The 57671-nt window shown below is 70.9% G+C and carries 43 protein-coding genes and 5 pseudogenes (2 of these 48 only partly in view); 22 read left to right on the top strand and 26 right to left on the bottom strand.

Features of this window, described 5'->3' with window-relative positions:
* The 4 genes from OG299_RS07745 to fusA all read left to right on the top strand — a co-directional run.
* Positions 1 to 1246: the 3' portion of an NADH-ubiquinone oxidoreductase-F iron-sulfur binding region domain-containing protein gene (locus tag OG299_RS07745; RefSeq protein WP_327361016.1), read on the top strand. The gene continues 203 nt to the left of window position 1, outside the view; 1246 of the gene's 1449 nt are visible here — the last part of the coding sequence; its start codon lies beyond the left edge, outside the window; its stop codon occupies positions 1244 to 1246.
* A 163-nt stretch (positions 1247 to 1409) separates the two neighbouring features.
* Positions 1410 to 2411 (top strand): SCO0930 family lipoprotein, encoded by a 1002-nt coding sequence (locus OG299_RS07740; RefSeq protein ID WP_327361015.1) that lies wholly within the window; start codon positions 1410 to 1412, stop codon positions 2409 to 2411.
* A gap of 76 nt (positions 2412 to 2487) precedes the next feature.
* A complete protein-coding gene (locus OG299_RS07735) occupies positions 2488 to 3012 on the top strand; it encodes a hypothetical protein (protein ID WP_266635282.1) in 525 nt (174 codons plus the stop codon).
* Positions 3013 to 3430: 418 nt separating this feature from the next.
* Entirely contained in the window at positions 3431 to 5521 is a 2091-nt protein-coding gene (gene fusA / locus OG299_RS07730) for an elongation factor G (protein ID WP_327361014.1), read from the top strand.
* 30 nt (positions 5522 to 5551) lie between these two features.
* Here the strand turns inward: fusA and OG299_RS07725 are convergent, their stop codons facing one another.
* From OG299_RS07725 to OG299_RS07715, 3 genes are all read right to left on the bottom strand, one after another.
* Entirely contained in the window at positions 5552 to 8020 is a 2469-nt protein-coding gene (locus OG299_RS07725; protein ID WP_327361013.1) for a SpoIIE family protein phosphatase, read from the bottom strand.
* A gap of 105 nt (positions 8021 to 8125) precedes the next feature.
* On the bottom strand, positions 8126 to 9271 hold the full coding sequence (locus OG299_RS07720; RefSeq protein WP_327361012.1) for an ABC transporter substrate-binding protein: 1146 nt from the start codon (positions 9269 to 9271) through the stop codon (positions 8126 to 8128).
* A 146-nt stretch (positions 9272 to 9417) separates the two neighbouring features.
* Positions 9418 to 12102, bottom strand: coding sequence for a SpoIIE family protein phosphatase (locus tag OG299_RS07715; protein WP_327361011.1), 2685 nt, complete (start codon positions 12100 to 12102; stop codon positions 9418 to 9420).
* Between the two features lie 271 nt (positions 12103 to 12373).
* On the opposite strand from OG299_RS07715, the pseudogene OG299_RS07710 reads away from it, so the two are divergent.
* Together OG299_RS07710 and OG299_RS07705 are read left to right on the top strand one after the other, a co-directional pair.
* A pseudogene (locus OG299_RS07710) lies at positions 12374 to 12694 on the top strand (FAD-dependent oxidoreductase); the annotation flags it as partial.
* Positions 12695 to 13705: 1011 nt separating this feature from the next.
* Positions 13706 to 15169, top strand: a complete 1464-nt coding sequence (locus OG299_RS07705) for a cytochrome P450 (protein ID WP_327361009.1) — start codon at positions 13706 to 13708, stop codon at positions 15167 to 15169.
* A gap of 100 nt (positions 15170 to 15269) precedes the next feature.
* Here OG299_RS07705 and OG299_RS07700 read toward each other — a convergent pair whose 3' ends face one another.
* Complete coding sequence (locus tag OG299_RS07700) at positions 15270 to 16166, bottom strand: class I SAM-dependent methyltransferase (RefSeq protein ID WP_327361008.1); 897 nt, start codon at positions 16164 to 16166, stop codon at positions 15270 to 15272.
* A gap of 399 nt (positions 16167 to 16565) precedes the next feature.
* Here OG299_RS07700 and OG299_RS07695 point away from each other — a divergent pair, with 399 nt between their 5' ends.
* The 3 genes from OG299_RS07695 to OG299_RS07685 all read left to right on the top strand — a co-directional run bounded on the left by OG299_RS07695 (position 16566) and on the right by OG299_RS07685 (position 19181).
* A complete protein-coding gene (locus tag OG299_RS07695; RefSeq protein ID WP_327361007.1) occupies positions 16566 to 16862 on the top strand; it encodes an acyl carrier protein in 297 nt (98 codons plus the stop codon).
* An 82-nt stretch (positions 16863 to 16944) separates the two neighbouring features.
* Entirely contained in the window at positions 16945 to 17958 is a 1014-nt protein-coding gene (locus OG299_RS07690) for an acyl-ACP desaturase (protein ID WP_327361006.1), read from the top strand.
* Entirely contained in the window at positions 17955 to 19181 is a 1227-nt protein-coding gene (locus OG299_RS07685; RefSeq protein WP_327361005.1) for a beta-ketoacyl-[acyl-carrier-protein] synthase family protein, read from the top strand. The genes OG299_RS07690 and OG299_RS07685 overlap by 4 nt, the downstream gene beginning before the upstream one ends.
* A gap of 84 nt (positions 19182 to 19265) precedes the next feature.
* Here OG299_RS07685 and OG299_RS07680 read toward each other — a convergent pair whose 3' ends face one another.
* Together OG299_RS07680 and OG299_RS07675 are read right to left on the bottom strand one after the other, a co-directional pair.
* Positions 19266 to 21116: an acyl-CoA dehydrogenase family protein gene (locus OG299_RS07680; protein WP_327361004.1), complete on the bottom strand. Its 1851-nt coding sequence runs from the start codon at positions 21114 to 21116 to the stop codon at positions 19266 to 19268.
* A gap of 177 nt (positions 21117 to 21293) precedes the next feature.
* Positions 21294 to 21911, bottom strand: coding sequence for an HtaA domain-containing protein (locus tag OG299_RS07675; RefSeq protein ID WP_327361003.1), 618 nt, complete (start codon positions 21909 to 21911; stop codon positions 21294 to 21296).
* A gap of 292 nt (positions 21912 to 22203) precedes the next feature.
* On the opposite strand from OG299_RS07675, the gene OG299_RS07670 reads away from it, so the two are divergent.
* Both OG299_RS07670 and OG299_RS07665 read left to right on the top strand, forming a co-directional pair.
* Positions 22204 to 23163 (top strand): 3-oxoacyl-ACP synthase III family protein, encoded by a 960-nt coding sequence (locus OG299_RS07670; protein ID WP_327361002.1) that lies wholly within the window; start codon positions 22204 to 22206, stop codon positions 23161 to 23163.
* 62 nt (positions 23164 to 23225) lie between these two features.
* On the top strand, positions 23226 to 24140 hold the full coding sequence (locus OG299_RS07665) for an SDR family NAD(P)-dependent oxidoreductase (protein WP_327361001.1): 915 nt from the start codon (positions 23226 to 23228) through the stop codon (positions 24138 to 24140).
* A 490-nt stretch (positions 24141 to 24630) separates the two neighbouring features.
* On the opposite strand, the gene OG299_RS07660 is transcribed toward OG299_RS07665, so the two are convergent.
* Both OG299_RS07660 and OG299_RS07655 read right to left on the bottom strand, forming a co-directional pair.
* A complete protein-coding gene (locus OG299_RS07660) occupies positions 24631 to 25191 on the bottom strand; it encodes a GNAT family N-acetyltransferase (protein ID WP_327361000.1) in 561 nt (186 codons plus the stop codon).
* Between the two features lie 68 nt (positions 25192 to 25259).
* Positions 25260 to 26513 (bottom strand): IS256 family transposase, encoded by a 1254-nt coding sequence (locus OG299_RS07655; protein WP_327360999.1) that lies wholly within the window; start codon positions 26511 to 26513, stop codon positions 25260 to 25262.
* Between the two features lie 339 nt (positions 26514 to 26852).
* Between OG299_RS07655 and OG299_RS42705 the strand changes: the two are divergent.
* Positions 26853 to 27222, top strand: a pseudogene (locus OG299_RS42705) (IS701 family transposase); the annotation flags it as partial.
* A gap of 409 nt (positions 27223 to 27631) precedes the next feature.
* Here the strand turns inward: OG299_RS42705 and OG299_RS07645 are convergent.
* From OG299_RS07645 to OG299_RS07625, 5 genes and pseudogenes are all read right to left on the bottom strand, one after another.
* Complete coding sequence (locus OG299_RS07645; protein ID WP_327360998.1) at positions 27632 to 28567, bottom strand: hypothetical protein; 936 nt, start codon at positions 28565 to 28567, stop codon at positions 27632 to 27634.
* A 14-nt stretch (positions 28568 to 28581) separates the two neighbouring features.
* Positions 28582 to 29448 carry a papain-like cysteine protease family protein gene (locus tag OG299_RS07640; RefSeq protein WP_327360997.1) on the bottom strand — a complete coding sequence of 289 codons (867 nt, stop codon included), beginning with the start codon at positions 29446 to 29448 and terminating at the stop codon, positions 28582 to 28584.
* 893 nt (positions 29449 to 30341) lie between these two features.
* Positions 30342 to 30965 (bottom strand): hypothetical protein, encoded by a 624-nt coding sequence (locus OG299_RS07635; RefSeq protein ID WP_327360996.1) that lies wholly within the window; start codon positions 30963 to 30965, stop codon positions 30342 to 30344.
* A 148-nt stretch (positions 30966 to 31113) separates the two neighbouring features.
* Complete coding sequence (locus tag OG299_RS07630; protein ID WP_327360995.1) at positions 31114 to 33120, bottom strand: RICIN domain-containing protein; 2007 nt, start codon at positions 33118 to 33120, stop codon at positions 31114 to 31116.
* 536 nt (positions 33121 to 33656) lie between these two features.
* Positions 33657 to 34588 (bottom strand): annotated as a pseudogene (locus tag OG299_RS07625) (IS3 family transposase); the annotation flags it as partial.
* 7 nt (positions 34589 to 34595) lie between these two features.
* Here OG299_RS07625 and OG299_RS07620 point away from each other — a divergent pair.
* Positions 34596 to 34771 (top strand): annotated as a pseudogene (locus tag OG299_RS07620) (IS3-like element ISRhosp5 family transposase); the annotation flags it as partial.
* Between the two features lie 255 nt (positions 34772 to 35026).
* On the opposite strand, the gene OG299_RS07615 reads toward OG299_RS07620, so the two are convergent.
* The 7 genes from OG299_RS07615 to OG299_RS07585 all read right to left on the bottom strand — a co-directional run bounded on the left by OG299_RS07615 (position 35027) and on the right by OG299_RS07585 (position 41688).
* Positions 35027 to 35911, bottom strand: coding sequence for an urease accessory protein UreD (locus tag OG299_RS07615; protein ID WP_266635318.1), 885 nt, complete (start codon positions 35909 to 35911; stop codon positions 35027 to 35029).
* The gene (gene ureG / locus OG299_RS07610) at positions 35908 to 36609 is read right to left on the bottom strand and encodes an urease accessory protein UreG (RefSeq protein ID WP_266635319.1); all 702 of its coding nucleotides are present in this window, start codon (positions 36607 to 36609) and stop codon (positions 35908 to 35910) included. The genes OG299_RS07615 and ureG overlap by 4 nt, the downstream gene beginning before the upstream one ends.
* 34 nt (positions 36610 to 36643) lie before the next feature.
* A complete protein-coding gene (locus OG299_RS07605) occupies positions 36644 to 37318 on the bottom strand; it encodes an urease accessory protein UreF (RefSeq protein ID WP_266635320.1) in 675 nt (224 codons plus the stop codon).
* 49 nt (positions 37319 to 37367) lie between these two features.
* The gene (locus tag OG299_RS07600) at positions 37368 to 39341 is read right to left on the bottom strand and encodes an urease subunit alpha (protein WP_327364476.1); all 1974 of its coding nucleotides are present in this window, start codon (positions 39339 to 39341) and stop codon (positions 37368 to 37370) included.
* Between the two features lie 5 nt (positions 39342 to 39346).
* Positions 39347 to 40060 carry an urease subunit gamma gene (locus OG299_RS07595; protein WP_327360994.1) on the bottom strand — a complete coding sequence of 238 codons (714 nt, stop codon included), beginning with the start codon at positions 40058 to 40060 and terminating at the stop codon, positions 39347 to 39349.
* A 435-nt stretch (positions 40061 to 40495) separates the two neighbouring features.
* Complete coding sequence (locus OG299_RS07590) at positions 40496 to 41248, bottom strand: hypothetical protein (protein WP_327360993.1); 753 nt, start codon at positions 41246 to 41248, stop codon at positions 40496 to 40498.
* Positions 41245 to 41688 carry a hypothetical protein gene (locus OG299_RS07585; protein ID WP_266635323.1) on the bottom strand — a complete coding sequence of 148 codons (444 nt, stop codon included), beginning with the start codon at positions 41686 to 41688 and terminating at the stop codon, positions 41245 to 41247. Before OG299_RS07585 ends, OG299_RS07590 begins: the two co-directional genes overlap by 4 nt.
* 200 nt (positions 41689 to 41888) lie before the next feature.
* Between OG299_RS07585 and panD the strand changes: the two genes are divergently transcribed.
* Genes panD through OG299_RS07570 form a run of 3 tightly spaced genes read left to right on the top strand, consistent with a single transcriptional unit; the run spans position 41889 to position 43321 of the window.
* A complete protein-coding gene (panD, locus tag OG299_RS07580; protein ID WP_030870250.1) occupies positions 41889 to 42308 on the top strand; it encodes an aspartate 1-decarboxylase in 420 nt (139 codons plus the stop codon).
* A 15-nt stretch (positions 42309 to 42323) separates the two neighbouring features.
* Complete coding sequence (locus tag OG299_RS07575) at positions 42324 to 42677, top strand: GNAT family N-acetyltransferase (protein WP_327360992.1); 354 nt, start codon at positions 42324 to 42326, stop codon at positions 42675 to 42677.
* Positions 42674 to 43321 (top strand): aspartate/glutamate racemase family protein, encoded by a 648-nt coding sequence (locus tag OG299_RS07570; protein ID WP_327360991.1) that lies wholly within the window; start codon positions 42674 to 42676, stop codon positions 43319 to 43321. Before OG299_RS07575 ends, OG299_RS07570 begins: the two co-directional genes overlap by 4 nt.
* 341 nt (positions 43322 to 43662) lie before the next feature.
* Here OG299_RS07570 and gndA read toward each other — a convergent pair whose 3' ends face one another.
* Positions 43663 to 45105 (bottom strand): NADP-dependent phosphogluconate dehydrogenase, encoded by a 1443-nt coding sequence (gndA, locus tag OG299_RS07565; RefSeq protein ID WP_327360990.1) that lies wholly within the window; start codon positions 45103 to 45105, stop codon positions 43663 to 43665.
* Positions 45106 to 45290: 185 nt separating this feature from the next.
* Between gndA and OG299_RS07560 the strand changes: the two genes are divergently transcribed.
* On the top strand, positions 45291 to 46553 hold the full coding sequence (locus tag OG299_RS07560) for a transglycosylase family protein (RefSeq protein WP_327360989.1): 1263 nt from the start codon (positions 45291 to 45293) through the stop codon (positions 46551 to 46553).
* A 102-nt stretch (positions 46554 to 46655) separates the two neighbouring features.
* On the opposite strand, the pseudogene OG299_RS07555 reads toward OG299_RS07560, so the two are convergent.
* A pseudogene (locus OG299_RS07555) lies at positions 46656 to 47399 on the bottom strand (DMT family transporter); the annotation flags it as partial.
* Between the two features lie 246 nt (positions 47400 to 47645).
* On the opposite strand from OG299_RS07555, the gene OG299_RS07550 reads away from it, so the two are divergent.
* Positions 47646 to 49139: an SDR family NAD(P)-dependent oxidoreductase gene (locus tag OG299_RS07550; RefSeq protein ID WP_266635328.1), complete on the top strand. Its 1494-nt coding sequence runs from the start codon at positions 47646 to 47648 to the stop codon at positions 49137 to 49139.
* Between the two features lie 110 nt (positions 49140 to 49249).
* Here OG299_RS07550 and OG299_RS07545 read toward each other — a convergent pair whose 3' ends face one another.
* On the bottom strand, positions 49250 to 49777 hold the full coding sequence (locus tag OG299_RS07545; RefSeq protein WP_327364475.1) for an HD domain-containing protein: 528 nt from the start codon (positions 49775 to 49777) through the stop codon (positions 49250 to 49252).
* A gap of 343 nt (positions 49778 to 50120) precedes the next feature.
* On the opposite strand from OG299_RS07545, the gene OG299_RS07540 reads away from it, so the two are divergent.
* Together OG299_RS07540 and OG299_RS07535 are read left to right on the top strand one after the other, a co-directional pair.
* On the top strand, positions 50121 to 50297 hold the full coding sequence (locus OG299_RS07540) for a hypothetical protein (RefSeq protein ID WP_266635950.1): 177 nt from the start codon (positions 50121 to 50123) through the stop codon (positions 50295 to 50297).
* A 184-nt stretch (positions 50298 to 50481) separates the two neighbouring features.
* Complete coding sequence (locus tag OG299_RS07535; protein WP_266635329.1) at positions 50482 to 51465, top strand: NAD-dependent epimerase/dehydratase family protein; 984 nt, start codon at positions 50482 to 50484, stop codon at positions 51463 to 51465.
* Here OG299_RS07535 and OG299_RS07530 read toward each other — a convergent pair.
* The 3 genes from OG299_RS07530 to OG299_RS07520 are packed head-to-tail and all read right to left on the bottom strand — an operon-like array spanning position 51451 to position 54307.
* Positions 51451 to 52890, bottom strand: a complete 1440-nt coding sequence (locus OG299_RS07530; RefSeq protein WP_327360988.1) for a lipase maturation factor family protein — start codon at positions 52888 to 52890, stop codon at positions 51451 to 51453. The genes OG299_RS07535 and OG299_RS07530 overlap by 15 nt on opposite strands.
* A 20-nt stretch (positions 52891 to 52910) precedes the next feature.
* A complete protein-coding gene (locus OG299_RS07525; protein WP_327360987.1) occupies positions 52911 to 53444 on the bottom strand; it encodes a DUF1990 domain-containing protein in 534 nt (177 codons plus the stop codon).
* On the bottom strand, positions 53441 to 54307 hold the full coding sequence (locus OG299_RS07520; RefSeq protein WP_266635332.1) for a YndJ family protein: 867 nt from the start codon (positions 54305 to 54307) through the stop codon (positions 53441 to 53443). The genes OG299_RS07525 and OG299_RS07520 overlap by 4 nt, the downstream gene beginning before the upstream one ends.
* A 183-nt stretch (positions 54308 to 54490) precedes the next feature.
* Here OG299_RS07520 and OG299_RS07515 point away from each other — a divergent pair, with 183 nt between their 5' ends.
* Together OG299_RS07515 and OG299_RS07510 are read left to right on the top strand one after the other, a co-directional pair.
* Positions 54491 to 55804: a DUF6777 domain-containing protein gene (locus OG299_RS07515; protein WP_327360986.1), complete on the top strand. Its 1314-nt coding sequence runs from the start codon at positions 54491 to 54493 to the stop codon at positions 55802 to 55804.
* Positions 55776 to 57671, top strand: partial view of a SpoIIE family protein phosphatase gene (locus OG299_RS07510; protein WP_389866463.1) — the 5' portion only. Its footprint extends 204 nt past the window's final position; only the first 1896 of its 2100 coding nucleotides appear in the window; it begins with the start codon at positions 55776 to 55778; the stop codon falls past the right edge of the window. The genes OG299_RS07515 and OG299_RS07510 overlap by 29 nt, the downstream gene beginning before the upstream one ends.

The following is a 57671-nucleotide window of genomic DNA, read 5'->3' as shown; positions in this document are numbered from 1 at the left end:
CAAGCTCAAAGCCGTCATCCGCTCCGCCCGGACCAAGGAGGGGCGGACCGCCGTCGTCGTGAACGGCACCGAGGGCGAGCCGAGCTGCCTCAAGGACGCCGCCATGCTGCTGCACTCCCCGCACCTCGTGCTCGACGGCGCGCTGTTGGCGGCCGACGCGATCGGCGCCGAGGAGGTGGCCATCGGAGTGACCAGGGACGACGTGGAGCAGTCACTGCGGGCCGCCGTCGCCGAGCGCGGCGTGGCCGGCAGCCGCCTCCGCGTCGGCAGGCTCCCCGAGCGCTTCGTCAGCGGAGAGGGGACCTCCCTCGTGAACGGCCTCAACGGGGGGGCCGCCGTTCCGAACGGGCAGAAGGTCCGGACCAGCGAGCGGGGCCTGAGCGGCCTGCCGACCCTGCTCTCCAACACCGAGACGTACGCCCAGCTCGCCGTCGCGGCCCGGCTCGGGGTGCCGGGATTCCGCTCGGTCGGCCTGCAGACCGAGCCGGGTACCGTCATGCTGACGATCAGCGGTTCGACGGTCGTCGAGGCGCCGCTCGGGACGTCCCTCGCGTACGTCCTGGAGCTGTGCGGCTCGTCCCCAGGCCAGGGCGTCCTGGTCGGCGGGTACCACGGCAAATGGCTGACGGCGGCGGCGGCGCGGACGGCACTGCTCTCCCGGGAGTCCCTGTCCTCGTACAAGGCCACGCTGGGGGCGGGCGCGGTCCTGCCGCTGCCCGAGGACACCTGCCCGGCCGGCGAAGTGGCCCGCGTGATGCGCTGGATGGCGGACGAGACCGCCGGCCAGTGCGGCCCGTGCGTCAGAGGACTGCCCTCGCTCGCCGACGCCGTGGACGCCCTGGTGGCCGGGGGAGGCCGGCCCGCCCTGGAGGCCGTCGAAGCGCGGATGCGGGGGGTGCTGCGCCGCGGTGCGTGCAGCCATCCCGACGGCACCTCGGCCTTCATGGCCTCCGCGCTAGCCGTCTTCCCCGACGAGATGCGCGACCACGCCCTCGGCAGCGGCTGCGGGCGCCGTGTCCTCGGGGCGCTGCCCCTGCCCCAGGACGAGAACCCCGAACGGCTCGTCGTGGACTGGACGCTGTGCAAGGGCCACGGGCTCTGCGTGGACGTGCTGCCCGACGTGGTGCGCCTCGACGCGGACGGCTACCCGGCCGAGGCCGTCATGTCGGTCCCCGGAAGGCTGCGGCCGAAGGCCCTCCGGGCGGTGCGGCGCTGCCCTGCGCTCGCGCTGCGCATTCAGGAATGAGCCGGCGGTAAACGGCTGCCGACGGGGGGAGTTCAAGCGTTAGCGTCATCTGACAAATTCCCGTTCATTCGAATTCGGTGCCCTTCTCAGGCCTTATGAATAAGGCAGTAGACGAACCCCCCGGGTTCAACCCGAAGGAGTGATCGTGAACAAGATGCGTCGTATGACAACTGCCGGATCGGTGGCTGCGGTTCTGTTGCTGGCGGCCACGGGATGCGGCAGCAGCGAAAATGGCGCGCGCAACTCGAACTCCGTACAGCCGGCCGGGGCCGGCAAACCCCTCGGAGGCGCATACGACACGGGCTACGGGGCCGGCGGCTACGGGTCGGGTGCCACGGTCGCCGGCTCCGGGTCGGGCTCGGACGTCGGCTCCGGTTCCGGCAAGGCCGAGCCGGCGGGGCAGCTGTCCGTACGCGACATCGAGAGCGTGGGCAGCGTGGTCACCGACAGCGCCGGAATGGCCCTCTACCGCTTCGACAAGGACACGCCCCAGCCTCCCAAGTCCAACTGCGAGGGGGACTGCGCCACCACGTGGCCCGCCGTCCCGGCCGACGACGCGTCGGCCGCCGCGGGCATAGACACCGCCCTCCTCGGCTCCGTCGCCCGGGCCGACGGCAGCAAGCAGCTCACCCTCGCCGGCTGGCCCGTGTACCGCTACGCGAAGGACACCAAGGCGGGCGAGGCGAAGGGCGAAGGCGTCGGCGGCACCTGGCACGCACTGGCACCGGACGGCAAGAAGGCGATCGACAAGAAACAGAAGGCGGACGGCGGCGGCGGAATGGGAGGGATGGACATGAAGGCGGGCATGGAACTCTCCGTGGCCGACAATGAAAAACTCGGCAAGATCCTGGTGGACGGGAAGTGGCGCACGCTCTACCGATTTGACAAGGACAGTGCGTGGCCCATGAAGTTCGGCTGCCTCGGTGCCTGCCTGGACACCTGGAAGCCCGCCCCGGCCGTGGACAAGACGAAGGCCGAGGGAATCGCCGGAAAGCTGGTCGGATCGGTCAAGCGGCCCGACGGCAGCGAGCAGTTGACGATCGACTGCTGGCCGGTCTACACGTTTACCGGCGACACCGAGCCCGGCCAGACGAACGGACACAACAAGATGGGGCTCTGGTTCGCGGTCACCCCCGAGGGCAAGAAGGTCCCCCCGACCTCATAGCACGCCCGAGCCCTGCGCAGCCGTGACCCGAGCCGCAGGCCCCGATCCCGCCCCGACCCCTGTGAGGCAGCCAGCCATGCCCCGTTCACCCCGTATCGCCGCCGCGCTGCTCGCGACGCTGCTGTGCGGCGGCTGCGCCGCCCGGGTGGCCGCCGGTCCGCAGGATCCCGCCGCGAGCCCGTCCGCCCCGGCCTCGTCCGCCCGCCCCGCCCCGCTCCAGGAGATCGCCGCCGCCCTCGGCTGCACGCCCGAGATCACGGTCGACGCGGAGGAACTCCGGGAGGGGGCGTGCGGGGCGGGGCAGGAGGGCTTCAGGATGGCCACGTTCACCACCGAGCAGGGCCGGCAGTCCTGGCTGACGGAGGCGCAGATGTACGGCGGCACCTACCTCGTCGGGCCCACCTGGGTCGTCACGGCGGCATCCGCCGAGGCCCTGGCCCCGGCCCACACCCGCCTCGGCGGAACCATCGAGACCGCTCCCGGCCACGGTTCCGCCGCGCACGACGCCGGCTCCGGCGCCTCCCCCGATGCCCCCCACGACGCCTCCCACGGCTCCTCCCACGCTGGCGGGCACGACTCCCCGACTCCCGCCGCCTCCTGAGGGAGCGTCCGGCCCGGCCCGCAGTCAATTGCGGTGCCGGGCCGCTGCCGTTTCACTACACTCGCTCTCGTGCCGCCACGGGATGTGGTGTGCACGCCGTCGAACGAGTCGAGCGACTCGTGTGATCCGAGTGAGGGGAGCCAGGCCATGTGTCACCGCATCGCCGTCTTCGTTCCCCGGTCGCGGTACGACGTGATCCTGGTGTCTTCGGCTTCCCGGTGACGGCTGCGCGGCCGCCATCGGACGTCCGCGACGAAGATCCGACCCTCTTCCTTCAGGCAGGCGAGCCGACCTCGCGTACCCGGGTGTTCCCGGGCCGCGCTCGAGCCCTGTAGCGCCCGCCTGCCCTGAGCCCGGTCCCCTCTCGTCCGCACATCGCGCTGCCCTCTTCACGACCCACCAGAAGGACCCCGGGCCCATGCGCACCGACCTGAACACCTCGACCACCGTCCGCAATCTCGGCATCCTCGCCCACGTCGACGCCGGGAAGACCACCGTCACCGAGCGGATCCTCTACGCCACCGGGGCCACCCACAAGCGCGGCGAGGTCCACAAGGGCACGACCGTCACCGACTACGACCCTCAGGAGCGAGACCGTGGCATCACCATCTTCGCCGCCGCCGTCAGCTGTACGTGGGACGACCACCGCATCAACCTGATCGACACACCCGGACACGTCGACTTCTCCGACGAAGTGGAGCGCTCGCTGCGCGTACTCGACGGCGCGGTCGCGGTGTTCGACGCCGTCGCGGGCGTCGAACCGCAGAGCGAGTCGGTATGGCGACAGGCCGACCGCCACGGCGTGCCGCGCATCGTGTTCGTCAACAAGATGGACCGCGTCGGCGCCGATCTCGACCAGGCGGTCACGTCCGTACAGGAGCGGCTCCGCGTCGTTCCGCTGGTCGTCCAGCTGCCCATCGGGCAGGAGGACGGTTTCACCGGGACGGTGGACCTCGTCCGCATGCGGGCGCTGGTCTGGGGCGCGGGACCCGACTCGTTCGCGACGGGTGCCGTACCCGATGCCCTGTACGACGAGGCACGCCGCCGCCGGCGGCTGCTGGAGGAGCGGGTGGCGGAACTCCACCCTGCCGCCCTGGAGGAGTACTGCGCCACGTCGGCGCTCTCCACCGCCACGCTGACCGCCGCGCTGCGCGACCTGACGCGCAGCGGTGAAGGCGTCGTCGTGCTGTGCGGCTCGGCGTACCGCAACCGCGGGATCGAGCCGCTGCTCGACGCCGTCGTGTCCTACCTCCCCTCGCCGGCGGACATGCCGCCGGTACGGGGGACCCGTGGCACGGCGGCGGAGGAACGGGCCGCCGATCCGTCGGCGCCGTTCGCCGCGCTGGCCTTCAAGGTGAGCGCGACGGCGACCGGCCGGCTGACCTGCCTGCGGGTCTATTCGGGAACGATGAGGAAGGGGGACACGGTGCTGGACGCGGGCACCGGCCGGACCGAGCGGATCGGACGGATCCTGCACGTGCAGGCCGACCGGCACGCCGAGGCGGAGCAGGCCGTGGCCGGGGACATCGTCGCCGTGGTCGGCCTCAAGGGCACCCGCGCCGGGTCCACGCTGTGCGCACCGCACGCTCCGCTCGTCCTCGAACCGGCGAAGGCCGCCGCACCCGTGGTGTCCGTGGCGGTCGAGGCGGGCAACAGCACCGAGACGGCACGCCTGTCGTCGGCGCTGGCCGCACTGGTCGAGGAGGACCCGTCGCTCGTGGTCCGGACGGATCCCGAGACGGGCCAGACGGTCCTGTCCGGGATGGGCGAGCTGCACCTGGAGGTGGCGGTGGAGAAGATCCGCCGCAGCCACGGGCTGCACATCGCCGTGGGCCGCCCGCGGGTGGCGTACCGGGAGACGGTGGCGCGCGGTGTGACGGGGCTGGTGTACCGGCACGTCAAGCAGGACGGCGGCGCGGGTCAGTTCGCCCATGTGGTCGTCGACGTCGAGCCCCTGGACGGGGACGCCGGCGGGGGCGGGGCCGGGGCCGGCGACGGCGTGTTCGAGTTCCGGTCGACCGTCGTCGGCGGGCGGGTGCCGCAGGAGTACGTCCGCGCGGTGGAGGCGGGCTGCCGGGACGCGCTCGCCGAGGGACCCCTCGGCGGCCATCCGGTGACCGGGCTGCGGGTCACCCTGACCGACGGGGCCACGCATTCCAAGGACTCCTCGGAGATGGCGTTCCGGGCGGCGGGCAGGTTCGCGCTGCGCGAGGCCCTGCGCGCCGCCGAGATGGAGCTGCTGGAGCCGGTGGTCGAGGTCGTGGTGACCGTGCCCGACGACGCCGTCGGCGGGGTGCTGGGCGATCTGGCCGCGCGGCGCGGACGGGTATCGGGCTCGGCTGCGAGGACGGGGACCACGGCGGTCACCGCCATTGTGCCGCTGGCCGAACTGTTCGGCTACGCGTCCCGGCTGCGCAGCCGTAGCCAGGGCCGGGGCACGTTCACCACCCGCCCCACGGGCTACGCCCCCGTCCCGGTGGCGGCGTACCAGCAGGCCCTGGCCGGCTAGGCCGTCTCTTCCGCACACGCGGCACGGCGCTCAGCCCCTCCTGGGGGAGGCTTCGGCCTCCTCCAGGAACCCCTCGGGGAAGGGCTGTTCGGCCCAGATCGTCTTGCCGCGGGCGTGGTAGCGGGTGCCCCAGAGCTGGGCGAGCTGCGCCACCATGAACAGCCCGCGCCCTCCCTCGTCGGTCTCCTCCGCGCGCCGGACGTGCGGGGAGGTGCTGCTGCCGTCCGAGACCTCGCAGATCAGCTCGCGGTCGCGGATCATGCGCAGCTGGATCGGCGGACTCCCATAGCGGATCGCGTTGGTGACCAGCTCGCTGACCACCAGCTCGGTGGGGAACTCCAGCTCCTCCAGGCCCCATACGGTCAGCTGGCGCGTCGCGAGCGTACGGGCGCGGCCGACGACCTCGGGCTCGGCGGGCAGGTCCCATGTGACGTGGTGTCCCGCGTCCAGCGCGTGGAGACGCACCATCAGCACCGCCACGTCGTCCTGCGGGAGCACCGGGAGCAGCCGGCCGATCACCGCGTCGCAGGCCTCGTCCAGCCCGTTCCCACGGCGCCCGGGTCCGGACGGCGCGGCGAGCGGGATGCCCGCCAGCGCCTCCGGGATCCGTTCGAGGCCGAGGTCCACGCTCCGGTCGGGCGCCGCGACCAGGCCGTGCGTGTACAGCACCAGTACGTCCCCGTCGTCCAGCGTCAGCTCGGCGCTCTCGAACGGAGATCCGCCGAAGCCCAGGGGAGGCCCGGCGGGCAGCGCGACGATGGCGGGCTCGCCGCCCACCCGGGCGAGCACCGGCGGCGGATGGCCCGCGCAGGCCACGGCGCACTGCTGCGAGATCGGATCGAAGACGGCGTACACGCAGGTCGTCCCGGCCGCCCCGCCGGGGCGCGGGCTGCTGAACTCGTCCTGGTCGTGCTCGTCCACGAACCGGTGGATCTGGTCGTCCATGTACGAGAGCAGCTCGTCGGGGGAGAGGTCGAGGTCCGCGAGGGTCCGTACGGCGGTGCGCAACCGGCCCATGGTCACCGCGGCGTTCAGGCCGTGTCCCTGCGCGTCGCCCACCACCAGCGCCACCCGGGCTCCCGACAGCGGGATCACGTCGTACCAGGCCCCGCCCAGCTCCGCGTGGCCGTGCGCGGGCAGGTAGCGCGTCACCGCCTCCAAGGCTCCGAGGACGGGCAGCCGCTGGGGCAGCAGGCTGCGCCGCAGGGCCACGGCCGCCGTCCGCTCCCGCGTGTAGCGGCTCGCATTGTCGATGCACACCGCCGCACGCGCCGTGATCTCCTCGGCCAGGAGCACGTCGTCCGGCTCGAACCCGGGGGCGCGCGCGTGGCGTACGAAGACCGCCGCGCCCAGCACCGCCCCGCGGGCGGCCATCGGTACGAGCAGCCAGGAGTGGACTCCGTACGAACGGACCCGCTCGGCCTGCCGGGGGTCGACGGGGGCGAGCTCCGCGATCAGCTCCTCGCCCGTCAGCAGCAGCGGTTCGCCACTGGCCATGGCCCGGGTGAACAGGGAGCCCGGCCCGGTGGTGAAAGGGTCGGGATCGCCCGTCGCGACGACCGCCTTCACCGGGATTCCGGGTGCGGAGGAAGTCGCCGCGCGCAGCAGGGTCACGGCCTCGCCCACCGGGCCGACGAGCGGCTCCCCGCCGCCGAGGGCCGGGGCGGGCAGGTCGACGTAGGCGTGGTCGGCGAACTCCGGGACGGCCACGTCGACGAGCTCCTGCGCCGTGTGCAGGACGTCCAGCGTGGTGCCGATGCGCGTGCTCGCATCGTTGACCAGTGCCAACCGCTCGCGGGCCCGGGCCCGTTCGGTCACGTCGGCCACGGTGTGCGCGAGCGCGATCAGCTCGCCGGAGCTGCTGCGCAGCGGCAGGATCGTCTCGGACCAGACGTGCTCCCGGTCTGGATCACCCCGCAACAGGCCCCGCACCTCGGTCTGGACCAGCGCCTCGCCGGTCTCCAGGACGTGGCGCTGCCGCGCCTCGAGGGCCGCCATGTCCAGCAGATCGGGCGGTGCCACCTCGGACATCGTGCGCCCGACGAACTCCTCGTTGGCGAATCCCGCGCCGCGCCGCAGGGCGTCGTTCTGCGCGATGAAGCGCAGCTGCGTGTCGAAGACGTCGATGAGGAAAGGGGACTCGGTGAACAGCCCCCTGATCAGGGCCTCGCTGAGCTCGTGCCGGCGCGTGGCGTCGGTGTCGGTCGCCTGGATCAGCCACTGCCGGTCACCGGCCGTGGACACCATGGGACGCGCGTACAGCGCCACCTCGACCCCGCGCCCGCTCCGGTGCCGCAGGACCGCGTGCCCGAGCTCCGTACGCCCGGCCAGCAGCTCCGACCCGCGCCACCCGTGCACCTCGCGGGCCGTGTAGCCGAGCAGCCGCTGCGCCCCCGGGCCCCAGCCGATGACCACGCCGCGCGCGTCGAGGAGCGCGTACGTGTCGTCGTCCGCATCCGAAAGCACGCCGGAGGCATCGTGGAACACCGGGTCGTGCATCGCTGCGCCCCACTTCCGGATCTGCGGAACGACTCCTGCCCTACCCGTGCAATTATCGCTCTGCGTCACCGCTTGTGCAGCATGGGTCGGGACCGCCCGCGGCAGTCAGCCCGAGACGGCCTTGGCCCAGTTGCGGTCGACGGTCCGTCTCGCCTTCTCCGTCTGCGCCTTCGTCGGGAACGTCGGCGTGCCCTCGACCGTCGGCAGTTTCGCCGCGGCGGCCTTGTCGAGGGTGCCGTCCTGCGCCATGGCGTCCATGAGGACGGGGCGTGCGTAGGCGCCGAGCCGGATGTTCTGGCCTTCCGGGCTGAAGAGGTACTCCTGCCACAGACGTGCCGCCGCGGGGTGCGGGGCGTCCTTGTTCACCCCGTTCGCGTAGTACTCGGCGAAACTGCCGTCGAAGGGGATGGCGGTCCGCCAGTCGACGTCCACGCCCTTCTCGCGGAATTGGTCGGCGTATCCGAGGTTGAGGAAGTCCCAGTCGATGCTGATCGGGGTCTGGCCCTTCGCGATCGTGTCCGGTGAGGACTGGACCGGGGTGAAGTTGCCGTTCTTGCTGAGCTCGGCGAAGAAGTCGATTCCGGGCTGGACGTCGTCGAAGGACCCCCCGTTCGCCAGGGCCGCCGCGTACACGCCGGCGAAGGCGGACTCGGACTCGGTGGGGTCGCCGTTGAGCGAGACCTGGCCCTTGTACTCGGGCTTGCGCAGATCGGCGAAGGTCGAGGGGCAGGTCTTCACCCGCTTGGCGTCACAGCCGATCGAGACGTAGCCGCCGTAGTTGTTGTACCAGCGGGCGTGCTTGTCCTTCTGTGCCTCGGGGATCCGGTCGAACGCGGCGACCTCGTACGGGGCGAGCAGGCCTTCCCGGGCCGCTGTCTGCGCGAACGAGCCCCCCACGTCGATCACGTCGGGGGCGCGGCCGTCGCCCCTGTGCTCCTTCAGGGCGTTGATCTCGTCCTGGCTGGCACCGTCCGGGTTCTCCACCGAGACCTTGATCCCGTACTTCTTTTCGAAGCCGTCGATCAGTACGCCGTAATTGGCCCAGTCGCGCGGGAGCGCGATCGTGTTGAGCGAGCCCTCCTTCTTCGCCGCCGCGGTCAGTGCCGCCATGCCGCCGGCGTCCGCCGCGGAGGTGGCGACCGCGGGTGCCCTGGGCGCGGCGACGTGCTTGTCTCCGCAGGCGCCGAGGGGCGCCGCCGAGAGGGCCAGGAAGGCGGCGACGAAGGCTGTCCGGAGACGGGGTGTGGGCACAAAGGCTCCAAAACGGGCGGTCGCGTACCGATCGAGGCCAGCGTACGTTCGGCAGCCTCGGCGGCGCAGTCCCGGACGGTGGTGTCCGCCGTCTTCCCTGCGGCTGCCGTAGCGGCGCCCTCTGGGAACCCCTCAGCACCGCCCTCTCAGAACCCCTCGTCGTCCCACGCGGCCAGGAGCGCCTCGCCGAGATCCATCGCGGCCGGTACGGCCCCCTCGTGGAGCGCCTGCTCGCTCCAGATGATCTTGCCGCGGGCGGTGTAGCGGGTGCCCCAGCGCTCGGCGAACTGCGCGACGAGGAACAGGCCGCGGCCGCCCTCGTCGGTGTCCGCGGCCCGGCGCAGGTGCGGGGAGGTGCTGGACCCGTCGGAGACCTCGCAGACCAGGCAGCGGTCGTACAGCAGCCTCACCCGGATGGGCTCGGTGCCGTAGCGGACGGCGTTGGTCATCAGCTCGCTGAGGATGAGTTCCGTGGTGAACGCAATGTCCTCCAGGCCCCACTCCGCCAGTCGGCGGGCGCAGGCGTTGCGCACCGGGGACACCGCCGCGGGGTCGGGGGCCACGTCCCATTCGGCGACGCGCGCGGGGTCCAGTCGGCGGGTGCGGGCCACCAGCAGCGCGACGTCGTCGCTGGGCCTGGCGGGCAGCATCGCGTCGATCACCGCGGTGCAGGTCTCCTCCGGGGTGCGGGCGGGCCCGGCCAGGGCGGCCCGCAGCGCCGCCAGGCCCGCGTCGGGATCACGGTCGCGGCTCTCGATCAGCCCGTCGGTGAAGAGGGCCAGCCGGGAGCCCTCGGGCAGGGTGAGCGTCGTGGTCTCCACGGGCATGCCCGCACCCAGGCCCAGCGGCGGGGAGACCGGCACCTCGGGGAAGGACACGGCCCCGTCGGGGCGGACCAGAGCGGGTCCCGGATGCCCGGCGCTGGCGGCGGTCACCTGCCCCGAGACGGGATCGTAGATGGCGCACAGGCAGGTGGCTCCCGTGATCCCCTGCCACTCCTGCCCGTCGGTGTCGATGTGGGCGACCAGCTCGTCCAGGTGGCTCAGGAGTTCGTCCGGGGGCAGGTCGAGAGTGGAGAAGTTGTACACGGCGGTGCGCAGGCGGCCCATGGTGGCGGCGGCGTGGAGACCGTGGCCGACGACGTCGCCGACCACCAGGGCCACTCGGGTGCCGGGCAGCGGGATGACATCGAACCAGTCACCGCCGACTCCGGCCTGGGCGGGCAGATAGTGGTGCGCGACTTCGACGGCGGACTGCTCCGGTACGCCCCGCGGCAGCAGGCTGCGCTGCAGGGTCACGGCCATGTTGTGCTCGCGGGTGTAGCGGCGGGCATTGTCGACGGACAGCGCCGCCCGGGCGGTCAGCTCCTCGGCGAAGGACACGTCCTCCTCGTCGAACGGCGGGGAGTCCTGCCCGCGCCAGTAGCCGGCCATCCCCAGCACCACGCCCCGGGCCCGCAGGGGCACGACGATCAGGGAGTGGATGCCGCGGTCCAGGATCTGCAGGGCGTTGGCCTGGTGCTGGGCCCGCCAGCGGTGGGTGGCGCGCAGGTCCGCCTCCAGGACCGCATGCCCGCCGGCCAGCCCGGCTGCCATGGGACCGGTGGGAGCGAACCTGATCAGCTCGCCGACGGGTGAGAGCGGGTGGTCGCCCTGAAGGCCGACGACGGCGGTGCGGCGCATCTCGGTGTTCGCCTCGGGCGGCTCCTCGCCGCGCAGTACCGGGTCCAGCAGGTCCACCGTGGCCACGTCGGCGAACCGCGGGACCACCACCTCCGCCAGTTCCTCCGCGGTGCGCTCCACGTTCAGTGTCGTTCCGACCTGCACCCCCGCGTCGTACAGCAGCTTCAGCCGCTCGCGGGCCACCTCGGCCCTGCCCGACAGCGCCCGCAGCTCGGTGGTGTCCCGCAGCGTGACGACGGTCCCGGCCTTCCCGTAAGGGGCGGTGGGCCGGATGTTCACCGCCAGCAGCCGATCGGCCGCCATGTGCAGCTCGTCGGTCGCGGAACGGCCCGATGCGATCGGACCGGCGATCCCCTCCTCCAGACCCAGCTCCGTGACCGGGAGCCCCTCCGCGTCCGCCGGCAGATCCAGCAGCCGCCGCGCCTCGTCATTGGCCAGCAGCAGCCGTCCGCCGCCGCCGACGATCAGTACGCCCTCTCGCACCGCGTGCAGCACCGCATCGTGGTGCTCGTACATGCTCGTCATCTCGGCCGGTCCCAGGCCGTGGGTGCGGCGCAGCAGCCGACGGCTCACCAGGGCCGTCCCGCCCGCCGACAGGGCGAGCACCGCGGCTGCGCTGCCGAGGACGACCGGCAGCTGCCCGTTCACCATGCTCTGGACGTTCTGGACCGTGACCGGGGAGGAGACGACGGCGATGACCCTGCCGTCGGCGTCCTTGACGGGGACCACCGAGACCACGGACTGCCCCAGGGACCCGGCGAACGTCTCGGTGAAGGACTTGCCGGCCGCCGCCTTGGCGAAGGGGCCGACGACGCGCTTGCCGATCTGCCGCGGGTCGCTGTGGGCGAGGGTGACCCCGTCGAGCGTGTACACGTTGATGCCGTCGACCTCGGAGATTTTCCGGGCTGCCTGGGCGCTCGGCTGGAGCACCGCGCTGGGGTGGGGGCTGCGCAGGGCGGCGACGATCCCCGGAGACTCCGCGAACGTTCCGGCGGCGGCGAGGGTACGGTGCCGGGCGTCCAGCATGGCGGAGCTGCGGGCCTGCACCACGAGCGCCACGACCGCGGCGGCGACGAGAAGCACCACGACGGCCAGCTGGAGGAGGAACACCTCGCCGGCCACGCTGCGCACGCTCAGCAGGGAGGACATCCGCTGCGGCCGCCGCGCCTTCCCTTTGGGGGGCCGGGCGTGCTCCTGATGCCCCTGGGGGTGCCCTGAGCTGGGACTCCGCGGGGGAGCGGAGGGGCTCGTGGCCGAGCCGAGCAGCCAGCGCCGGACCGCTCCCCGATAGTTGCTCATAATCCATCTTCCAACCTCCGCGGGCTGTCGGCAGCGGGCGGCGACGGTCCGCAGCCGCAGCGCTGGAGATCGCCCGCCGAAGCCCGCCACCGGGCGGATGCTCCGGCCCGGTGGATCACTTCGGTTGTTGCCGAAACGGCAACAGACTTCGCGCCCTCACCGGATGCTCGACGTCACGCTGCTCGGCGACGCCGCGCACCTGATGTCACCGTTCGCCGGTGAGGGCGCCAACCTCGCCCTGTACGACGGCGCCGAGCTCGGCAACGCCATCGCCGCGCACCCGGACGACATCGAGGCGGCGCTCACCGCGTACGAGGAAGCCCTGTTCCCGCGGAGCGCTGCCGCTGCCGCCGAGGCCGCCCGAAACCATGAGCTGTGCTTCGACGACAAGGCTCCGCACAGCTTCGTCGACCTCATGGCGGGCTACCAGCAGGCCGGGTGAGCAGGTCAACTCGGTCAGCGTGCGTCCTGAAAGACTCGGGGAAAGCTGACCGAACATGCGAATGCTTGTAATCTGCGGAGACCGCACTTGACCTGCAATGAGCAGGCAGGGAGCAGACATATCGGGAGTATTAGCATGCTTCGCACCATGTTTAAGTCCTACATCTGACATCTGGACGTTTTCGCAGGTCAGCGGCATGGCGACGGGGCTCAGGTCAGCAGACACTCAGCGGGAGACCGGCTTGCCGTTCCGCCAATGCCGACCTTCGGTCCTCTGCGCACCCCCCTCTGCATGTCCCCCCGGCCTCCGCTCGGCAGCTTCGATACGTGGGCCGAGGGCTCGCCCGCGGCATGGGTCCTGCTGCAAGGGCTGCTACTGCACCAGGCTCACCCGTTGCCCGCACCCGTACACGATCCGGTTCGGGGACGCGCCGGCAAAGCAGCGCGAGGAGTCCGATGACGACACGCGGGACGACGCGATCGAGCGCCTTACGCAGATCGGCACTACTTCGCCTCGAACCTGCTCGGTAAAGGAATACCCATTACCGATGTACCGGATGGATGGGGCGCAAGTCCATCGAGGAGATACACCGAACCCATCGGCACCGTGGCAGAGCTGCCAAGGCTGCTCGAATTGTCGATGCTGGCCTCTGGGAGGTGGCTTGTTTCGTCCCAGGCGGGCAGCGGGTTGTGGCTCTGGCCGGGCGGCTGACGAAGGCATCTTCCGCGTGCGAGATATGGGTTGTGCGTGATCGCGGGGTTCCGGGTGCCACTGGTCTGGTCCCAATGCCTGTCCAGCTGCGAAGCGATGAGGTCTGCGAGAGGTTGGTGAGCCTGTTGAGGGGCTGCGAATCTTCTCCCTACAGCCTGCGGCTATGATGAACACAGGTTTACCTGCTGATGCATGAGCCCCCCTCTGCGAGGGCCGCAACTACTGCGGGTCCTGCAACTTCTGGGACGGTCTCGGGCGGCACACCGGTAACTTCCTTGGTGTCTGCCGCGTTGGGGATCCGTGATCACGGGCCAGGCAGAGACGAGCGAAGCGTACGACGTAGCCCACCCGTCCGAAGGGGGCCTTGACATTCCCCGGGCGCCCGGACACTGGGGGCCGCTGGGCCATCTCCCCCTGCTACGCCACGGGTTGCTGTCGACGCTCGCGGAGCTGGGCGCCGGCGCCCCGGTGGTGAAACTCCAGGTCGGCGCGGTGACCAAGTATGTGGTCAGTGACGGGGATCTGGCGCAGGAAATCCTGGGCGACAAGAGGCAGGCCTTCGGCCGCAAGCGGGTGATCCGGGGCTTCCGGCCGGTAACAGGCGATGGGCTGCTCAGCTTGGAAAGCCGGGAGCACCGCGAGCACCGCCGGATTCTGGCTCCCGCCTTCGGCCGTCTGCCACTCGCCCGCATCACTCCGCTGATCTGTGAAGTCGCCTCCGAGTATGCTGGACGCATGTTCTCTGGCCCGAGCTCGGGCCCGGGTCTGGACTTGGACTTGGACTTGGACTTGGAGATGTTGCGGCTCAGCGCCGACATCACCGTCCGCTGCCTCTTTCGGTCCCACACGGACCAGGAGACGGTCTCCTGGCTGGCCACCAAGGCGGCCCCGCTCTCCAAGGGCGTCCTGCTGCGCATGCTGGCACCCGCATGGAGCCCGGCGCTGCCCACCCCGGAATTCGTTGCCCGCCGGCGGGCGACCCACCGTTTGCGGCAGGTGGTGGCGGACCTGCCGGCCCGCCACATGCCCGCCGAGGGCGGGGACGACGTGTTGAGCCTGCTGGAGGGGGCCGCGTGCCCGGCCCGGGGCCCGGCCCGCATCTCGCGTGCAGCTGTGGTTGATGAGCTGGTCACCTTGCTGGTCGCCGCCAGTGAGGCCACCGCCGTGACGCTGGCCTGGGCCTGGCACGAGCTGGCCCGCCACCCGCGCGCCGAACAGGCTGTGCAGGCCGAAGCAGATGCCGTGTTCAACAGCGGACGCTCGCTGCCGGAGAAGCTCTTGGAGCACCTGCCCCTCACCACCAAGGCCGTCATGGAGGTCCTGCGCCTGTACCCCGTACCCGTGTTGCCCCGTAACGCACTGCGCGAGGTGAGCGTCGGTGGGTTCCGGTTCCCCCGTGGCGCCGAGGTCCTGATCAACGTGTACGGGATCCACCGCGACCCGGGCCACTACCCCCAGCCGCACACCTTCGACCCGGACCGTTGGCCGTCAGACGCCACGCCGCTGGCCCTGAGCAGCGCCTACCTGCCCTTCAGTACTGGGGCGCACCGCTGCATCGGCGCCCCCTTCGCCGCCCTCATCGCCCCGATCGCCCTGGCAGCGCTGGCCGCACGATTCCAGCTGCGACCAGCGGAGGCCGGCCGCCGGGTACGTGCTGTGCCGGGAGTGGTCACCCGGCCGAACCGCCTGATCATGACGGCCTCACCGCGCGTGGGCGCCGGTATCGGCGCGCAGAGGGTCTCCGAGCAGCCACCCGCGACCTGAGTACGGCAACTCCAGCAGTCGCCCAGCCCCAGGGCGGCCGCCTACGCCCGGCCGCCCCCAGGGCCGGCGCCCGGGCACGGCTGCTCGAAGGCGAGGGCGGCTATGCCTGAAGGTGGAGTGGCTGGGGGCGGCGCCGCATCACGATCCGGTAGACGGTGAGGTCTCCGCGGTGGGCGAGGACTTCGCAGGCTTTGAGGTAGACGCGGTAGCGCTGGTAGGTGGCCGCGCCGACGATGGCCTGGGCTTGGTCACGGTTGCGGAGCAGGCGCGCGGACCAGGCGCGGAAGGTGCGGATGTAGGCGGGGGTGTCACTGTGGGCGGCGGTCAGCGAGAAATACGGGTCGCAGGCCGCTGCGACTTCGGACAGGCGCGGCAGGATCGTCGCGGGGAAGACGTCGCGGGTGAAGAACGCGCCGACGGGGCCCGATCCGTCGACTCCGCTGTCGAAGGCGATGACCTGCAGGGACAACGTGCCCGAGGGGATCAGCCAGCTGTGGCAGCGGGCGAAGAACTCCGTGTACGCCGCGATGCGCTGGGCGGTGGTGAGGTCAGGGCCGGCGAAAGCCTCGAAGGCTTCGAGGGAGACGATCGCATCGTAGGGACGCTCGGGAGCGTGGTCGCGCCAGTCCTCGAGCCGCACCTCGACCCGGGGAAGACCGAGGGAGTTGACGTGGGCGAGTTGTGCTGGGCTGAGGGTGAGCCCGGTCGCCTCGCCGACGTGGGCGTCATGTGCGGCGAGGGAGAGCATGCCGCCCCATCCGCAGCCCACGTCCAGGAGTCGGCCGCCCGGAGCAACCGGCGCCCGGTCCAGGTGGAGGCGCTGGTTGGCCCGCTGCGCGGCCGTCAGGACAGCGGTGTCGGTCTCGTCCGCGTCGGGGTTCTCCCACAGCGCTGCGGAGTAGGCCATGGTGTCGTCGAGCCACAGGGCGTAGAAGTCGTTGCCGACGTCGTAGTGGAAGCGGATGTCCTGAGCTGTCGCGCCCGTTGTAGTGGTCACGCTCTACCTGCCTTCGGTGGGGCTGCTGACGTGGTCGTCTGCGGAGATCCGCTTTGCGGGTTCCCAGACTGGCTGGACGCCCTGACCGGCACCACGCCTCCGCTGGACAGCCCCGCCCTCCTGCGTGCTTGCGCTCGCCGCAACTTCCGGGGCGGCCGCGGCACGCCCGCAACCGTGGCATCCGTGCTTCGGCACGATCAAGCTGCCGTCACCTGAAAGGTGGACGCTCGGGCACAGGTTCGGATCGCGGCTTCCCTTCGGGAAGCGTCGGTGGTGAACGGCCGCCGAGCACGCCGGCACGGGTACGCCCTGTCGGCTCCTGACGTCGTTCGTGCGTGACTTTCCCGGTCGCGCGGGGTTGGTGAGGCGAGAGTGACGTCGAAGATCAGGGGCAAGGCGATGGCGGAGACAGCGGTCAAGGACATGGATGAGGCGGCGCTCGCCGACTTGGTGCACGATTTCTTCGGGGTGCCGCGCGACCTGCTGCATCCGACGGCCACCTTCGACGATCTCGGCCTGGACTCCCTGGCCCTGATGGAACTCATGGTGGTCCTCGAGGAGCGCAGCGGCGGCGAGCTCCTGGACCGGCTGATGGACCTCTCCCCGGCGAGCACTCTGCGCACGGCGGCCCAGGTCGTCAAGGACGCCGCGGCCGCCGGCGGCACCGCAACGGCCACGCCGGTCCCCACCTCATGACAGGGCGCCAACAGGACGCCCGGCTTGGCCGCCGCGTCGGCATGCCCGCGCCGTTGCAGGCGGAAGGTGCAACATTCCGGCGATGAGTGACCACCGTATTCCCGCGCCGTCCTCGCACGGGCACTTCGACCTGCTCCGCGAACTGGAGCCCGCGGTCGCCCGCCACCTGGACCGGCACTTGGAGGCGGCCACCGAGTGGTTCCCCCACCAGTACGTTCCCTGGAGCCTGGCGCGGGACTTCGACGGCCCCCTGGACGGTGAGCCATGGCAGCCCGGCCAGTCGCCACTGCCACCCGCCGTACGGGACGCTCTGGTCGTCAATCTCCTCACCGAGGACAACCTCCCCAGCTACCACCACGAGATCGGCTCGTGCTTCGGCCGGGACTCCGCCTGGGGAACCTGGGTCCACCGCTGGACCGCCGAGGAAGGCCGGCATGCCGAGGCGCTGCGAGGCTACCTCCACGCGGTACGCGGCGTGGACCCCATCCAGCTCGAGCGCTCCCGCATGGCGCACGTCGCCACCGGCTACCGCGGCACCCAGCCCAGCCTCGCGCACGGCCTTGCCTACGTCGCGGTCCAGGAGCTGGCCACCCGCGAGGCGCACCGTAACGCCGGCCACGCCTGCGGGGAGCCGCACGGCATGCGCTTGATGAGCCGGATCGCGGCGGACGAGAACCTCCACATGGTCTTCTACCGGGGGTTGTGCGCCGAGCTTGCCGAGCTGGCCCCCGACACCTTCCTCGCGGCTCTGGCCGATGTCATCTGCGACTTCCAGATGCCCGGCCACACCATTCCCGGCTTCAAGGCCAGGGCCGCGCGGATCGCCGCCGCCGGCATCTACGACCTGGGCATCCACCACGACCACGTCCTGCTCCCTCTGCTGCGCACCCTGCGCGTCATGGAGCGAGCAGACCTGGGCCCCCGAGGCGAGCACGCCCGCGAGCGCATCGGCCGCCACCTGGAAATCCTCCGGGACAAGGCGAGGCGCCTTGCCGAGCTGCGGACCCGCATCGGACAGCGGGAGCACCTCTCCACCCCACCGGCACCGCCCGTACGACTCCCCGCGCAGAGCGGCGGCAAGGAGGGAAGCCGGTGACCCCGCGCGCTCGCGTCGCCGTCACGGGCCTGGGCCTGGTCACACCAGCCGGTCACGACGCCGACAACATCTGGCAGACGATGACCGCAGGCCGGTCGCTGGCCCGCAAGGACTCCGATCTCGCAGATCTGCCGGTCGACATCTCCTGCAGCGTCACCGGCTTCGATCCGATGGCCGAGTTCGGGCTGCGGCTGGCCAGCCGACTGGACCGCTTCGCGCATCTGGGCCTGGTCGCGGCCCGCCGCGCCGTGGCCGACGCACACCTGGAGATCGCCGCTCGCCCTGAACGGGTGGCCGTTGTCCTCGGGGTGGGGGCGAACAGCCTGCAGACCTATGTCACGGAGTTCACCCGTCTCGGCGAGGGCCGCCCCACGGCAGTGTCCCCGCTGGGGCTGCCCCGCAGCGTGCCGAGCATGGTGGCCGGCGAGGTAGCCATCGACACCGGTGCCCGCGGCCCGAACTTCACCGTTTCCAGCGCCTGCGCGTCCGGCACCACCGCCATCGGTGTGGCCCGCGACCTCCTGGTGAGCGGCGCCTGCGACGTCGTTTTGACAGGCGGCAGCGAAACCGCGCGCTCCCGCATGTCCGCCGCCTGCTTCGCACAGATGCGGGCCCTGTCCACCCGGACCGAACTCCCCGAACAGGCCTGCCGTCCCTTCGACACCGGCCGCGCCGGATTCGTCCTCGGCGAGGGCGCGGCCGTCCTCGTCCTCGAAACCGCCGACCACGCCCGCCGACGCGGCGCTAACATCCGCGCCTGGCTGCGCGGCTACGGCGCCTCCGCCGACGCCCACCACCCCACCTCGCCCCACCCCCAAGGCCACGGTGCCGAACAGGCCATCCGCCACGCCTTGGACGACGCCGGCTGCACCCCGGGCGACGTCGGCCACATCAACGCCCACGGGACCGCCACCCGCCTCGGTGACACCGCCGAAGCCCTCGCCCTGCTGCGCGTCTTCACCGACGCACCGCCCCCGGTCACCGCGACCAAGAGCATCATCGGACACGCGCTGGGGGCCGCCGGGGCAATCGAGGCGGCCCTGACCGTCCTGGCCCTGGAGCGGCAGGAAATCCCGCCCACAGCCAACCTCGTCCAACAGGACACCGGGCGCGAGATGGACATCGTCACCAGCCGACCCCGCCCGGTGGCCTTCGACGTTGCCCTCTCCACGTCCTGCGGCTTCGGAGGCCAGAACGCGGCTCTGCTACTCGCCGCGCCCTGACAACAACCCAGCCCAGGCCCAGACCAGCCCGCTCCTGCCGGGCCGGGACCGGCAGTGATCCACGGCGTGGCAGGAACCCAGCGCCTACCCCGCTACCGGATCGCCGCGGTGCCAGGGACCGCCCGGGTCGTCGTAGGCGGCGAGGTAGTCACCCGACGCGATCGGCATCCCCTCGAAGTACGCCTCCGGCACCGCGAACGCGTCCACCAATACCTCGGCGTGCCCGGCAAGGCAAGCCACCAGCCGCTCCATCACCAAGGGCAGCGCATCCACATGCTCCGCGTTCAGGAACCCGTGCCGCAGCAAGTCACCACTGTGGGCGGCCACACCCCGCAGCGCGAACAGCAGGTGAACGTCACCCAGGAGCTCCCTGGCCGTACAGGCCGGCATCCCCGTCAGGGCACCGGCCAGCACCCGTGCCGCCTGACGGTGCCCGTGCACGTCAACGGCACGCAGGGCAGGGCCCATGGCATGGTTGCGCCGGGCCAGGGCCTCGGCGGGAGCAGCGCGCCGGGCGAGCCGGGCCCGCTCCAGCCAGATGCCCTCCGCCGCTGCCAGGAGCTCGTCCACGAACCCCGGATCATTCAGGGCGCGCCCTTGCCCGCTGCCGGCGGGAGCGGGCAAGGTCCGGTGGAGCAGGAGGAGCTCGGTGGCGGCCTGGACCATGATGGCCTGGTTGTCGCCTTCCGCGGTGATCGCGCCCTCCACCGCCATGAGCTGCTCGACGATGCCGTTGTTCACCAGCAGCCCCTGCGCCCCGCAGCGCTCCCTGACCTGCGCGCCGACGGAGCGGCCCTGCCAGGTGATCCACGCCTTGGCGACCGACACGAACCGCGCCGCCTGCCCCAGCGCCGCCTGGTCGGTGCGGTCGCGTTCGCTCCAGCGCCGGGTGGCTTCGCGGTAGAGCATGTTCATTGCGTACACCGTGGCGATCGCCTCGACCAGCGGGCCGTGATGGCTACGCAGGGCGAACACCGCCAGCCTGCTCGACTCGGTGACACCGGTGATCTGCCGGTTACGGCCGTAGCGGACAGCCGCTGTGAGCCCGGCCCGGCTCGCGCCGACGGTGCCGGCGCTGAGGCAGATGCGGCCGGTCATGATGCGGTCGATGGACGTCATGAACCGGTGGTGCCGCTCGGGTACGTCGCTCGTGAAGGCCCCGCCGTCGGTGATCCGGCCGTGCACACCGCCCAGCATCGCCGCCCGGGGGAGCCGCACCCGGTCGAAGGAGGTCAGGCAATGATCATGTGGGCTGCCCAGCCGGGCAGGCAGGCGCCGCACCCGGATGCCGGGCAGCACACCTCGTCCGTCGGTGAGAGGCACGAGAAACAGGAAGACCCCCTCGTCACGTCCCTCCACCAAGAGCCGGGCCCCCACCAAGCCCGTCTTCGGGCCCCCGATGGGACTGGTGTTGGGCAGAAACTTCTGCGCCCCCGCGTTCGGGGTCCGCAGGGTGAAGGTGTCCGTGGCCCGGTCATAGACGGCGGTCGTCTCCAGCGCCCCGGCGTCATTGCCGTGCCCGACCTCCGTCAGCAGGAAGGTGCCCAGCTGCCGCATGCTGATGAACGGGTCCAGATCCAGAGGCCGCTGGGAGCTGTGCGCCTGCAAGCTGCCCAGGAAGAGGTTGTAGTGGATCGTGGTCACAGCGGCCAGTGTGGGATCGACGAAGGTCAGCCACTCATGCAAGCCGGCCAGCCGGGCCGGCTCCCTCACCAGAGCCAGCGGATCCTCGATCGCAGCGTTGAGCAGCCGCACCCGCTCGTACACCCACCGCAGATGCTCCTGCGCGGACATCCCAACACGGCGGCGGAAGGGCGCAGTGGAGAGCAGCTTCCGCCACGGCTCGTGCAGGTCTCTCTCGTCCGGGCCGAACAGCACTGACCGCAGACTCTCCGAGGTGCTCACGGTCGGCGCCACATCTGTCATCGCACTCATGCCCGCTCAACGAAACGGCCACATGAGCGGACACGCGCCCGCGCTGCCCACACTGGCTCAGCCGAGAACCGCGATGGACCGCCTTCAGCCAGTATCCGTTGCAGTGGCGCCCCGCCCGCGCCGCGAATGAGCGGGCCGTAGACGCCACCACTTGGACCACAGCTGCTGTGGGGCGCGCTACGGCTTGGGGAGAGCACCGAACGGGTTGGTGAGCTCCCCCTTCCCCTCGAACATGAACAGCGGGGCGTCGCCCGAGGTGGGGCTGCCCCCGAAGGCGCGGGTGAAGGCCGCCACTCCCGCGGCGGTGAGCGTCACCGGATTGTCTTTCATGCTCGCCGTGGTCGGGGTCAGGGAGACCCTGCTCAGTGAAATGGGCCAGTGCAGGAAGTCGATGTTCTTCGCCGCGCCGCTGTCCTGGGCGACATCCGCACTCGTAGAGCCCTGCCCGATCCGGACGTGACCGCGCAGGTTGGTGACGTCCAGGCGGTGTTCGGCGCTCTCGAACCTGATACCGCCGGCCAGCGGGATATCGGCGCTGGTGACGTCGGGAGACATCGTTCCGTCTCCCGGCTGCGTGACGCAGTTGCCGGAAGTAGTTGCCGGTGCGATGGGCAGGAGCTTGATGTCCTTCGCCGCCAGAGCCTGTGCGGCCTCGGGCGTCAGACAGAAGATGCTCTTACCGCGGACGTGGAGGTCGGTGCCGATGGCGCCGGCCTGGACGGCGGCGACGGCGATGGTCACCGTCGCCGCGAGGGACAGCAGGACAACGCGCTTCTTGGAGCTGAAAATCCTCATGCCCCCTGTAACGATCCACTGTTCGATACGCACCGCGCGACCCACAATGATCACTCTTATGTGCCTGCCCGCAGGGTGAAAGGCGCGCTCCCGCTCGGCGGCTCCCCGTACGACCGGCATTGCGATCCGCTGCACAAGCCCGAGGGGAAATCGCTCAGTCGTTCATTCCACCTCGTCCGAGTTAAGGCGTGATGACCGGGAGCAGTGGCGTGGCTACGGTGGCGCGATGACCTGCTCAACCCGAGCCCGCCTGATGGCGACGGCAGTTCACCTGCCCTCCCAATACCGCAGCATGGAACAGACCAGAGCCCAGATCGCCGCCGCGCAAAGCCCCGTAGTCCCCCCACGCGGCCTGCTTGAGCGATTCACCGGCGTACGAGGCGTGTACGTCAGAGAGCAGGACCAGCAGGCGTCCGACCTTGCGGTCGAGGCCGCGGCCAAAGCACTCGCCACGGCCGGAATGGAGCTCAAGGACGTAGACCTGCTGCTGTTCGCCTCCTCCTGCCAGGACCTCCTCGAGCCCGCCACCGCGCACATCGTCGCCGCCAAACTCGGCGCCAGCTGCCCCGTCTTCGACGTGAAGAACGCCTGTAACAGCGTCCTCAACGCCCTCCAGGTCGCACGCGCCCTCATCGAAACGGGCCAGCACCGCACGATCCTCATCACCTGCGGCGAGACCCCCACCCTGGGGACCCGCTGGCACCTGCCCGACGTCCGGACACTGCAGAGGGCCGCCGTCGGTTACACCGTCAGCGACGCCGGCGCCGCGATGCTCCTGACGGCGGGACCGGCAGGCGAGCGAGACCCGGGCATCCTCACCGCGCGCTTCAGCGCCGAATCCACCGGCTGGGAAGTCTGCACCGTTCGGGCCGGCGGATCGATGAACTGGCGGCCCGGCGACGACGAGCCCACGTACGTACAGATGCATGGCGACATGGCAGCGGCGGGCCGGCAGCACGCCACAACGGCGCTGGCCGCCTACGAGGGCGAATTCGAGCTGGTCAGGTCCAGCGCGTTCATCGCCATCCACCAGATTTCCGTGGCCCAGTTCCACGAGACCGTCCACGCCCTCGACCTGCCGGCGGAGCGGTGCATGCTCACGGTCGCCGACCACGGCAACACCGCCTCGGCGTCCCTTCCCCTGCAACTCGCACGGGCGCAGGACATCGGCCGCGTCGGGCCGGGGGACCTGGTCTCCCTGATCGGCTTCGCCAGCGGCTTCAGCGCCGGCATCACGATCATCCGCCTCTGAACCAGGGTGCGGGGCAAGTCAGGGCAGTAACGTCCGACCACGATGGGAATGAGGAGGCGCCGATGACCACCAGTGTGCTCGTGACCGGTGCCGGAAACGGCATCGGCCAAGCCGCTGCCCTCAGGCTGGCCCAGGCCGGCTACGACGTGTTCGCCACCGCCCGCACGCCGGACGAAGCACACACGCTGTCGACGCGAGTCCGGGCGGAAGGTCTCGAAATGCGCGCGACAGCGTTGGACGTATCCGACCCCGCCGCCTGTGAGGCGGCATTCCAGGACATCGCCGACCGCACAAACGGCGGCCCCGACGCCGTGGTCAACGCCGACGCATTCGCAGTGGCACGAGCCGTGGAGGATGTCACCGAGGAAACAGCGCGCTACCTCATGGAGATCAACACCTTCGCCCCGATGCGCATCGCACGGTTGGCGCTGCCCGCGATGCGCCGCCGCGGTCGGGGACGGATCGTCAACCTTTCCTCGGCGGCTGGGCACTCAGTACTGCCGCTGGGCGGATGGTACGGCGCCAGCAGGGCCGCGTCCGCCGCCCTGACCCACGCACTGCGCATGGAACTGGCCGGCTCCGGGGTACAAGTCGTGCTGATCGAGCACGGCTTCCATGCGACGGGCCTGCTGGAGGACGCGGTCCGTTCACTCACACCGCCAAGCGGCGTCTCAACGCGCTTCACCGACTGCTACCGAAACACCGCAGCAGCGCTGAGCGATCCGACACGATTGTCCAGCCCCGAACGGTCCGCCGCCATCGTGCACCAAGCCCTGACCGCCCGTCGGCCCAGAGCCCGATACACCGTGGGGACGGATGCCCGCCTGGCCGCGCCCTTGACCGCCTCCCTCCCGTTCGCGATCAGTGACCCGCTCAAGCGCCTCGTGCTGGGCCTCTCGGGGCCGCAGGCCGCTTCACGGCTACTGAGCACCCTGTGCGGGCTGCCCCAACGGGCAAAGGGGAAGTCCTTCCCATGACCTCGGCTCATCCGCCCAGCCCGGTCACAGACCAGCCCGGGAGGAAGGCGCGGGCGTCAGCGGTCGCCCCTCGCATGGGCCCGGCCCTGATGGCCCGGCCAGAGGGAAAAGCGAGCGTCAGTGCGCTGCACGTACCGCGCATCACGGCCTCGACCTGCGCGGAGAGCTTCGGAGCACCGAAGCCCGAATGCCTACCACCGCCGGCTCGGTCGTCCTGCGCACCCCCATGAGCCTGATGCATTGTCAGGTAAGTCAGCATCTGATCAGCATCAGTCCCTGAGCATTCCGAGGGGCTGTCCGATGTGACGCCTGGTGGGCGGTGCAACAACAGCCTGGTTGGCGCAGAAGCGCAGGCTGCGAGCCTTCTCGGCAGAGGGCGTCGATGTTCCTTTTCATCTTCGTCTCGACGAGCGCCCGTGTAGAGCGCATAGCGCCCTTGACCTGCAGAAAGCGAGTAATTGTCAAGAGTTGTGGATGGGGCCGTTGATGTCTATCGAGGCTGTTCCCACTCGGTCCGGGTGAGTTCGTACTCGACTTCACCGTGCTCGGAGCCCTCGATCGCCTCCGGCCAGTCCCCGGTGAAGTTCCGGACGAAGGACAGGCCCGACTTCTCCATGACGCGACGTGAACGGCTGTTGACGGCCATCGTGTTCGCCGTGACCCGCTCGACCCCCAGTTCCGCGAACCCCTTGTGGACCAGGGCCCGGGACCCCTCGGTGGCATAGCCACGCCCCCATGCCACCTGGTTCAACCGGTAACCGAGTTCGACCACGGCGGGGCTGTGCTCCTCCAACGGCCGGAACTCGAACCAGCCCAGGAAGGAGCCGGTGGGCTTCTCCTGCGCGGCCCAGTAGCCGCGGGTCTTCCAGCATGGGCAGTCGTGCAGGAGCCGGGGGAGGGTCCTTGTCTCGATCGACTCCCGACTTGTGGGGCGGCCACCGTTGATGAAGCGCATGACCTCGGGGTCGTTGTCCAGGGCGAGCAGGTGGTCGATGTCGGCCGCCGTGAACGCGCGCAGGACGAGCCGGTCGGTCTCCAGGAAGTTGGCCATGCCGCGATCTTCACCACGGGTGGGCCGGGCCTGCCACCGATTTTCCGACCTGTGGCAGGCGGTGGTGTTCATGCCGCGCGGGCCTCGGATCGCTCGACCAGGACGCCCCGCTCGAAGCGGGCGCCGGCCCGGACCAGTGCGACGAGATGGGGTGCATTCACGGCCCGCCAGCGTTCCTGGGCTGACTCGATGAGCTTGAAGACCATGGCCAGGGCGGCGGCCCGGCTGCCGGCACCCTTGGTGACCTTGGTCCGCAGGCGCACAGTGGCGAAGGTCGACTCGATCGGGTTCGTGGTCCGCAGGTGGATCCAGTGCTCGGCGGGGAAGTCGAAGAACGCCAGCAGTTCCTCCTCGTCGTCGGTGATCCGCTTGACGACCTTGGGGTACTTTGCCGCGTACTGCTTGGCGAACGCGGCGACGGCCTTGGCCGCACGCTCCTTGTCCTCGGCGTTGTAGATCTCCTGGATCGCGCGCTTGGCCGCGGGCTGGGCCGACTTCGGCAACGCATCGAGGACGTTCGCGGTCTTGTGCACCCAACACCGCTGACGGCGGGTCTGGGGGAACACCTCGTTCAACGCGTTCCAGAAGCCGAGCGCCCCGTCGCCGACGGCCAGGACAGGGCCCCGCATGCCCCTGCGGGCACAGTCCCGCAGTAGTCCCGCCCATGCCTCGGAAGATTCGCGGTAGCCGTCGGTCATCGCGATCAGTTCCTTGGTGCCGTCGGCCCGCACGCCGACCATGACCAGGACGGCGGCCTTCGCCTCTTCCAGGCGTATGCGCAGGTGAACACCGTCGGCCCAGACGTAGACGTAGTCCGTGGCGGACAGATCGCGGTCCATGAACGCCTTGTGGTCGGCCTGCCACTGCGCGGTCAGCCGCGTGATGGTCGCGGGTGAGAGGCCGGCGGAAGAGCCGAGGAACTGCTCCAGCGCGGGCACGAAGTCACCGGACGACAGACCGTGCAAGTAGAGCAGCGGCAGCACCTCGCTGATCTTCGGGGATTTACGCGCCCAGGGCGGCAGGATCGCCGAGGGGAACCGCCTGCGCTCGCCCGTCGTCTCGTCGACGCGCTTGTCGTTGACCCGCGGGGCCTTCACTTTGATCGCCCCGGCCGCGGTCGTCACCCTCCGCGGCTGGTGGAAGCCGTTGCGCACGACCAGACGGCGGCCGGAATCGTCCCGCTGATCGGCCAACTCGGATATATAGGCGTTGACTTCCGCTTCCAGGGCGGCCGCCAGCATCCGCCTCGCGCCCTCGCGGACGATCTCGTCAATCAGGGAGCCATGTGGCGTCGTTCCGTCTTCGTTGACTACCGTGAGCACGGGCGTGCCTTCCCGACCGACGCAGCGAACGTCGGCCTACTCGATGACCATCACAGGATCATTCGGGAAGGTACGCCCTTCGCGTGCCAACCCGAGGCCGATCCACAGGCCTTGAGCATTGCTCGCAGAAAGCTGGCAGGGAGCCGTCTTTTAGGAGTTGTAAATGCTGCGCACCATGATCAAGTCCAACACCTGACATCTGGGCGTTTCCGCAGGTCGAACGGCTGCTGTGGGTGCCCGGGTCAGCAAAAACTCAGCATCGGACCGGACTGTGTCCCGCCGATGCTGACCTACGGGCCTGACGGCGGGGGCTGGTCCGATGGCCTCCCGGCCCGTATCGGAAGGCTCATGTACGCGCGGTTCGTGGCCTTGCGGATCCGGCCCGCCGGCGAGTCCGTCAAGCCGCTGACGGCCCGGAGTTGCCCGACTGCTGGCTCCCGGCCGAGTAGCCCGCCGACCAGGGCGAACCTGTCCAGTTCTGGCTCTGCGACCTGCCCGCCAACACCCCGCTGACCACCCTGGTCCGCCTGGCGAAACTTCGCTGGCGCATCGAGCACGACTCCGCGAGATGAAACAGGCCCTGGGACTGGCCCACTTCGAGGGCCGCACCTGGGGCGGCTGGCACCACCACGGCACCCGCGTGTCCGTCGCACACGCCTTCTGCACCCTCCAGTGGCTGGCAGCCCCCAAAGAAACGGCGTCGGCCTGAGCCTCTACCGGATCGTCCGCGAACTGCGGAGTCTGGACGTCGGATTCGTACGGTCCGGGATTGCGCGGTCGAAGGTTGCCGCTACCACCGAGACTGGAGCATCCCGGCCCGGCACGGCGGTTCGAGACCTTGAGGTCAGGAACGATCACATCTCCGGTGGGGTATGCGAAGCGAAACGTTGCCCCGCTTGTGATCACATCTCCGCGTACCCGAGAGCGACGTAGGATGCGCCTCCCCCTGCGCCGCGGCACTCGCTCCGCCCCGCACCACCAGAGACACGGCGCCACCGCTTACGCGGCGCACGATCTCCTCGGCGGAACAGGCCCTCGGCAGCGCGCCGCGCCCCCGGAAGTTGCACCGGCGCCGGCCCACGTATCCCTGTGGACCGACGCCGGGTGGATCCGTGCGGTTAGCGCACGGCGGCGGCCGGCCGTCGGCGGCGCGCGTACACCACCGCACCGGCGATTGCCGCCAGGGCTGCGGCCCCGGTGGCGGAGATCGGCTGCCAGGACGCCTCCGTCGCCGGTTTCCCGGATGCGGCGGCGACCTGCTCCGGCTGGTCCTCCACGAGGCCGCCGTACCCGCCGGCCAGGCCCTTGCGGTCGTACTCCGAGCCGGGCATCTTGTCGCCGTAGCGGGCGGTGACCAGCTTCTGGTAGGCGGCGAGGGTGATGCCGCGCTTTCCGCCGAGGCCGCTGTTCGCCTCCTCGTTGAGCGGCTCGACCATGCCTTCGGCGGTGAGCCGGTACCAGGCGTGGATCTGTGGCTCCGTGAAGGTACGGGCCTGTGGAGTGCCGCGCTCGGCGAAGCCGACCTCGGCGTCCCCGTCCCGGATGCCGGCCAGCTGCCAGCCCTCGGCGCCGACGTTCTGCGGGCTGCTTCCGGTGTTAGGGGTGTTCCCCTTGGGTGCGAGCAGTACGGCGGCGTTCTTGCCGTCGGAGGCGGTCACCCGGGAGGCCAGGTAGGAGAGCCGGATCGCGGTCTGCGGGGTCGCCTGGGTCTTGCCGGTCACGAACTCGGGGCTGATCTCGAACATCGGCACCGGGTCCTTGAGATCGAACCCGGGCGGCGCGGCGACCGCGGCGGGTGCGTTGCCGGGGGTGCCGACGGTGCCGCCGTCCGCGCCGGGGCCCGTGCCGTGCTGCCGGGCCGAAACCAGGAAGCGGGAGACCGTGTCGCGGAGTTGGTCGCTCCGGACGGCCTGCTGGGCGGACGGGTAGCCCGCGATGCCGTCGCCCTCCGCGGCCTGTGCGGGAACGATTCCGCTCAGGGCGGCGGCGAGCGCGGCCGTGGCGAGGACGGCGGCCCGGACTGCCGTGTGCTTGGTGTGTCGCGTGGTCTGCATGGTCGGTCTTCTCCTCAGCCCTGGATCCCGATGCGGGAGTGGGTCCACTGGAACGAGTTGTTGTTCACGTAAGTGGCGTGGTTCCACCAGGTGTAGGTCTGGGTGGTCTGCCACGGGTCCCCGACCGCGACCATGTTGGTGGCGCTGTCGTAGCCGTAGATGACGTTCATGTGACCACCGCCGGTGCGCCAGCCGATCCGGACGGCGAACGGCCGGCCTGCGGCTATCTCGGCGGCCGACTCGCTGAACGAGGCGTTGCGATACAGGCTGCGGCCGCTGTTGCTCAGACCCAGCCTGGCCAGGCCGTTGGCCATGTCTTCCAGCGTCGCGGGCTGGTTGTTGCAGTCCACCCAGGAGCCCTGGGCGGCGAGTTGGCAGAACTGCTCCTGGCTGACGGAGCGGCCCCAGTGTTTGGCGATGGTGACGCCGGAGGCGTCCCAGCACCACTGGGTCCTGACCTGCTTCTGCATGTCGATCTTGAGCGTCTTCGCCGTCGTGGGGGTGGGCGGTTTCGGGTTCGGGTTCGGATTGGACCCGCAGACCGGCAGGGCGGTGGTGTTCTCGTTGATGAAGGTGTCGGCGATGTAGTACGAGCCGGTGAAGATCCACCGCGGGTTGTTCTCCACGGTGTCGCCGGTGGTCCGGCAGGACATCTGGATCTTGTCGCCTACCTTCGAGGAGCCGTTCACCTGGGCCGAGAGGGACGGCTTGGCCCGGTGGTTGACGGTCTTGTAGTTGCCCTGCCCGCCGATGACCGTGCCGCTGACCACATCGGCCTGGGCGAGGGCGTTGAAACCGAACAGCAGACCGCCGGCGAGTGAGGCGGTGCTCGCGGCAATCAGAGCTTTCTTGCGGCGGGACGCGCGACGTTTGTGCATCATGCTCCTTGGTCTGAGAAATGCGGGAACTTGCTTGACCGGCAACCTGGTCGTCCGGTGTGCGGGACACATACCGGGGGGGGCGCGGCTGCGGCCCCCTGGCTCGGCGGCCCCGCACTCCGTCGAGTGGCTGCTTCGGGCCGAAGGTGAGGAGTAGCTGCGGCGTGGCGTCCGTAGCCGTTGATTCCTTGGACCAGATCCACAGCGGGTCGGTGCCCGTGCTGGTCAGGGCCATGCTGTAGCTGGTGCCCAGCGACGCGGAGAGTGTGGCGGTGGCCAGCTGGGCGCTGTGGACGGCTGAGCCGTCGGGGATGGTTGCGAACGTGCCGAGCGGTGTGGTGCCTAGGGTGGGCTTGGTGGTGAATGTCGTGCCCGCGCTGCTCCAGGTGCCGGTGACCGGGACCGGGGACGGTGTCGGCCGTGCCGACGCCCGTCTGGGTCGAGGTCTTGACCTGGAGTGCGGCGGCCTTCAGGGCCTGGCCGGCCGGGGCGGCCGGCAGGTTGAAGCGCAGGTAGGTCTCGTACGCCGGGTTGCCGCGCACGGCAAGCGAGGTGGACGTGCCGTTAGTGGCGCTCGGGGCGCCCTGGTCGGTATGGGTGTCCTCCGCCACGGTGACCTTGGTGAGCGTGGCCGAGGGGCCCTTGACCACGTTGTAGTGGTTCTGGGATCTGGGCCTGGGTCAGCGCCGACGGGTAGACGGCTGTCTCGTCGATCTGGCCGGCGAAGAAGTTGCTCGTCGGACGGTCCGGCCACCAGTAGAGCTCGTCGCCCCCGATGTGCCAGCAGCCCGCGTACGGCTGGATGCCGCTGGTGTTGCCGCTGACGGAGGAGTCGGCCACGTACGGGCTGGTGGAACGCAGGCCTGGGCCACACGACGGCCTGGTTACCGACCGCTTCACCCGTCGCCCCGCGCCTGCCTGCGGGCTCGGGCCCGGCGGACCAGCAGCATCCCGCCAGCGGCCCCCGCGAGGGCGGCCACGGCCACGCCCGCCGTGGTCCACGAGAAGGTGCTGCCGCCGCCGGCCAGGGCGGGCGATGCGGATGCGGCGGCCGAGGGCACGGCCGTGCCCGAGGGGCTCGCAGGAGCGGGAGCGGTGGGTGCGGCGGAAGTGCTGGGTGGCGCCGGGTCGACGACCGGTACGGAGACCTCGCGTTCGGCGTGTCCCAGTGAGGGGAACCCGACGTGGACGTGCACCTTCCAGGTACCGGCCGGCAGGACCTCGGCCGTGCTCCAGCCGGTGCGCGTGCCCGCGTCCCGGACCAGCTTCCAGGGGCCCATCGCGCGGCTGCCGTCCGCGCTGGTCGCGTTCACCGTGGCGGCGACCGCCTCCTCGATGGCGTCCCCGTCGTTCTCCCAGGTGATGTCGGTGGTGAGGTGACCCTCCCGCTGCCCGTTGATCACGACCTTGACGGTGTCGCCGTGGGCCTGGGCCGGGGTCGCCAGGGCCACGGCCTGGGCGAGGAGGAGGAACAGGACCCCGAATCCGGTACGGCCGGGGAGGCTGTGGCGTGTACGCATCGGTTGTGGTGCTCCCTGGTGCGGTGGGATGCGAGTGGCCGCCACCGCTGCGGTGCGGTGCGGTGGAGGTGCGGTGCCGTGAGGGAGCCGGCGGACGGCCGCATGGGGAATACAGCCGTCCGCCGACGGTTGATCAGACGGTCGAAGGTCACCCGACCTTCTGGACCGTCCAGACCTGGGACGCGCGCCCGTCGGCACGCTGGAGGTCGAGCAGCCAGTCCCCGTAGTACGGCCGGTTGCTCACGGTGAGGGCGTAGCCGCCGCTCGCGTCGGTAATGGGGGTGGTGCCGGAGCGTGAGTTCAGCTTCCACTGCTGGGTGGGGGCGTTGCCGCACGCCTGCTGGGCGATCCACATGCCGGCGGCGGGGGCGCCGCCCGCCTGCAGGCACTTGCCCGAGACCGCGGACTTGATACGGACCAGGCCGCCGCCCGCGTCCTCGAACAGCCACTGCTGCTGCGCGTAGCCGTTGGCCCGCGCGCCCACGAGGAGGGTGCCGTCGGCGGCGCGGCCGCCCCACAGCTCGGCGGCCATGCCGGTACTGCCGTTGCCGAAGGTGTAGCGGGTGCCGGGGGTCGTGGTGCCGCCGCCGGCGCTGGTGGTGCGGAAGGTGGTGACGCTGCCGGGGCCGCTGTCACGGCCGGCTGCGTCGCGCACCGAGACAGCGACTTTGTACTCCGTGCCGGACTGGAGGTTGTAGATGTTCAGCGTCTGGGACTGGACCCAGGTGAGGTGCTTGCCGTTGAGGAGCACCTGGTACCAGGCGGCGCCGTCGACCTTGGGCCAGCTTGCCACCGCGGAGTTGGACCGGACCTGGCCGACGGTCACGGCCGGCCCGCCACCGGGCTTCTTGGTCGGGGTGGGGGTGGGCTTCGTGGTGGGCTGCGGGTTGGGGTCGGGGTTCGGGTTGCCGCCGTTGGCCTTCATCAGGAACTGGTTGTTCGCGATGTTCCAGTGCGTGGCGAGGTAGCTGCCCGCCTTGGGATTGGTGTGGAAGTAGTCGTCGTGGTTGCAGTCCAGGATGTTCTCGGCGGCCTGGTTGGAGCACATGATGCGCATCTGCGGGTAGTACGGGGTGTCCGAGTAGCACATGACGTCGTACTCGTCCGTGCAGTGGGCGCCGCGGCTGGTGTTGGGGGCGCTGTTGTTGACCGCGCCGAGGTTGTGGCCGAGTTCGTGCGCCGCGGTGTGGCCGCCCCAGCAGCCGGAGTCCGTACGGCCGTACGAGGGGCCGAAGTTGCTCTGGTTGTCCTGGCCGGGCCGCTCGTCGCCCGCGAAGGTGCCGATGCCGCAGTAGACCTGGGTGTCCGAGAAGATCATGTACTTGCGGTCGCGGCGGTTGAGGCCCTTGTCGGCGAGCGCGTTGTTGGTCGCGCTGAACTCGGAGAGCGCAGAGGCCGGAAGCTCGATGTTGAGCACCGTCGGCGTGCAGTCCGCGGCCGTGACGAAGCGGATGTGGCGGATGCCGCCGGTCTCCTGGGCGCTCGTGGAGTAGATGAGGTCGGCGTCGGCCGCCCACTTGCGGAACGAGCCGAGGTACTCGGAGTAGCGGTCGCGGTCGGAGCCGTGGACGTACACGACCTGGACGCGGTTGCCGGTGCTGCCGTCACCGTCGCACTGGACGGTCTGGCCGGCGGGACCGGCGGCCACGGTCTGGCCGCTGCCGCCAGCGGGTGCCGGGGCCTTCGACGCCGGGGCCTTGGCGGTGGCCGCGTCGGCGGCGGGCGCGTCCTGAGGACGCCCGCCGCCTCCGGCGGCAGCTGCTTCGCCGGACTCCGGGCGGGTCGGATCGGCCGCCACGGCCTTCGTCTTGACCGCAGGGGCGACGTCGGCCTTGATGTCGACGTCCTTCGGCGGGGCGTCGGGGCCGTGGCTGCAGAGCCCGGCTTCCGTGCGGTAGACGCCGACGCACTTGTCGCCCTTCGGCGCGGCCTTGAGGCCGTCGAAGACCATGCCGCGCGCGGTGTCGTTGGCGGGCGCGTCCGCGATGGCCGCGGGCTCCGCATCGCGGACTGGTGCGGCGGCCGGTACGAGGGTGTCCGCGGCTGCGTCGGCCTGAGTGGTGGTCCCCGCCTGGGCGTTGTCGCCCAGTCCGGAGTAGGCGATGCCCCCCGCTATCACCGCCGCCGATGCCATGGCGGCGGTGAGGAGTATCAACCGGCGCGGTTTGCGCCGGTGTTCACGTCTCTTTCGACGGCTACCCGTCATGCGCACCTCAAATCCTTGGTCGGAGGAGTGGGTGCACGAAACCCTGCCAGACGGGCGAGGTGGAGAATTCGGACAAACAGGAATGGGCTTTGAGGTATCTGACCGTTACCTTGGCGGTCAAATTTGATGATCCGTCAACTCTATTTAAAAGTAAGCTAGTTATGCGTGTAGACCAGGAAAGGTCCAGGCTTTTTCGATGGCGTCGTTATGGAATCGAGATAATTGATGAGGCTTGTTGACGGTAATTCAGTCGGTGATTCACCTATTTACTACCGGCCGAATTCCTCCTGTTACGAGCAGTGAGGAATCCCTCCGCTCCGCCTGAGGATGACGACTCGGCGATGCGGAGGCCTTGATGCGTGACGGGGCCGGTTGCCGACGGGTTGTGCAGCCTGGGCCCGAACTGACCTTCTGTGCCCGAACCTTCGTCTCGTATCCCGTCGCACTCACGCCCCCTGCAGGAGTGATCGGCACACACCGGGCACATGCAGGCGGCAGACCTCAACGAAAGCGGCCGCGCTGTACTGGGCGCCCCTGTCGGTATGGAAGACGGCGCCGTGGACCCGGCCGCCACGGGCGGCGACTGCCATCTCGATCGCGTCGGTGACCAGCGAGGTGCGCATGTGGTCCGCGACGGACCAGCCCACGACCTTCCTCGAGCAGATGTCGATCACCGTGGCGAGGCAGAGCCAGGTCGGGCCGACGGCTATGTAGGTGATGTCGCCGCACCACCTGGTGTTCAGGGCGTCCGCAGTGAAGTCGCGCATCACCAGGTCCGGCACGGGCGGCGCGGTCCTGTCCGCGATCGTCGTCCGTTTCTTCTTCCGCAGGTGGCGGCCGGCGATGTGGTTGATCCGCATCAGCCGGGTCACGCGCTTGTGGTTGATCCTGCGTCCTCTCGCACGCAGCTCGGCATGGACGCGCGGGGCGCCGCAGGCGCCATGGTGCTCGGTGTGGACGGCGCGGATCTCGCTCACGGTCCGCTTCTCCTCGGCCTGGCGCCCGGCGCGGGCCTGCCCGGTGGCCAGATGCCGGCAGTAGCCGGCGCGGGACGCTCCGAGCACCCGGCAGATCCGCTTGACGCCGAAGACGGCGCGGTGGTCGGAGATGAAGGCCCAGCGGCATGGGCTCACTTCATCTCCCGGGCGAAATAGGCGGCTGCCCGGCGCAGGATCTCGCGTTCCAGCCGCCACTCCTGCTCGGCTTTGAGCGGCCTGGCGTTCTCAGCCCGCAGCCGGGCAAGCTCCTGCGCCGCACTCACGCTGCCGTCGCGGCCCGTAGGCACGGCCTGGGCCTCGTCCTTGCGGACCCACGTCCGGAGCGACTCCGCGGTGATGCCGAGATCCGCGGCCACCGCCGCGTACGTCCGCTTCCCGGCCGCGGCGCGGTAGAGCGCGACAGCGTCGTTCCTGAACTCCCGCGGCGGCCTGGACGGCGCCGTATTCCACTCCGTCCACGGGGCGCAATACGTTCCCGGGCCTTCGCCGGCCTCTGCGACCAACTCTGGGTCACACGGTCGATGGGCGCGGTCGACACCAGCGCCGACAATGCCGCCTGCGAAAGCTTCCACGCATCCCTGAAACGCGAGACTCTCCAGGGCGCCCACGACGGGCTGTGGCAGGTCAGCCGCTTGAGGGCTGTACGCCTTCCCCGAACTTCGGCACGTCGGCACGCCCCGGTCACGTCCAGACGCAACCGTACGAAGTGGAGCGGGCGCCGCCATGCCCCGCGGTCGATGCCGGTGTCAGCGCTGACTTCCGCGACCTGCTCGGGGCCGGGCCGCCCGCAGCGACACGTGGGAAGGACGAGAGGCGGCGTGAACGAGCAGTCCCGGTGCCTCGTTCGTCTGACCGGTCTATAGGTTCGCCGGTATGCCGGGAGGTGCCTCTGTGGGAGGGCCTTCTGCGAGGGTGTGGTCCGCCGTGGGAGGGCGTCGATGGGTGCTATGGACCGTGTTCATGAGGTGGCGCAGGCGGAGGCCGTCTGGGGCGACGGCGGTGACGAGTGCGGCAGGCCCTGCCAGTGGGGTGAGGATGGCTTGGCCGTCTTCCGGCGCGTCCCTGAGCACCTGGATCTTGGGTGGCTTGTTCTCGAAGGCGGGATCGACGCTGAGGATTTGTCCGGTCGCTCGGTGGTGGCCCAGGACGGCAGGCCCGTTCCAGCCTGGTGCGCCTGGGCCGTATTCGGCTTCCTGGTCAAGGAGTACGTGTTCTCCGTGTCGGACGGTGAGCCGGGTAACCACGTGGCCCGGAAGTTCACCGGTGCGTCCGAGTACCTGCTCTTCGCGCAGGAGGAGCCGTGCGGTGGGAGCGAGATCGATGGTCCACGTCTGGCGAAGGTTGCTGCCGGCCGCGCAGATCAGCGGCTTGGGCAGCCAGTGGAGCTCCGCGTGCTCTTCCACGGTCAGGTGCACGTCGTAGGTGGCGTGTGCCGTGGTGGGCCCTTTGAGGGCGAGGGTTGCGGCGGTCGAGGTGATGTGGAGCTGCGAGTGCTGCTGGGCGATGGCTTCGATGCGGAGCCGGTCGCCGCCGAGGGGGGCGCTCATCGCGCCGACGATGCATACGCGGGCCTCGGTGCCGCGGGAACGAAGGCGCCGGAGTTCGAAGGGGCCATCGCCGTCGAGGACGGGCAGGGTGGTGGTGCCGCCCCTGGCTGCTGCCGTGATGCGGGCCGTGGCCCGTACGCCTGTGACAGGTGTGTGGCGGTCGGGCGGCTGGGCGTGCTCGGTGGTGAGGGTCATGCGGGGCCCGCGGTCCAGTCGGTGAGGCGTTCGCGGATCCAGTCGGCGACCGGTTTGACGCCGCCTTCCTCCTTGAGGCAGGTGAAGGCGACGGGGAGGTCACCGCGCTGGGCCTTCGCGTCGTGGGCCATGGCACCAAGGTCGGAGCCGACGTAGGGGGCGAGGTCGGTCTTGTTGATGACGAGGAGGTCTGCGGTGGTGACGCCGGGTCCCCCCTTGCGGGGGATGTCGTCGCCGCCGGCCACGTCGATGACGAAGATCTGGCTGTCCACCAGTCCTTTGGAGAAGGTGGCGGTGAGGTTGTCGCCACCGGATTCCACCAGGACCAGGTCGAGGGAGCCGACCTCCTCTTCCAGGTCCTCGACTGCTTCGAGGTTTGCGGAGATGTCGTCGCGGATGGCGGTGTGCGGGCAGGCACCGGTTTCGACGGCCTTGATCCGCTCGGGTGGCAGGACCGCCTCCCGGAGCAGGAAATCGGCGTCCTCGCGGGTATAGATGTCGTTGGTGACGACGGCGATGGACACTTCGGTGCGCAGTGCCCGGCACAGGGCGGCGACGGTGGCGGTCTTGCCCGAGCCGACCGGTCCGCCCAGGCCGATGCGCAGGGCGCGTCGGCTTCCGTCGGGGCGCGCAGGGTCGGCGGCGCGGTAGGTGTGCCGGCGGGGGAACTCTTCGTCGAGTTCGTGGCCGAGGTGCATACAGGCTCCTTGCGTCGTGTCTCGTGGCGGGTGGTCAGGAGGCGAAGAGGCGTACCGGCCAGGCGGCGTGCTGCTGTGCGGTGATGTCGAGCAGCGGCGCGGAGGCAGCGGGCAGTGCGTCGATGCCCTCTTCGGGGATGCGCTGGGCCGCCGTTGCGGCGGCGGCCGCGACACGGTCGATGTCCGGGACCAGGCGGGCCAGCACCGCGGTGGCATCGAACGGATCCAAGCTCAGCAGCCGGACTGTCGCCGTGGCCGGCCCGCTGACGGTTTCGTATGCGGCTGCATACGCGGCGTCCAGGGGGGTGAGGCCGGCCGACCGGGCGGCCAGGCCCAGCACCACTGGCTGGTGGGCGCCCCGGGGCCGGGCTGCGGCCAGGGCGTCGAGTTCGGGCGACGGCCAGGTGGCGCGGGCCGCCCGCATCATCTGCCGGCCCAGCTTGCGGGCTGTGGTCCGCAGCGCTGCCACCGGGGTGCGGGCGTCGGCGGCCCCGTCCAGGGCCAGTGGATCATGCCCTGCGGCGGTCGCGGCGGCCAGCGCCGCCGCGACCAGGCCCGCAGTGTGCAACCGGCCCCGGCAGAAATTCTCCAGCGAGCCGGCATCCTTGATCCGGCCCGCCGCCACGGCCGCTTCGGCGCCGCCGGAGTGTGCGTGGCCTCCGGCGGGGAAGCGGCCGTCGGCCAGAATGAGCAGCGCGGCACGGTTCATTGTTCGTTCCTCTTCACAGCTCAGGTCCTGCGGGGGCCGGGGTCTTCCGTCAGAAGAGGAAGTAGCGCTGTGCCATGGGAAGCTCGGAGACGTAGGCGCGGTCGACGATCTGGCCGTCGACGAAGGTCGTCACGTCCGTCACCTTCGCTCCGCCGACGATGACCTCGTAGGTGTCGGGGTCGATCCGGACGTGGGGGGTGGCACTGTTCTCCTTCATGTCGGCCTTCTTGACGGGACGTGTGTCCGTGATGGCCTTGAACTGTTTGGTCAGCTTGCGGCCCTTGGCCACACCGTTCTTGATGGCCCGATCGGTGACGAAGTTGTAGGAGAGAGAGCCGGGGGCCAGACCGGTAGCACCCCACATCGGGCGAGGCAGCACCGGCTGGGGGGTGGGGATGGACGCGTTGGCGTCGCCCACCTGCGCGTAGGCGATCTGCCCGCCCTTGATGACCACGTGCGGCTTCACCCCGAAGAACTTCGGCTCCCACAGCACCAAGTCGGCCAGCTTGCCGGTCTCCACCGATCCGACGACAGCGTCGATGCCCTGCGCGAGGGCCGGGTTGATGGTGTACTTCGCGACGTACCGGCGGGCGCGCCGATTGTCAGCCACCGGCGGTTCGGCCGGCGGAGTCGTAACCGCCGGCGTCTTGTCCTTGGCCTTCTTGGGCTTCGGCTCGGCCTCCGGCTTGTCCAGAGGCTGGTCTTCTTCCAGGAAGCCGCGGCGGACCTTCATGACGTGGGCGGTCTGCCAGGTACGCATGATCATCTCGCCGATGCGGCCCATGGCCTGGGCGTCCGAGGACATGATCGAGATGGCTCCGAGATCATGGAGGATGTCCTCGGCGGCCATCGTGGAGGGCCTGATCCGGGAGTCCGCGAAGGCCAGATCCTCCTCGACCTTCGGGTTGAGGTGATGGCAGACCATCACCATGTCGAAGTGCTCCTTGACCGTGTTGACGGTCAGTGGCCGGGTGGGGTTGGTGGAGGCGGGCAGCACGTTCGGCTCGCTCACCATCTTGATCATGTCCGGGGCGTGGCCACCGCCGGCACCTTCGACATGGAAGATGTGGATGGAGCGGCCGTCGATGGCGTCGATGGTGTCCTGGACGAAGCCGGCCTCGTTCAACGAGTCGGCGTGGAGCGCGAGCTGAACCCCGGTCTCCTTGCAGACCTCCAGGCACTTCTTGATGACGGCCGGGGTCGCGCCCCAGTCCTCATGGATCTTGAGTCCGATGACGCCGGCGTCCACCTGGTCGAGCATGGACTCCTTCGACATGGTGGCGCCCTTGCCGAGGAGTCCGATGTTCACCGGGAAGCCGTCCAGCGCCTCAAACATCCGGTCGATGTGCCACGAGCCCGGTGTGACGGTGGTGGCCGTGCTGCCCTCCGCCGGCCCCGTACCGCCGCCGATGAGCGTGGTGACCCCCGCGGCCAGCGCCTCATGTACCTGGTCGGGGCAGACGAAGTGGACGTGTGTGTCAATGCCGCCGGCGGTGAGGATCCTCCCCTTGCCCGCGATGACTTCGGTGTCCGGACCGATGACGAAGTCGGTGGGCCTCGGGCCGATACCGTTGTGACTGGCCCCCTCCTCGTGCAGAGGGTCCATCGTCTCGGGGTTGTACGCCTTGCCCAGCGCGACGATGTTCCCGCCCCGGATGGCGACGTCCGCTTTTACGACGCCCCAGTGGTCCAGGACGACCGCGCCGGTGATGACCGTGTCCGGAGGTACCGCGACGGTATCGCCGGCAGGCTTGCCGGGCCTGGCCTTGCCCGGATCACGCGGCACGATGGACTGGCCCATCGACTCACGGATCACCTTGCCGCCGCCGAAGACCATCTCGTTGCCGCTGCGCCCGGGTCCTCCGGACCAGTCGTCCTCGATCTTGATTCGCAATGCGGTGTCGGCGAGGCGAATACAGTCGCGGGTCGTCGGGCCGTACCGGTCCGCGTAGGCGGCGCGGGTCAACGGGTCGGACGGCTTGGGTTCGTCGTGGCAGCAGGAACAGTCGGGGCACTGAGCCATGGAATTCACACCTGCTCCCTGTCGAACGATCCCTTGACGTTGTCGAGCGAGCCCTTGACCTTCTGGGGCAGGCCCTTGACCTTGTCGCGCAGACCGTGAACGACGCGGGCGCCCTCGATGGGCACGAGCTCGACCTCTTCGGTGATGCCGGGTTCGAAACGTACGGAGCTGCCGGCGGGCACGTTCAGACGCAGGCCCCACGCTTGTTTACGGGGGAACCTGAGGCCGTCGTTGGCTTCGGCGAAGTGGTAGTGGGAGCCGACCTGGATGGGGCGGTCGGTCGGGTTCATGACGGTCATCTTCGTTACGTGGTTCAGCTGCCGATGGCGTTCGTTGAAGATCACCACCTCGTCACCCTTCCGCGGGGAGAAGTCCACCTTCCCTGGAGAGACGGACGGTTCTTCGTCCCCGGCTGCATCGGGGAAGGGGCCGTGAATCGTGACCAGCTTCGTGCCGTCGGGGAACGTCGCCTCCACCTGGACGTTCTCGATCATCTCCGGGACGCCCTCCATGACCTCCTCCCGGGACAGCACCTTCCGTCCGGAGGACATCAGCTCGGCGACGGTCCTACCGTCTCTGGCCCCCTCAAGGACATGCACGATCAACAGCGCCATTGTCTCGGGATAATTCAGCCGCACGCCGCGTGCCCGCCGCTTCTCCGCGACATCGGCCGCCACGTGCATCATCAGACGTTCTTGTTCGTGGGGGGTCAGGTGCACAGTCACTTCCCTGCAGTCGCTCCCGCCCAGGGCTCCTGCTCTGGGCCATGAGCCGAGGACGCGGCCACGCGCACCCACAGTCCGGACCTGCCCTCTACGGCATTGTTTCCGGCGCTGTTGGCACAGCTCCGTGGCCATCCAGCCCCAACTCAACGTGAAACCATCGTGATCACGCCGATGGGACCAAAGCGACGTACTGGCTGCACGGTACTCAAATGAGTGGTCGCCGGAACAGAGCGCCCAAAAAACCGTGCCGGGAATGATAGGAACCCCTCCCCGCGGCAACCGGGCCGACCAGCTCCGCCCCCGGATGCAGAAATCGGGATCCGGCGCCCGGCGGATCGGACCACGGGGCTCAACAGGCATTCCGTGCGCCCGGCCCGCGCGGTGAGCTCGACCGGCACGGGCGTGCGAATCGTTCCTGCGGTGATGCCCTTACGCCATGCGGGTGAGCACAGTCCGCTGGGGGCTTCCGGTGGCCGGGAGAGGCACCGTAAACGCGAGGGCCGTGTTGTCGTGCCGAAGGATGTATGTGATGAGCCGAGGCCTGATCGTGGTGGATGTGCAGAAGGACTCCTGTGAAGGGGGGGCAGTGTGCCCGTCGCGGGCGGCGCGCGGATCGCGACGGCGGTCGTGGCCGACTTTTTCCCACTGGTCGAGCATGGGCTGCCACCATTCGTCAGCCGCAACCATCCACCGTGCCAGGCGCTGCCCTTCGGCAACCTGCTCATTGCCCGGCCAATCGCCATGCCGCTCGATCCGGTCGAGCACGAAGAGGTCGGGCTGCTCGTACAGGTTCGTGCGAAGGAACCGCAGCCGCCGTACCCGTGCCTCGTCTGCCTGCTGCTGAGCAAGGTCCTCCCGTGCGCTCTCCGAGAGCGCCAGTTCTACACGGGCAGCTAGACACCGGAACCCGGATGCGCGGGTGTGTTCCGGGGCGCCGAGCTCGGCGTTGATGGTGTCCTGCGCGGTGCGCACCTCGACGGCTGTGAAGAGCTGCGCGATCTCGCCGGCCCGCGCGAGGGTCCGGCTGAGTACAAGGTCTTCGAGATTGGGTCGGGCCCGTAGCGGGGGACGCCACTTGATCGTGAACGTGGCCTCAAAATGGATACCGGGGGTTGCGCAACGGAGCATCCGTGGCTGGGTGCAGTGGATCGTGCGGGCCCGGCGTAGCCAGAACCACCTCATGCCGGATCCCTGTTGAGCTGGATCACCGTGCGGACACGCGGGTCTACGAGACGGTCCCAGAAGTCGTTGGCCGCGTTCGTCTCTCCGTCGACCGAAACGTGCTCCAGTGCCTGCATCAGGCTCACGGAGGCCTTGAAGATCTTCTGGCCGCGCAGGACGGGGAGCAACCCGTCGCGAACGCGGGTGTAGGTGTCGGGGTCGGTTGCCGACTGCCTGATCCATGTGGTGAGGCGGTTGATGGCGTCCGGCGCCGTGACGACGTCTCCCAACAGGTCCTGCAGTGCCCGTTTCACGTCCACCTCGGACGGGACTTCATCGGACAGCAGCCACGGGGTGGTAGTGCCCGGTACGGACATCAGGGCCAGGAAGGCCGCGGTGCCGGCCCCGCGGGACCGACCTGACTGCTGCCATGCGCGTACCTCGGTGATGAGCCGGGCCACCCCGGCGGGGTGCTGCGCCTGCTCTACGAAGGCTTTGAGGGCCTCGGACCAGGTTGATTCGTGCCCGCTGTCAGCGATCGGTCAGCATGAGTCCTGGAAGACCTGGGGAAGCTGACCGAACTTGCGAATCGTTGTACGCTGCCGGGACCGCCCTTGACCTGCTGAAGCAGGCAGGGAGCAGACATATCGGGAGTATTCGCATGCTTCGTACCATGTTCAAGTCCAAGATCCACCGGGCCACGGTCACCCAGGCCGACCTGCACTACGTCGGGTCCGTGACCGTCGACGCCGATCTGCTCGATGCGGCGGATCTGCTGCCCGGGGAGCTCGTCCACATCGTGGACATCACCAACGGGGCGCGGCTGGAGACGTACGTCATCGAGGGCGAGCGCGGTTCCGGGGTCATCGGGATCAACGGCGCCGCCGCGCACCTCGTACACCCCGGGGACCTCGTCATCCTGATCAGCTACGCACAGGTCGAGGACGCCGAGGCGCGGGTGTTGAAGCCCCGCGTCGTGCACGTGGACGCGGACAACCGCATCATCGAACTGGGCGCGGATCCGTCCGCCCCGGTACCGGGAACGGACCAGGAGCGCAGCCCCCACGCGGTGGCTGTCTGAGGGGAGTCGGGGACCATGTCGCAGACCGGGGCCGTCGAGTTCAAGGACGATCGCAAGGCCGGACGGCTGCTCGCCGTCGAGGACGGTGAGGTGGTCGGCCTCATCGCGTACTTCGTGCTCGACGCGGCGCCGCACGCCCTCGTGGCGGTGCACACCATCGTCGAGCCCGGGCACGAGGGGCGGGGGATCGCCGGGGACCTGGTGAAGGGCTTCTACGGGATCGCCGCGGCCGAGGGGGTGCCGGTGGTTCCGCTGTGCCCGTACGCGGCGAGCTGGGCCGCCCGCCACCCCGACCAGGCGCCCGAGGCGCCGGCCGAGGTCGTCGCGGCGGCGAAGGCGCAGCTCGACGAGAGCCCCGACCTGTGGTGACCGACCCGAAGAACCCGACGGGCCTGACCCTGCTGCACACCTCGCCGGTCCACGTGCCGGTCTTCGAGGCCCTGCGGGACCGGGACCACCCCGGCGCCGTGCTGCGCCACCTCGTGGTGCCGGAGCTGCTGGACCGGGCCCGTGCGCAGGGCCCGGACTCGGTGGCTGCGGACCTGCGGGACCTGCTGGCCGGCTCCGGCGGCCCGGTCCTCGTCACCTGCTCGAGCATCGGCGGCGTCGCGGAGTCCCTGGCCCCCGAGCTGGGCGTCCCCGTCCTGCGCGTCGACCGCCCGATGGCGGCCGAGGCCGTCCGTACGGGCCCGCGCATCGTGGTCCTGGCCACGGTGGAGTCGACACTGGCCCCGACGGTCGCCCTCGTGGCCGAGGAGGCGGAGCGGGCCGGCCGCCCGGTGTCGGTCCGTACGCACCTGGTCGCCGGGGCCTGGGACCGCTTCGCGGCCGGGGGCACCGCCGGCTCCCTCGGCCTCGTGGCCGAGGCGGCCGACGCCGTCACCGGCGCGGACGTCATCGTCCTGGCCCAGGCCTCGATGGCCGACGCCGCGGCCCTGACCACGACGCCCACCCCGACGCTCTCGAGCCCGTCCCCGGGCCTGGCGGCGGCGCTCCTCGCGCAGCCCGTGTGACCTGACGGCCGGGATCGCCCGGTGGCCTCGTACTCCGGGCGAACGAGGTCGCCGGGCGAATGAGGTCGCCGGGTGAACGAGGTCGCCGGGCGTACGGGGCCGGATCCGGGGAAGGTGGGGCATATGGTGCGAAACGAAGACCAGACGCAGCCGCCCGGCCCCGGGCCGGATCCTGTGCCGCCCACGCCCGGGCCGCATCCCTTCCCGGACCCCGAGCCCATTCCGCGGCCGGTGCCGCCCGTACCCGCGCCGGTGCCCGAGCCCGATCCGGTACCGCCGCCGCCCGGGCCCGCGCCGCTCCCGCAGCCCGGCCCCCTGAGCAGGAGCCGGGCCGCCCGGAGCTAGGCCGTACGGATCTCGGAGCGGTCGCCGCTCCAGAGGGTGTGGAACGAGCCCTCGCGGTCGGTGCGCCGGTAGGTGTGCGCCCCGAAGAAGTCCCGCTGCCCCTGCGTGAGGGCCGCCGGGAGCCGCTCCGCGCGCAGCGCGTCGTAGTACGCCAGTGAGGCCGCGAAGGCCGGGGCCGGGATGCCGTGGCGCACCGCCGCCACCAGGACCTCCCGCCAGTCGTCCTGCGCCGCGCCGATCTCCTGGGCGAAGCCCGCGTCCGCCAGCAGGCTCGGCAGGTCCGGCTGCGCGTCGTACGCCGTGCGGATCCGGTCCAGGAACGCCGCCCGGATGATGCAGCCGCCCCGCCACAGCGAGGCCACCGCGCCCGGGTCCACGCCCCAGCCGTACTCCTCGCTGCCCGCCAGGATCTGGTGGAAGCCCTGGGTGTACGAGACGATCTTCGAGGCGTACAGCGCCTGCTCCACCTGGGCCGCGAACGCGTCCGCCGCCTGCGTCGACAGCGGCTCGGCCGCCGGGCCCGCGAGCCCCCGGGATGCCGTACGCAGCTCCCCGTGGCCCGAAACCGAACGGGCGAAGACGGCCTCCGCGATCCCCGACACCGGCACGCCCAGGTCCAGCGCGATCTGCACGGTCCAGCGGCCGGTGCCCTTCTGCTCGGCCGCGTCGGCCACGACGTCGACGAACGGGCGCCCGGTCGCTGCGTCGGTGTGGGCGAGCACCTCCGCCGTGATCTCGATCAGGTACGAGTCCAGCCGGCCCCGGTTCCACGCCCGGAAGGTCTCCGCGATCTTCGCGGGGGAGTAGCCGGCGACCTCGCGCAGCAGGTGGTAGGCCTCGGCGATGAGCTGCATGTCGGCGTACTCGATGCCGTTGTGCACCATCTTGACGAAGTGTCCGGCGCCGTCGGGGCCGACGTGCGAGACGCACGGCGTACCGTCGGAGGCCTTCGCCGCGATCTTCTCGAGCATCGGACCGAGGGAGGCGTACGACTCGGCGGAACCGCCCGGCATGATGCTCGGGCCGAGCAGCGCACCCTCCTCGCCGCCCGAGATGCCGGCGCCCACGAAGTGGATGCCCTGCTCGCGCAGCTCCTTCTCGCGCCGCCGGGTGTCCTCGAAGTGCGCGTTGCCGCCGTCGATGATGACGTCGCCCGGCTCCAGCAGCGGGGCGAACTCGCGGATCACGGCATCGGTCGGCTCCCCGGCCTTCACCATGACGATCAGGCGGCGCGGCCGCTCCAGCGCGTCCACGAACTCCTTCGCGGACTCGGCGGCGACGAAGGTCCCCTCGTGCCCGAACTCCTCCACCAGCGCGGTGGTCTTCGCGGCCGTCCGGTTGTGGACGGCGACGGAGAAGCCGTTGCGGGCGAAGTTCCGGGCGAGGTTGCTCCCCATCACCGCGAGCCCGGTGACACCGATCTGGGCCGTGCTGCTCATGCATGCGCTCCTGAGTGCTTCGATGTGCGGGTCAAAGCGACGCTACACGGGCAGATATACCTGCAGATCCCACGCCATGCGAAAGCTTGTCAACTTCCGCGAAGGTGCGCCCTGTTGCGCCCCTTGTCATGCTCTGATCGCGCCGTTAGGTTGTGCGGTTCCTGATGTCTTCAATGGGGGCTCCCATGGGTGTACGGGGTCGGCACCGCCGGTACCAGCCGAGCAGCATCAACCGCGCCTCGCTCGCCGTCACCGCCGGTGGCGCCGGGCTCGCACTCCCTCTGATCGGTGCCGGAACCGCCCACGCCGCCTCGGTGGACACCTGGAACAAGGTCGCCGACTGCGAGTCCACCAACAACTGGCACATCAACACCGGCAACGGCTACTACGGCGGGCTCCAGTTCAGCCAGAGCACGTGGCGCGCCTTCGGCGGCACCGCGTACGCCGCCCGCGCCGACCAGGCCACCAAGGACCAGCAGATCGCGGTCGCCGAGAAGGTCCTCGAGGGACAGGGCCCGCAGGCCTGGCCGGTCTGCGGGAAGCAGTCCGGGCTCTCGCGCAGCGGCCCGGCGCCCGCCGTCTCCCCACAAGGTCAGGGCCAGGGCGTGAAGGTCCAGGTCCAGGTCCAGGAGGCGGAGCCCGCCGCCCCGCAGACCACCACGCCCCGCCCGACCGGGACTTCGGTCCTGCCGAACCCGTACGTCGTCGCGCCGGGCGACTCCCTCTCGGCGATCGCCACGAGCCAGCACGTAGAGGGCGGCTGGCAGGCGCTGTACGAGACCAACCGGGCCACGGTGGGCGGCAACCCGAACCTGATCTTCCCCGGTCAGCGGCTCACCCTGCGCATCACCGCGGCGCCGGCCCCGCCGACCGCCCCGCCCGCGCAGAACCCCGAGAAGCCGCCGCGTACGGCCGAGCCGGTCAAGCCCGTGGAGCCGAACGCGCAGAAGCCGGCCGGGAAACCGGCGGAGAAGCCGGCCGCACAGCCCGCCGAGAAGCCCGCCCCCGCAGCCGCCTCAGTGCAGCAGAAGCCCGCCTCGGGCGGCTTCGTCGCCCCCGTGGACGCCGCCGCCATCGGCACCTCGTACCACGTCGCGGGTTCCTCCTGGTCCAGCGGCTACCACACGGGCGTCGACTTCCCGGTGGCCACCGGGACCTCCGTCAAAGCCGTCGGCCCCGGCGAGGTGGTCTCCGCCGGCTGGGCCGGTGCGTACGGATACCAGGTCGTCATCCGGCACGCCGACGGCCGGTACTCCCAGTACGCGCACCTGTCGGCGCTCGGGGTCAAGGCCGGGCAGCAGGTCTCGGGCGGCCAGCGGATCGGCCGCTCCGGCTCCACCGGCAACACCACCGGACCGCACCTCCACTTCGAGATGCGCACGTCCCCCGGCTACGGCTCCGACATCGACCCGCTGAAGTACCTCCGCGGCCGCGGCGTCAGCATCTGACCCCCGCACCTGCGGCGGTACGACCGTGAGCAGTATCAGGCCGGCCGCCGCCACCACGCCGCTCGCCAGTGCCGCCGCCGTACCCGCGGCCCCGTACCGGAAGCCCTCGTCGAACACGGAGATGCCGACCGCCGCCGCGACCACCGGGTTCACCACGGTCACCGTGGCCAGCGGCGCGGTCAGCCCCGCGCCCCGGTAGGCCGCCTGGGAGAGCAGCAGTCCGCCGGCCGCCAGGACGGCGATCACCGTCAGGTCGGGCCACAAGGAGCCGAGCGCGCCCGGGGTGAGCCTCTCGGCGTTCTCGGCCACCGACTTGGTGAACACGGAGGCCATGCCGAAGGCCACCCCCGCCGCGGCCGCCAGCAGCACGCTGCGCAGTACCGGCCGGTGCATCCGCTGCGCCGCCGCGAAGAGCCCGGCCACCCCGGCCCCCGTGACGATCAGCAGCAGGCTCCGTTCCCCGCCCGCCAGCGGCTGGTCCGTGTCCCCGTCCCCGCCCGTCAGCGCCAGCAGCCCGGCCAGCCCCACCGTGGCCAGCACCGCGCCGCGCCAGGCCGCCGCACCCGCCCGGCGGTGTACGAGGACCGCCGCCATCGGCAGCGCGAAGACGATGGTCAGCGCACCGAGCGGCTGCACCAGGCTCAGCGGCCCGTACGCGAGGGCCACCACGTGCAGCAGGGCGCCCAGGCCGTTCAGCCCGACCGCGAACCACCAGCCGGCCCGGTGCAGCAGCGCGTACGGGCGGTCCGGGGTGCTCGCCGCGACCTGTTCCTGGACGATCGCGCCGCACGCGTACGCGACGGCGGACACCAGGCAGAGCAGGACCGACAGCGCAAGGGCACTCATGAATTCCACAATGCCCCACCTGAGCTGCCTATTCCTCCCCCTACAGGTGGTCACCGGTCATACCTCGGGCATACACCGAAAGGAGTACAGGCCCCCCGGCCCCTGCCCAAGGTGACGGCCCCGTCGCGGTGCGTGAGACCCGGGAGAACGGGTTTGGTTCCGGGCGCGTCGGATCCGTACAGTGGCGGTTTTGAGGACTTCCGCAGCAGGCGGTTGCGGACGAGTGATCAAGGAACGGCAGCGGCCATGACGGTGACCGAAGACAACCACGTGACCGGGGACGACCACGGCTACGGGCCGGGCATCGACCCCGACCGGCTGGCCCTCTGCCTCAGCGTGCTCGACGAGCTGGACGAGCTCGACGTCGACCACCCCGACGCCATCACCGTACGCCGCGCCACCGCGGGCCTCTACCGCACGGTCAAGCAGCGCCGCCGCCAGGAGCGCCGCGCCGCCAAGACCGCCAACGACAAGGCCGTCACCGAGGCCACCGCGACGGGCTCCGCCGAGCGCATCGACGACGAGACCGAGGGCATCCTGCCTTCCTCGGTCACCGAGGCCGGCCGGATCGCCGGGATACTCCAGCGCCCGCGCTCCTGCTACATCTGCAAGACGCGGTACGTCGAGGTCGACTACTTCTACCACCAGCTCTGCCAGCCGTGCGCCGGCCACAACCGCGCCAAGCGCGAGGCCCGCGCCGACCTCGCCGGCAAGCGCGCGCTGCTCACCGGCGGCCGGGCCAAGATCGGCATGTACATCGCGCTGCGGCTGCTGCGCGACGGCGCCCACACGACGATCACCACCCGCTTCCCGAAGGACGCCATCCGCCGCTTCAAGGCGATGGACGACTCGGCGGACTGGATGCACCGCCTGGAGGTCGTCGGACTCGACCTGCGCGACCCGGGCCAGGCCGTGGCGCTCGCCGACCAGATGGCCGAGGCCGGTCCGCTCGACATCCTGATCAACAACGCGACGCAGACCGTGCGCCGCCTGCCCAGCGCGTACGCAGCGCTGGTCGAGGGGGAGAGCGCCCCGCTGCCGGCCGGCGAGCTCCCCGCCCACCACGTCATCGGCGCGTTCAACTCCGGTGCGGTCGACGGCCTGGCGGCGCTGCCCGTCGGCGTGAGCGGGCTCGACGCGCAGAAGGTCGCCGACCTCGCCCTGGTCGCGGGCAACGCCAGCATCGAACGGCACCTCGACGGCACCGCCATCGACGCGGGCGGCCTGCTGCCCGACGTCGTCGAGACCAACACCTGGGTGCAGACCATCGACCAGATCTCCCCGGTGGAGCTGCTCGAGACCCAGCTGTGCAACTACACGTCGCCGTTCATCCTGATCAGCGCGCTCCGCCCGGCGATGGCCGAGGCCGCCCGCAGGGCGTCCAGCGGACGTGCGTACGTGGTCAACGTCTCGGCGATGGAGGGCGTGTTCAGCCGCGGCTACAAGGGCGCGGGGCACCCGAACACCAATGCCGCCAAGGCCGCGATGAACATGGTGACGCGAACCAGCGGCCACGAGATGTTCGAGGCCGACCGGATCCTCATGACCTCGGTCGACACCGGCTGGATCACCGACGAGCGCCCGCACTTCGACAAGCTGCGCCTGGCCGAAGAGGGCTTCCACGCCCCCCTCGACCTGGTCGACGGTGCGGCCCGGGTCTACGACCCCGTCGTCCGCGGCGAGGCCGGCGAGGACCTGTACGGCGTCTTCCTCAAGGACTACGCGCCGGCCAACTGGTAGCCGGCCCGGGCGGCCCCGCGCCGCCCCCGCGGCCCGCCGCCGCCCCGCGCCACCGCCTGCCGTACGACCGTGCCCCGGCCCCCTCCCGAGGGGGCCGGGGCACGGTCGTTTCACGGCGTGCGCTCGTACGCCCCCGCCGCCACCAGCTCCAGGACCGGACGCCAGTCCTCCATCACGCCCGCGTCGAGCCCGACGACCTTGCCCGCGTCATCCGCTTGGCGCAACGTCACGGCCGCCTCTGCATCGGGGTCGGCCGCGAAGGCGCGGACCTCCGCCCCGTCCATCAGCCCGCCCTGCGCGCGCAGGGTCAGCGCGCTCTGCGGGGACAGCGCCCGATCGGGCTCCACGGCCGCCAGATAGCGCTTGGCCGGCACGTGCAGCCGTACCAGCCGTGCCACCCGTTCCCCGAGCAGCGGACGGATCGCCTCCGCCGCATGGTCGGCGTGGCCCGCGTCGTCCCCGGGGAAGAGCAGATGGCCCAGGTCGTGGACGAGTCCGGCGACCTGGAGCTCCTTGTCGAACGGATGCGAGCGGCGCAGCAGTGCAGCAGTCTGTAGCCCATGATCGTGCAGATCGACCGGGTCTCCGCTGCGGTCGGGCGTGTCCCACGCCCCGCGGCACGCGAGCAGCAGCTCCATCAGCTCCTCGACGCTGTCGACCCTCGGTACCACCGGCACTCCGGACCTCGCCACCGCCGCTCCTTCCGCCGCCCGCACTCCAGTCGTGCTGCTCCGGTCGAGCAGACCACCCGTCACGGGCACATCGGCGTACGACTTCCTGAACGCGCGGAGAAATCAAGCCGTCGAGTGGATTTTGCCAGTCTATTGAGCAGGGACGCGCTCATATGTGTAATCTGAGTGGCACAAGACGGCCGCATCCAGGTCACGCTCCACCAAGGCGCCACCGCGTCCGGAAACCCTTTATCCCTTGTGCCCGGCGCGCGGCTCGCCCTCCGGGTTACGCGACACAAAGGAGTGCGCGGTGACAGACACGACGACGAAGTCCGACGAGACGCTGGGAGAGCGCCCGGCAGGGCGGGTCCGCCCCCATTCGGACGAGCTCGGCAGCCTCGAAGTCTGGGCCCGGTCCGCCCCCATCCGGCTCGCGGGCTACGAGGACGACCTGGCGGAGTCCCACATCCTGCCCGGCATCGACTGACCCCGACGACGTCACGCAGCGCCCCCGAGCCGACCGGCGACGGGGGCGCGGTGCTGAGCCCACCGCCCACCGCCCCGACCGTGCGGGACGCGTGAGAGGTTCCCGATACCCGTACGCCGTGAGCGTCATCGCTGTGGGCGATCAAGACTTCCGGCCGCCCTCCGTTCCCGGCACGCTGGCCAGCATGAAGCTACTGATGCTGGGCGGTACCGAATTCGTCGGACGCGCGATCACCGAAGACGCCCTGGCCCGGGGCTGGGAGGTCACCGTCTTCCACCGCGGGCACCACGCGCCCCCGCCGGGCACCTCCGCCCTGCACGGCGACCGCACCGCGCCCGGGGGCCTGGACGCCCTCGCCGCGGGGGAGTGGGACCTCGTCGTCGACACCTGGAGCGGCGCCCCGACCGCCGTCCGCGACAGCGCCCGGCTGCTGGCCGGCCGCGCCGGGCGGTACGTGTACATCTCCAGCCGCTCGGTGTACGCGTACCCCGCCCCCGCCGGCCTGACCGAAGACGGCCCGGTGGTCGACGGCTCGGCCGACGCCGAGTCCACGGCCTACGCCGCGGACAAGCGGGGCGGTGAGCTCGCCGCCGTCGACGCCTTCGGGGACCGGGCCCTGCTGGTACGCGCCGGGCTGATCATCGGGCCGTACGAGAACGTCGGCCGACTGCCCTGGTGGCTGGAGCGGACCGCCCGCGGCGGCCCCACGCCGGCTCCCGGCCGGCCCGGTCTCCCGATCCAGTACATCGACGTACGCGACCTCGCGCACTGGACGCTCGACGCGGCCGAGGCCGGGCACGGCGGCGCGTACGACGCGGTCTCCCCGGCCGGGCACGCCACGATGGGCGCACTCCTCGAGGCCTGCGCGGCCGTGACCGGCGGCGCCGCCGAGCTCCGCTGGATCGACCAGGACCGGATCGCGGAGGCCGGCGTGGAGCCCTGGACCGAACTGCCGATCTGGCTCCCCGAGGGCGAACTGCACGACTACATGTTCGGCGGCGACGTCTCCAAGGCGCTGGCGGCGGGCCTGAGGTGCCGCCCTATCGAGGAGACCGTGGCCGACACCTGGACCTGGCTCCGGTCCCTGGACGGCCCCGTCCCCCTGCGCCCCGACCGCTCGGCCAAGGGCGTGTCGGCGGAGCGCGAGGCGCTGCTACTCGGGCTCTGACCAGGACGCTTCGGCGAGGCGGGTCGGCGGGAGGTACTCGCGCAGCAGTCTGCGGTGCCACCAGGCGCCCGTCTCGCGCAGCTCCCGCCAGGTGGTGAACCGGTAGCGGTACAGCCTGGCCCGCACGTACACCGGCGGGGCGTCCGGGAAGGGGTTGTGGCGGATCAGCCGCAGCGTGTCCCGGTCGCCCGCCAGCAGCCGCTCCACGAACGGCCCGAACCAGTCCCGCGCGTAGCCGGGGGAGAGCGCCGCGAACCACATCAGCCAGTCCAGCCGCAGGTGGTACGGGGCGAACTGGCGCGGCATCCGCCGCAGATCACCCGGTTTGCCCTTGAACCCGTACTCCCGCCACGCGCCGTCCTCCCGCGGCACCGGGTCCGCGGTGCCCTCGACCACCACCTCGTCCCGGATCCGGCCCACCGTGCCGAAGGCCCCGTACGTGTTGACCAGGTGCAGGGGGTCGAAGGAGCGGTTCATCACCTGGCGCCGCGAGACCATGTTCAGCACCGGATGCCGGCTCAGCACCAGCACCAGCACCGTCACCGCGCACACCAGGACCGCGAACCATACGGGCGCCGGGCTCGACGCGGCGGCCGGCGGCGGCCCTGCGAGCCCCGTGAAGTCGACCGCCGGCAGGGCCGCCGTGATGGTGATCCAGTTCAGCCAGGCGAAGTTGCCCGACAGCACCAGCCACAGCTGCGTCGCCACGATGATCCCGGCCGCGTACGAGGCCACCGGCTGCGGAGTGAACAGCAACACCGGGACGACCAGTTGGGTCACGTGGTTGGCCGCGCACTCCACCCGGTGCAGCGGCTTCGGCAGATGGTGGAAGAACCAGCTCAGCGGCCCTGGCATCGGCTGCGTCTCGTGGTGGTGGTAGAGGCAGGTCAGCTTGCGCCAGCACGAGTCCCCGCGCATCTTGATCAGCCCCGCGCCGAACTCCACCCGGAACACCACCCAGCGCAGCAGCCACAGGACCAGCACCGGCGGCCCCACCCGCGCGTTGCCGAGGAAGACCGCGAGGAAGCCCACCTCCAGCAGCAGCGACTCCCAGCCGAAGGCGTACCAGGTCTGCCCCACGTTCACGATCGACAGGTACAGCAGCCACAGCAGCGCCCACATCCCCATGGCCGCGCCCAGCGGAACGAGGTCCCCCGCCCCCGCGGCCAGGGCCGCGGCCATCGCGGCCCCCGCCCAGGCGCAGCAGGCGAAGAGCCGGTCCGAGTAGCGCAGTTGGAACAGGCTCGGGGCGTGTTTGAACGGCACGTACCGCACATAGTGCGGCACGGGCAGCATGCCGCGCGCCCCGATCAGTGCCCGGAACTGCAGGGCGGCCGCGACGAAGGCGAAGAGGTAGACGCCGGCGAGGGCCCGCTGGAAGACCAGCCGGCCCAGCCAGTAACCGGGCGCCGTGAACCAGTCCATCCCCTCCAGTATCGGGCGGATCAGGCCGCGGCGGCCAGCCTGCGCACGGTACGGCCCAGCCATCGGGCGTAACGCAGCTGCAGGAAGGGGATCACCGGGCCCGCGAGCCGGGTGTACCAGGTGCCCGGGCGGCTGAAGGCGGTCACCTCGAACCACACCGTGCCGTCCGGGTCCCGGAGCACCATGAAGGACTCCTCCCCGCACTCCGGGTGGCCGGCGAGCGTGCCGTACGCGAACCCGACCCGGTGGGGTTCGTAGGCGGTCCAGATCACCTCGCACGGGGCGTCGATCCGCAGCGGCCCGAAGCCGATCCCGACCACCACCCGGCTCCCCGGGCGGACGGCGCCGTGGCCGGCCCGGACCAGCATGCCCGAGGCCCGGTGGGCGCCGAAGGTGGTGACGGCGGTCCCGGCGGTCTCGAAGGCGGCCTGCCCGTGGCCGACCCGGGTGCGGTGGTGCAGGTGGTGGTATCCGGCGGGCAGCGGCCGCCGCCCCGTCGCACCCCGGTCGGGGTAGTTGACGGTGTCACGGCCGGCGCTGATGAGGCGGGTCATGGCGTGATCTCCATTCGGTCGACGGTCAGCCGGCGCCAGGCCAGCACCGAGCACAGGGCGAATCCGAGTGCGTTGCCGAGGCCGTGGGTGGCGGCCATCCAGGTCAGGGTGGGGTGCGTGATCCCGGTCGCCTCGCCGGCCGCCCACCACAGGGCGAGCAGCATCGTGGCCACCAGGACCGCGGCCGAGGTCGCGAGCAGCGCCCCGGTGGTGGGGTCCCCGGCGGCGGGCCGGATCTCCCGCCAGGTCAGCAGTGCCACCGCCCACATCCCGGCGGTCAGCACCACCGCGCCCGCCAGCTCCGCCCAGTCGTCCACGAAGTACCCGAGGAGGACCAGCAGGGTCCCGGCGGGGACGCTGTAAGCCGCCCATCGGGACAGCGCCGTGCCGTGCGCGGGGGTGGCGGCCCGGCACACCAGCCCGGCGACCAGGGCGGCCGTGAACCCGGCGAAGTGGAAGTGCGGCACGGTCAGCGCCAGGATGTCCAGGTCGAAGCCGAACAGCCGGTACCCGGCGCGCTCGGCGACGAGGGCGGTCCCGGCGACCGAGGGCGAGACCAGCGCGGTGAACACGGCGATCTCGGCCGGCACGAGGGTGCGGGTTTTGGCGGCCGGCATCCGCAGGGCCCGCAGCAGCCGGGCCGGGGCACGGGCGGCGAGGGCCAGGGTGGCCGCCGCATACAGAACGGCCAGCACGGTCGCGGCGCTGCCGCGCGGCAGCCAGAGGCACAGGGCCCCGGGGGCGGCGAGCAGGGGCCAGATCCGGGCGATCCCGCGCAGCCCGGCCGGGTCGATCAGGCGGAGGCCGGCGGGGACGACGTAGAGCATGCCCAGGGTGACGATCAGATGCACCAGTACCGTCACTGCGGACTCCCCTCCGGATGCGGCCGAACACTTTGAACGCGTTCAACTCACGGTCGTGACCTTACGAGGTTCCTTGAACATGTTCAAGACGCGGCCCGGGATTCGTCCCGGCGCTCCGGTTGCGGCCCTCCCGCGGATACGGCAGACAAGAGGGAGCAACCGGGGCGAAAAGGGAGAATCAACGTGTACGTACGGACACCCCGTCAGGCGCCGCGTCGTCATACACCGGCCCGCGCAGCCCTCTTCACGCTCCTCGGTCTGCTCGCCGCGGCCTGCGGCAGCTCCGAGGAGCCCCAGAGCGCGCCCGGACCCGAGAGCCACGAGGTCCTGCTCCAGCCCGTGGCCACGGCCGGGCCCGACCCCTTCACCACCTCCTCCGCCACCCGTGAGTCCGCTCCCGCGCAGCCCCCGCTGCCCAACCCGACCGGCCAGGGGATCCGGACCGTCAATGCGGCCACCCCCGGCCTGTACGGCGGCACCCAGCGGCTGGGCAGCTGCGACGTGGAACAGCAGCTGCGCAGCCTCACCGAGGCCGACGCCAAGGCCAAGGCCTTCGCCCAGGGCGCCTCCATCGAGACCGCGAAGATCCCCGAGTTCCTGCGCGGTCTCACCCCGGTCGTCCTGCGCGCCGACACCCGGGTCACGAACCACGCCTTCCGCGACGGCCGCGCGGTCGGCTTCCAGTCCGTCCTGCAGGCCGGCACCGCCGTCCTCGTCGACGACCACGGCATGCCGCGCGTCCGCTGCGGCGGCGGAAATCCGCTGCTCGCGCCGCGCGCCGCCAAGGGCTCCCCGGCGCTCAAGGGGGACCGGTGGAGCGGCTACCAGCCGCAGCAGGTGATCGTCATCGAACCGACCCCGAACGCGATCAAGAGCCTGGTCATCGTCAACATCGCCGACAACACCTGGCTCGAGCGCAAGACCGGCGACGACGGCGCCCAGGACCGCACCCCGCAGGTGGTCCCCGCGTTCGACCCGGCGGACGGCATCCCCGTAGGCCCTGTGACCGCGCCCGGGGTCGCCTCGCCGGAGCCGTGCGCCCCGCCCGAGACCGATGCGAACGCGGGTGCGAACGGCCTGGCCCGGACCGCGCCGCCCGCCCCGCCGAAGCCGCCGGGCGGTGCCGCCGGGCTCCCCGCCCCCCAGGCCACGGACTGCGTGCCGCAGGGCGAGCAGGCCCGGCCGGACGGTCCGCAGGCGGGCACGCAACCGGCCCCGCAGCGGCAGCAGCCTGCGCAGCCGCCCGCGCGGCCGCGCTCCGATGCGCCCGGGAACCCGCCGGGCGACGTCCCCCCGGACGCCCTCTCGGACGTCCCCTCCGACCTGCCCCCGCAGGTCCCGGCCGACCCGGGGATCCCGCCGGGGTCCGACGGCCCGGTGCAGCCGCCGAACGCCCCGTACGACGCCGATGACCCGTTCGCCCCGCACGACCCCTTCGGAGCCCCGGGCCTGCAGCAGTCGCGCTCGGATGCCGCCCGCTCGCGGGGGAGCGCCTGACCGGCCCGTGTGTCATGGTGGATCGGTGCCGACCACCGTATCGCTGCCGGACGACTGGCCCGCACACCCGGACCGGTCGCTCTCGCTGAACCGCATGGGCAGTTTCGACTGGGACCTGGACACCGGTCTCCTGCACCTGGACGCAGCGGCCCTCGACGTCTACGACATGACGCCCGAGGAGTACGACGGACGGCCCGAATCCCTCTCCTCGCGCGTCCCGCCCACCGAGGCGGTCCGGCTCGACGCCCTCGTCTCCAGCGCCCTCAAGAGCGCCGAGGACAACTACGGCGCCTACTTCCGGATCCGCTGCCAGGACGGCCGGCTGCGCTGGACGCACACCCAGGGCCGCGTCATGCGCGGCCCCGACGGCCGCCCGTTCCGGATCATCGGCATCGTCCGCGACGCCACCGACGAACTCAGCCACTCGGCGGAACGCCTCGGCCTCGACGAGGCGCGGCGCCGTCAGACCTCCGTCGTCGAGAGCACCACCGCCGCGCTCGCCCACGCCCGGACCGTGCGGGACGTCATCGACGTCATCGGCGACGCCCACGGTCTGGAGCGGCTCGGCTCCATGGGCATGGTGATGGGCCTGGTCGAGGCCGGGCGGATCCACCTCGTGGCCGAGGGGCCCGCCGACAGTTTCGTACCCGGCACCCGGTACACCCGGATCGACGAGCAGTACCCGATGAGCGAGGTCGTCCGCTCGCTGCAACCGCGCTTCCTCGACTCCGCCGAGGAGTTCGCCGAGGGATATCCCGATCTCTGGTCCAAGATCTCGTCCATGGAGATCTCGGCGGCCGCCTACCTGCCGCTGATCGCCCAGGCCCGCCCGATCGGCGCGATCGGACTGCTCTACCAGGACAAGGACGGCTTCACCCAGGACGAGCGGAACCTGCTGGTCGCACTGGGCAGCAGCATCGCGCAGAGCCTCCAGCGGGCGATGCTGCTGGAGCAGGAGCACGACCTGGCGGAAGGCCTCCAGCAGGCGATGCTCCCGCGCCGGATCCCCTCGGTGCCGGGTGCGGAGATCGCCGTACGGTACCGCTCCGCCCGGATGGGCCAGGACATCGGCGGCGACTGGTACGACGTCATCCCACTGCCGGGAGGCCGGGTCGGGGCGGTCATCGGCGACGTCCAGGGGCACGACACGCACGCCGCTGCGGTCATGGGCCAACTGCGGATCGTGCTGCGCGCGTACGCCGCCGAAGGCCACTCGCCGGGCACCGTCGTGGCCCGGGCCTCGGTCTTCCTGCACGAACTCGACACCGACCGCTTCGCGACCTGCACGTACGTGGAGGCCGACCTCACCACGGGCGTGCTGCAGCTGGTCCGGGCCGGGCACATCGACCCGCTGCTGCGCACCCGGGACGGCGACTGCCGGCGGCTGCCCGTGGAGGGCGGGATGCCGCTGGGCCTGTCGGCGGAGTTCGGCCGCCTGGAGTACCCGGTGACCACCGTGGAACTGGACCCGGGAGAAACCATCCTGCTCTGCACGGACGGCCTTGTGGAGCATCCCGGCGCGGACCTGGACGACGGGATCCAACTGCTCACCGCGCTGATCCGGAGCGGACCGGCGGACCTGCCACGGCTGGCGGACCGGCTGTGCGGGGTGATCGACGAGCGGGGCGGCGACGACGACATGGCGCTGCTCCTGCTGCGCCGCCAGGCGGAGGAGGCCCCGCAGGGCGGCGGCCGCCTCCAGCAGCACGTGGCCCCGGGAGACCCGGAAGCCCTGGTCGCGGCCCGCCACATGATCGGCGCGGCGGTCCGGTCGTGGGGCGCGCGGGAACGGTCCGACGAGATCGAACTCGTCGCGGACGAGCTCATCGTGAACGCCCTGATGCACACGGACGGCCCGGCGATCGTG

Source organism: Streptomyces sp. NBC_01296, assembly GCF_035984415.1.
Lineage (GTDB): Bacteria > Actinomycetota > Actinomycetes > Streptomycetales > Streptomycetaceae > Streptomyces.
This window is presented reverse-complemented; position numbering and strand designations above follow the sequence as displayed.

What these genes read in the sequence shown, in the direction of transcription:
- OG299_RS07530 (WP_327360988.1), bottom strand. Translation starts at nt 52,890, where the DNA reads ATGGACTGGTTCACGGCGCCCGGTTACTGGCTGGGCCGGCTGGTCTTC.
- OG299_RS07600 (WP_327364476.1), bottom strand. Translation starts at nt 39,341, where the DNA reads ATGGCTCAGTGCCCCGACTGTTCCTGCTGCCACGACGAACCCAAGCCG.
- OG299_RS07665 (WP_327361001.1), top strand. Translation starts at nt 23,226, where the DNA reads ATGACCACCAGTGTGCTCGTGACCGGTGCCGGAAACGGCATCGGCCAA.
- OG299_RS07560 (WP_327360989.1), top strand. Translation starts at nt 45,291, where the DNA reads ATGGGTGTACGGGGTCGGCACCGCCGGTACCAGCCGAGCAGCATCAAC.
- OG299_RS07575 (WP_327360992.1), top strand. Translation starts at nt 42,324, where the DNA reads ATGTCGCAGACCGGGGCCGTCGAGTTCAAGGACGATCGCAAGGCCGGA.
- gndA (WP_327360990.1), bottom strand. Translation starts at nt 45,105, where the DNA reads ATGAGCAGCACGGCCCAGATCGGTGTCACCGGGCTCGCGGTGATGGGG.
- OG299_RS07545 (WP_327364475.1), bottom strand. Translation starts at nt 49,777, where the DNA reads ATGGAGCTGCTGCTCGCGTGCCGCGGGGCGTGGGACACGCCCGACCGC.
- OG299_RS07740 (WP_327361015.1), top strand. Translation starts at nt 1,410, where the DNA reads ATGACAACTGCCGGATCGGTGGCTGCGGTTCTGTTGCTGGCGGCCACG.
- OG299_RS07725 (WP_327361013.1), bottom strand. Translation starts at nt 8,020, where the DNA reads ATGCACGACCCGGTGTTCCACGATGCCTCCGGCGTGCTTTCGGATGCG.
- panD (WP_030870250.1), top strand. Translation starts at nt 41,889, where the DNA reads ATGCTTCGTACCATGTTCAAGTCCAAGATCCACCGGGCCACGGTCACC.
- OG299_RS07605 (WP_266635320.1), bottom strand. Translation starts at nt 37,318, where the DNA reads ATGAACCGTGCCGCGCTGCTCATTCTGGCCGACGGCCGCTTCCCCGCC.
- OG299_RS07645 (WP_327360998.1), bottom strand. Translation starts at nt 28,567, where the DNA reads ATGCAGACCACGCGACACACCAAGCACACGGCAGTCCGGGCCGCCGTC.
- OG299_RS07680 (WP_327361004.1), bottom strand. Translation starts at nt 21,116, where the DNA reads ATGAGTGCGATGACAGATGTGGCGCCGACCGTGAGCACCTCGGAGAGT.
- OG299_RS07550 (WP_266635328.1), top strand. Translation starts at nt 47,646, where the DNA reads ATGACGGTGACCGAAGACAACCACGTGACCGGGGACGACCACGGCTAC.
- OG299_RS07715 (WP_327361011.1), bottom strand. Translation starts at nt 12,102, where the DNA reads ATGTCCTCCCTGCTGAGCGTGCGCAGCGTGGCCGGCGAGGTGTTCCTC.
- OG299_RS07735 (WP_266635282.1), top strand. Translation starts at nt 2,488, where the DNA reads ATGCCCCGTTCACCCCGTATCGCCGCCGCGCTGCTCGCGACGCTGCTG.
- OG299_RS07670 (WP_327361002.1), top strand. Translation starts at nt 22,204, where the DNA reads ATGGAACAGACCAGAGCCCAGATCGCCGCCGCGCAAAGCCCCGTAGTC.
- OG299_RS07675 (WP_327361003.1), bottom strand. Translation starts at nt 21,911, where the DNA reads ATGAGGATTTTCAGCTCCAAGAAGCGCGTTGTCCTGCTGTCCCTCGCG.
- OG299_RS07535 (WP_266635329.1), top strand. Translation starts at nt 50,482, where the DNA reads ATGAAGCTACTGATGCTGGGCGGTACCGAATTCGTCGGACGCGCGATC.
- fusA (WP_327361014.1), top strand. Translation starts at nt 3,431, where the DNA reads ATGCGCACCGACCTGAACACCTCGACCACCGTCCGCAATCTCGGCATC.
- OG299_RS07640 (WP_327360997.1), bottom strand. Translation starts at nt 29,448, where the DNA reads ATGATGCACAAACGTCGCGCGTCCCGCCGCAAGAAAGCTCTGATTGCC.
- ureG (WP_266635319.1), bottom strand. Translation starts at nt 36,609, where the DNA reads ATGCACCTCGGCCACGAACTCGACGAAGAGTTCCCCCGCCGGCACACC.
- OG299_RS07590 (WP_327360993.1), bottom strand. Translation starts at nt 41,248, where the DNA reads ATGAGGTGGTTCTGGCTACGCCGGGCCCGCACGATCCACTGCACCCAG.
- OG299_RS07635 (WP_327360996.1), bottom strand. Translation starts at nt 30,965, where the DNA reads ATGCGTACACGCCACAGCCTCCCCGGCCGTACCGGATTCGGGGTCCTG.
- OG299_RS07695 (WP_327361007.1), top strand. Translation starts at nt 16,566, where the DNA reads ATGGCGGAGACAGCGGTCAAGGACATGGATGAGGCGGCGCTCGCCGAC.
- OG299_RS07525 (WP_327360987.1), bottom strand. Translation starts at nt 53,444, where the DNA reads ATGACCCGCCTCATCAGCGCCGGCCGTGACACCGTCAACTACCCCGAC.
- OG299_RS07660 (WP_327361000.1), bottom strand. Translation starts at nt 25,191, where the DNA reads ATGGCCAACTTCCTGGAGACCGACCGGCTCGTCCTGCGCGCGTTCACG.
- OG299_RS07615 (WP_266635318.1), bottom strand. Translation starts at nt 35,911, where the DNA reads ATGACCCTCACCACCGAGCACGCCCAGCCGCCCGACCGCCACACACCT.
- OG299_RS07690 (WP_327361006.1), top strand. Translation starts at nt 16,945, where the DNA reads ATGAGTGACCACCGTATTCCCGCGCCGTCCTCGCACGGGCACTTCGAC.